Origin of the sequence: Sphingomonas psychrotolerans (assembly GCF_002796605.1) — a bacterium.
GTDB lineage: Bacteria > Pseudomonadota > Alphaproteobacteria > Sphingomonadales > Sphingomonadaceae > Sphingomonas > Sphingomonas psychrotolerans.
This window is the reverse complement of the sequence record NZ_CP024923.1, coordinates 2,283,302-2,330,000: the sequence shown is the minus strand read 5'-3', so window position 1 is coordinate 2,330,000 and position 46,699 is coordinate 2,283,302. Positions and strand designations below refer to the sequence as shown.

The window sequence follows — 46,699 nt, the reverse complement described above, 5'->3', positions numbered from 1 at the left end:
CAGGACATGCTCAGCGAAATTGAATTCTCCGTGAAGATGCGGAGTACCCGCGGTTAGACGGAAAGACCCCGTGCACCTTTACTGCAGCTTCAGAGTGGCATTAGGAAGAAACTGTGTAGAATAGGTGGGAGGCTTTGAAGCATGGGCGCCAGCCCGTGTGGAGCCACAATGTGAAATACCACCCTGTTTGTTTCTGATGTCTAACCACGCACCGTCATCCGGTGCTGGGACCCTCTGTGGCGGGTAGTTTGACTGGGGCGGTCGCCTCCTAAAGAGTAACGGAGGCGCGCGAAGGTTGGCTCAGGACGGTTGGAAACCGTCTGTTAGAGTGCAATGGCATAAGCCAGCCTGACTGCGAGACTGACAAGTCGAGCAGAGACGAAAGTCGGTCATAGTGATCCGGTGGTCCCTCGTGGAAGGGCCATCGCTCAACGGATAAAAGGTACGCCGGGGATAACAGGCTGATAACCCCCAAGAGCTCATATCGACGGGGTTGTTTGGCACCTCGATGTCGGCTCATCACATCCTGGGGCTGGAGCAGGTCCCAAGGGTTTGGCTGTTCGCCAATTAAAGTGGTACGTGAGCTGGGTTCAGAACGTCGCGAGACAGTTTGGTCCCTATCTGCCGTGGGCGTCGAAATTTGAGAGGAGTTGACCCTAGTACGAGAGGACCGGGTTGAACATACCTCTGGTGTACCAGTCGTTCTGCCAAGAGCGCAGCTGGGTAGCTATGTATGGACGGGATAACCGCTGAAAGCATCTAAGCGGGAAGCCTCCCTCGAGATAAGATTTCATAGGACGGTCGGAGACCACGACCTTGATAGACTGGATGTGGAAGTACGGTAACGTATGGAGCTAACCAGTACTAATTGTCCTGTTCGCGCTTGAGAGTTCCACCATCAATGACAATTCTGGGTACAAACCCGGCGTTGCATATGGTCGGATGATCATCGCAGCTTGTATTCAACCGTGTGCACGGTATCGATTTGAACCCATGATTTTCAGCGCGTCTGCACGGGCTCCATTGCCTGGTGGCTATGGCGTCTGTGAACCACCCGATCCCATCCCGAACTCGGCCGTGAAACCAGACAGCGCCGATGGTACTATCGCTCAAGCGATGGAAGAGTAGGTCGCCGCCAGGCATTGCAGCTCGTGCAAATGCGCTGAAGATCAAAGGTTCTGCAAAGAAAAACCCATTCACAACGTCAGAAACGCCATCGGGGCGAAGCCCCGCAAGGCCGAACGGCCGCCGGGTTCCGGACCATGTCCGGGACGCGAAAGTCGCCGGCGCTTGAGGCAACAATGTGCCGCGGGATGGAGCAGCCCGGTAGCTCGTCAGGCTCATAACCTGAAGGTCGCAGGTTCAAATCCTGCTCCCGCAACCACACCACAACCAGACCGTCTCGGGACACCCCGGGGCGGTTTTTTTGTGCCTGTTCTCCAGCCCACGCCGGGTCGCACGGATCCAGAACCTCTCGCCGGATGCCGCTGGATGACACTACGTCGATTGGCATTTGGGGGTATTTTCTGGGGTAATCCCCGCAGACGCCTGCGGAGTACCCAAATGGCTCTAAAGGAACTCGAAGCCCGCTACGCCACGAAGCGCACAAGGGACTACGAACTCGCCGACGGCGGCGGCTGCGCCGCGCCGAGGCAAAGGTCGCGCTAGCAAAGGGGATAGATCCTGGCGCGAAGGAGGAAGTGACCTTGGTGATGACCTTTGAGGAGGCTGCTCGTGCGTGGCAAGAACAGGCTCGAAACTCTCGAGGTCGGTCACGCCACCCGGTTGCTGACTGGGCTCGAGCGCGATGCCTTCCCCGCGCTCGGCGCGCGAGATGTGCGCTCCATGAGAACATCGAACATCGCGCAGATCGGTCGTTGGCTTGCGTCCCCGCTTCGGTGCCGGCGGCAGAAACGGCTGGATGAACAGCCCTCCTCGTCGGTCAGATCGGTCGGGTAACGTTTCGACCGCTTTTCAAATCCAGCCATTCGGCCACGGCTCGCTCGGTCCATATCATGAGCTTGAGTCACGCCGCCGCCAAGCGTTCAACACATTCTCAAACGGTCTCTCAGGTCTGCTCCAATTCCTTTCGGACATCCGGGGATTGTACCAAACTGGAGGCTGGCGGCGCTGAACACGTCAACGGCAATTCTTGCCGGCGCAAATAATATACCTGCGGGCACTGGCGTCACAACGTCGCGCTGTTCCGACGTATAAGGTCTTCAACGTTCTGGCGCTTACTCGGTGCCGTCATTGAAGATTTCCTCGATCGGCATTCCGAACAGGCGCGCAATGCGGAAGGCCAGCGGCAGCAAGGGGTCGTGCTTGCCCGTCTCGATCGCGTTAATCGCCTGGCGCGAGACGTCGAGCCGCACGGCCAGTTCGGCCTGGCTCCAGTTCCGCTCCGCACGCAGGATCTTGAGACGGTTGTTCACGACCCGGTGCCCCGAACACGCGTGTAGAAGTAGGCGAGCGACCAGGATGCGACGAGCACGCCAATCGTCGCGTACGACGACACGCCCCCCAGTCTAGCGGCGAACAGCATCTGCCAGAGTGCGAGGGCGAAGAGCAGGGTGAACATGGCGATGAACGCTGACTTGGTGAGCGTATGAAATACGAAATCGTCGGCATGCTTCTGGTCGAACCGCGTAGTGACGATGGCCACCAGTCCCGCCGCTACGATGGCCCCGACAAGCGCGGCGCCCTTGGTTAGCGGTTGGGCAGCGGGCGCAATCGCGGGGTAAGCTCGACTCACGTCGAGCACGACTCCGACCACACCGAGAGCCCCCGAAAGGGCGAAGAGGCAATCGAACAGCAACGGCGAGTAGAGTCTTTTCACGAAGCCAGCCATCGGGACCTCCACAATCTGTAAGGTAAACATTACTATCAATGATTGCAGGTAGTGTCAAGATAACCTGACAAATAGTCGTGATTGTTTGTCATCTAGTTCGGACCACCTGGCTTCCTCTTTCCCTCATAATGCGCCATCGGTACGCCCCGCAGCCGGAGATGAACGATTGGCCGGAGACTGGTGGGATGGCAAAGTGGGAGCGCACAGCTGTCGTCCGTTTCTAGGACTTAAACCCGGCAATCCCTACTTCCCTGGCGTGATGGAGGGCGCGATCGGGCGAGAGTCGCTGGTCAGCTCGATGCGATTGCCCGACGCTTTCCATCTTCCCTGCGCACGCTCGTCGAGCGGGCCCATTTAGAGAAAGGTCCCGTCCGAATTGAGGCGGATGCCGGCGACGAGCTGCCTCTGCGAATGGACATACTGGCCAGCGAGCGGGGAGGCGCAGTAGCCCCGGTGGTACCCGGCGTCTCCTGCGCCTGGCTATGCTGGGCACGCAGAGCAGGACAGCACCCGCCACTAAGCGCACGACCAAGCTTGGCACCCTTCATTCCGGCCTCCCTTGCGTTTTTAGTCGAGTAGCGGCCTTTGCCGTCCGGCCGTCAAAAGGCGGACTGGCTTCGCAGACCATGGGATGGAGATCTAGGGGCCTTGCAGCGTCGCTCTCTTCCCAGCGATAGAAGCGTGGCTCGTCTGCCACTCGGCGAGGGCGGATCCACGCCAGCGGACACAGCGCGTGCTGATCTTGACGTTGGACGGGAAGGTCCCGTCCTGCATCTTTCGATACAGGGTCGAGCGGCTTAAGCGCAGTGCGCCCGATGCGCGTGCCTCATCACCGAGGACATCCCTCTTGCCGCGGTGCGCGATTGGCTGCGCAAGCTCGGCATGGCGAACTGAGCGACCTCGTTAGATGTCGCGACCTGAAGATCGACGGGGAAGGGGAGGGCAGCTATGCGCCCCATAGTCGTCGTAGTGCGCAGCTCGACGAAGCCAGAGCGGTCAGTCGTTCAGGTGCTCGTTAAAGGGTTGCCACGTTTGAGCATGACGCGTGCTGGAATTTGTCAGTCGCCTATTGCTGCTGCCGGGGGAACGCCCGCGAGCGATTTCGACCTGTGGCCGTGGTCCCCGAAAGACCGTGGATACGAAAACCCTGGAAGTTGGACCATGCCGTCAAAAACGGTAGGACCGTGCGCTCGGCTGCGCTCCGTTTGGCGTCGCGGCCATAGAAACTGACGCGGTCGGGTCGGGTACTGGCTTGGCTGGTAAGCGAAAAGGTCGCGGTGCCGTCCGTCGCCTCGATCGGGGCCGCGTGCAGCGCGGCGCGGTCGCCGCCGACGATGAGTTCGCCGGCACGTGCACGTCGATAGGTTCGCTGGGCCTCGGTCGCGACTTCTCCGGCTTCCACGGCGATCTTAACCGGCACCCCCATTGCGAGCCAAGGCTCCGCCGCCTCGAGGATGAGTTGCGGCTCCGTCCGGTATGCCATCACGACGATCGTACCGATCGAGGCGCGGGCAGCTGTCAGTGCCGCGGTGCCTCCTGGCGCTCCAAGCATCCACCACGGTACGTCGACGTCCACAGGTCCGCCCCAGGTGCGGGCGATCGCCTCGACCGCCAAGGCCCAGCTCCGCCATGCCATAGCGGGGTCGCGCGCATAGTGTGGATGGCCATAAGGTTCGATGTCGAGCTCGAGGCTCACTGGCGGATGGGCCGGCAGGCCCCGCACGGCGCGGCGGAGACGGCACACGCGTTCGAGCGCGCGCGCCAGTCCGTCGGGCTCGATCATGTCGGGGTCACCCTCGACGAGGTGCGTTGCGATTCCGGACGCCAGGAGCGCGCGCGCGACGGGAAGGATGTCACCTGGCTCGGCGGGCGGCTGGATGGCGATATCGCCCAAGCCAAGCGCAGCGATGGCCCTCCCAAAGGCGGCGGGGTTGCGGATCGCCTCTGCCGCATCCCACACCCAACTGCCGTAGCGTGCCTTGCCGCCACCGGCAGGCTCGATCCGCGCTTCCTGAAGGAGGATTTCGCCCGCCGAGGAAGGACAGCCGACCACCAGCGCCGATGCATCTGGCCGAAGCGGAAGGGCCGCCCGACCGCCGCTGAAGCTGGTCTGTGGAGGGGCAGGGGCGTCGCTGCCAGGCGCAACCAGCGACAGGCCGACTGACGCGCTTGCTTCACCGCTCAGAACCAGACGGGCCGGCATGTTCCGGGGGAAGCGGTAGCCGATGGGTTCGAGAACGATGCCCGCAGGCTGCGATCCTGTGCGGCAGCGGATACGCAACCCGCCAGCTTCGGTGGTAGACGTGACGCGCTCCTCGACACCGAAAATGCGCGGACGCAGCAGGGGCAAGAGGTTGCTGGTAAGCCGCAGCAGTCGGGGGCCTGCGGGCGCGTCCGACTCCCGCTCCGGAAGGCTCAGGCTCTTCGGCACGAAGCTTCCGTCGCGCAATGTCCCTTGCAGCACCAGCGTCTCTGCGCGCACCCATTGCGGCTCGGCTGGCCCGCTCCAGACCAAAGTGGGCGTCTGGGCAACAGCGGCGGGCACGATCGCACCTGTCGATGCGAGCGCGGCGGCGCGTAACCAGCCTGAACTTCGACCCGCCACTCCGTCACTCCTTCGCGAAGCCCGCGCGGGTCGCCGAGGCCCAGCTATTGTCCTTTCGGAAATAGCGCCACATGCCGCGCAGCCGGAACACCAGATTGGCCTGGCGGTATCCGAAATTCTCGATGAGCGCGGCTATTGCGATGAGGAACAGATCGCGCGCGCGCGGCGTGTGCCGGAGTTGCAGTTCCTCCAGGGCGAGCGTGCCGAGGCTGATCGCGGTGCCGAACAGCACCGTCAGCGAGAAGAAGGCGATCACCACAGTGCCACTGGTCAGTCCCAGCAGATAGAGGAGCGGGACGAGGAGATAACCGAAGATTTCGCAGGGCGGGCCGAGCACATCCTCGATCACCAATAGCGGCATCCCGATCATCCCGACCCGCCCGTAGCGTGGATTGAAGATCATACGGCGATGCCGGACGAGCGTCTCCAGCGCGCCTTGCTGCCAGCGTGAACGCTGGTTGCGCAGGCCTTCCCAATCGTACGGCGCCTCGGTCCAGCAGATCACTTCGGGGACGAAGGCGACGCGATAGGGGCGGCGTTGCTCGCGCATGTAGCGGTGGATCCGGGTCACGATCTCAAGATCCTCGCCGACCGTGTCGTGCCGATAGCCGCCGATCTCGACCAGCACCGAGCGGCGGAAGATGCCGAATGCACCCGAGATCAGCAGAAGCGTACCGAGTTGTGCATTGGCGATCCGCGCGGTCAGGAAGGCCCGGAGATATTCGAGGACCTGGTAGCGCGGCAGCCAGCCGGCGGGCAGCCGCACCTGCCGCACATGCCCGCCCTGCACCGCGGATCCATTGGCGATGCGGATCGTGCCACCGATCGCGACGAGGCTGCCATCGTCGGTCATGAACGGTTCGGTGCCGCGCAGCAGGCCGTCAGGCTCGATGATCGAATCGGCGTCGATTACGCACACCAGAGGCGCGGTGGCGAAGCCGATACCGGCGTTCACCGCATCCGCCTTGCGGCCGTTCTCCTTGTCGATCAGCAGCAGGTTCGGGTGTTTGGCGGAAGCGTAGACGCCGAGGATCCGGGTCTTCTGAAGCACGGCTAGTTGTTCGCGTTCGATCGGATGCATGTCGAACTCGCCGATCAGCCGCGCCAGCGTGGCGTCGCGTGAGCCGTCATTGACCACAACGACTTCGTGATCGGGATATTCAAGCGCGAGCAGCGCCCGCACGCTGTCAGCGATCGAGAGCTCCTCGTTATAGCAGGGTGCGATCACCGAGACCGGCGGCGCGAGATCGGCATAACGCGCCCAGAGCTCATAGGATCGCGCGGCGGGGCGAATGCGGACGTAGAATACGCGCGCGGCGAGAACGAGCTGGATGATAGACACGAGGTTGCGGATGCTCACCACGAGGAAGCAGAGTAAGCTCATGCTGATCAGCAGCCCGGTGCCGACACGTCCGGCCCATTCGGCGATGAGGGGCCAGCTCATGCTCCCCCGCCCAGCGTCGCCACCGCCTCCCCCGCGCGCAACCTGACCCAGCGCGAAGGATCTTGCCGCATCCGATCTAGCAATGGCAGCGCCGTGCGAAGCCCCATCGACGCGCAGGCGCGGGCTGCTTGTGCCCGAACGTCCTGGTCGGGGTCCTCGAGCAGCGGGAGTACCCATTTGCCCGCTGCGGGATGGTTGAGACGGACCGCCGCCGCGAGCGCCGCCAAACGAACCTCTGCGTCGGCGGCGCGGGCTGCCTCGCCGAGCATTTCGAGCGTGGAATAGTCCTCGGTCCAACCGAGCGCGTCGACGACGAGCGCGTGTAGCCCGGGAGGAAAGTTTCGCAATGACAGTGCCAACAATTCATCCGCCCGATGCGGAGCGAGCGCGCGGAACAGGGCATGATGGAGTGGCGTCACCGGAACCTCCTCGAGCGCCAGTGCCGTGATCAGGACGTTCGCGGAAGGCAGTGCCTCGAGCCGGGCCAGCATCGCCGCGGCCTCAAGTCGCACGGGCAAGGCCTTGTCATCCCGCAGCATCGCGTCGAGCGCCGCGACTGCCTGGCTTCCGCCCACGCCGCCCAGCGTGCGGACCGCATCGACCCGGCGGGAAGTGCGGCGGTGCCGCGCCTTGGCGAGCACGCGGTCGACGAGATGATGGCGCTCCACAAACGCAGTGAGCCGCAGCCGATCCTCGCCCCGCACCAGCCGGCTGAGATGCGACACTGCCGCGAGCCGCTGCTCGGGCGAGGCCTGCCGATAGGCCTCGCCGGGGCGCCCCGCGGCGGGCAGCGCCGCGAGTATCTCGCGGGTCAGCGAGCGATTGTTGGTTTCGGTCGCTGCGCGGCTACGCTCCTTGCGGTCACGCCGCATCACCAGCACGAGAAGCAGCGCCGCCATCGCCAATGTTCCCCAGAGCGAGGCCAGGATCGCCAGCCGGGCGATGTGGTCGGCGATCCCGGGGAGCGTCACGATCAGAGGCGGAGCTGCAGCCCGAGGGACAGCCCCTTGCGGGTATAGCTGTCGACGCGCCTTTCATATTCGCCGGTCACGCGGACCGTTACATCTGCGCTCACCGGAATCGCCGCGCCAACAAAAGCGGAGCGTGCGCGCCGGGTGATGCCCACTTCGGTATCCGGATAGCTTGCAACGCCGGCGAACAATCCCGCGCCACTCCTGGTCTCGGTATCGAGGCGTGCGGACCAGCCGCTGCGATGCTCTCCCTGCTCGTCCCACAGGTTGATCATCCGCAGCGTCGCACTGCTCCGCAATGCGGGCATGCCGAAGCGTATCCCGGGCTCGATCGCAGTGACCTGCGTCTGCCCATAAACGGCGTGCCGCACATCGGCGAGCAGCGACACGCGCCGACCCAAATCGGCCTCGATTCCACCGCGAATGCTCCATTGCTCGCGGAAATTGGCCTCTGGTGTAGCCGCTGCGGCGAGATAGCCGCGCCAGCCCGGCGAGAATTGATGGTCGACGCGCGCGAGCAAATGGGTGTCCACTGCGAGACGGCGATCTTCGCGCTCGGCTTCGACGGAGAATGCTGTGCCGCGGGCGATCGGCGCGAAGGCGCCGAGCGTCGTCGTCGACCACGTCCGGTGGGGACCATTGTCCAGTGAAACATCGGCGACACTCTGGCCGGCGAAGATTCCGCGCCGCGTTGTCACGCGCTCTCCTTTTGGCAGCGCGAGCTGGTTGCGGATGGCCGCGAGTTCGGCATTGCCGGGGTCACGCGTCTCCATTGCTGCGAGTTCGCGCCGCGCTGCATCGCGATCGCCCGACCAGAGATAGGCCCGGGCAAGCGCGGCGCCGATGTCCATATCCTCGGGCGCCATCGCCTGCGCCGCGCGCAACGTGGCGATCGCTTCGCGGTGTCGCTGCGCATAGGCATAAGCGCTGCCGAGCAGCCGCAGGATCTCCGGATCGTTCGGCCAAGCGATGCTCGCTGCTTCGAGCCGTGCGATTGCCGCGGCGTTGTCGCCGCGCGCCACGGCCGCGCGTGCCTCGGTGATCGTCGTGCCGCGATCTCCGGTACCGGCTTGCGCGAACGCGACAATCGGGGTGCCCAGCAGCGCGAGGAGGGCGGCTGCCTCAGCCGTCCGTCGCAGCACGCGCGCTCTCGGTCTTCAGGATGGCGTTGACCCGCGCGACAAGCTCATCGGGAATAAACGGCTTGGTGAGATAGTCGCGGGCGCCTGCGGAAAGTGCGTCGAGCACGTCGTCCTGCCCTTTGCGGGCAGTCAGCATCACTACGGGCAGGCGAGATTTCTGCTGAACCAGCGCGCGCAACACTTCGGGACCCGAGAGGACTGGCATCATCGTGTCGAGCACCATCAGGTCGTACCCGCCCGATAGCGCCGCATCGAGCGCGGAGCGGCCGTCGCCGATGATCGTGACCCGGTGTCCCGCGCCCTCAAGCTTGAAGCGAAGCAACTCGCCCAGAAGATCGTCGTCGTCCGCGACCAGAATATGCGCCACGCGATACGCCACCTTACGCTACAAACGTCCAATAATGAGACGTTTGTGCCGCGATGCCAAGGCAGAAGCTCCCGGTAAAGAGACTTGACGCGTGATTTATGACGAGCCGAGCGCGCGCGGGAACCGCTTGACGGGAGTATACCGGGAGAGGTGCACCAGCATGCTGGCCCCGTTGGCCCGCTTTATCCGTATTGCGCCTGAAAGCTGATGGGGTGGACGCCCCCCGACGGCACCGATGTGCCAAAGTGGAGGTGTTGAAACACCACTGAGTGAGGCGTCCGCGTCGGAGGTTACCATAATCGGTCTGGATATCGCCAAGAGTGTTTTCCACGCGCATGACGCCGACGGCCGCGATGTGACGGTTTTCAGCCGCAGGTTGACGCGTGGCAAGCTGCTCGAATTCTTCGCAGGACAGCGGCGTTGCGCGGTGGCGCTGGAGGCATGTGGCGGCGCGCATCACCGGGCACGCGGGCTGGACAAGGGGTCACCATGTGCGGCTGATCCCGTCAAGCCGTTCGTGAAGCGGCACAAGAACGATGCGATCGATGCGGAGGGGATCTGCGCAGCGCAGCGTCCCGACATGCGCTTTGTGCGGTAAAGAGCGAAGAGCAGCAGGCCGCTGGGCTGGTGTTCCCCACGCGCGACCTGGTGGTGCGCCAGCGGACCCAGCTCATCAACGCGATCCGGGGTCACCTGACGGAATATGGCTGGGTGGCACCGCGCGGCACGGCGCACATGACCCTGCCCGCCGATATGCTCGACGACGAGGAGATCGCGTCGACCTTGCCTGCGGCGGCGCTGCCGCTGTTCAGGCTCATGGTCGACCTGCTGGCTGAGCTCGACAAGCGCATTGCGACGCTCGATCGCGAGATCGCACGCCGTGCAAAGGAGGACGAGGCGGCGCGGCGGCTGATGACCATCCCCGGCATTGGCCCGATTGCCGCCACGGCAATGCTCGCGCGCAAACCTCGCATGCAGAGGCGTCGGGGACGTAGGCGGATCGAAGGAGGGTATGGCACAACAGTCGGCGAGACGGGGCCGGAAGAACCAGTGACTGGCAGAGCGCCATCCAGGCGCGCAAAGCTGATATGGATCCGGTCTGCGAACTCCCATACGGGCCCGCAGCTATGGCGCTGCTCATCGAGGCCGGAACAGATGACAGCAACCGACTACGGGCCAACGTGCCCCGATTTACCGCTTGCATCCGAAGGGGCGTTCACAGAGGTCAGGCAGCAATCGGTCGGAAGCGGCTGATCCGTTTTCGGCACAAGCTGCCCGACGGGAACGCGCGATTGTTGCCCTAGGGTGATGAATACCCAGTCGGTCGGGCTGCAGTCAGGCCGGCAGGCCGAACTGCTGGCGCAAGGCTTTGTCGAACATCCTGGCGGGCATAAGTCGACGTAACAGGCGGACCTGACCCGCCACTTTTCCGACGGGGTAGCGCAGCCGCTGACGCGGGGCCGTGGCAGCCAGAAGCGCCGCATCCGCCACGTTTTCGGGCATAACGGCCGTCAGCAACGCCTTTTTGTAAAAGCCATGCACCCAGGCGCGCGCTGCATCATACTCCACCATCCTGGTGTCGGGCTCCAACGCGCTCTGGTCGAAATTGCCTTTCACGGTGCCGGGCTCAATCAGCGAGACGCGGACGTTGAAGGCGCGGACTTCGTGATCGAGCGATTCGGAATAGCCTTCGAGGGCGAACTTGCTCGCGGCATAATGTGCCGAGTACGGGGCCGGCACGAAACCAACTGCGCTGCTCAGGTTGATGATGCGCCCTTCTCCACGCGCGCGCATCGACGGCAACACCGCGTTGATCATCCGGATGACACCGAACAGATTGACGTCGAACAGGCGTTGAACCTGCGCGGCCGAGGACTCCTCGGCGCCCCCGAACAGGCCCAGGCCGGCATTGTTGACGAGAACGTCGATACGCCCGGTGCGAGCCAGTACCTCCGAAACGAGGGAAGCCACAGAGGCTTCCTTCGTCACGTCACACGCCAGTATCGAAACCCCGCTCGGGTTGTCGCCGCTCGGGTTCCGGCTGGTGCCGAAGACGGTGAAGCCGGCCCGCGCCAAGGCCTCGGCACTTGCCCGACCGATGCCGGAAGAGGCGCCGGTCACGAGAGCGGTTTTTGTGGAGTTCGAGGACATTGCTATCTCCCAGGCGCCGGAGCTTCGATCAGCGCGTACGTTACGTCGGAAAGGCGGTACGGTACCGGTCTGCGGACTGAGACGCAGCGAACCCGGGCAACATCGCTTGCCGCGCGGTGTTGAACGCTTCCCACAGGCTGCCGTCCTGCAACGGCGGAATCGTCACGGTCTCGCGCCGGTCGAACCCGACGAGCGCCGCGTCGACCAGGTCTCCGACTTCCATCACGGCCGGCAGCGCCCCTTCGTTCAACCCGGCCCGCGACCAGATCTCGGTGCGCGTGGCGGAGGGGAGCACGGCTTGCACATAGACGCCTTTGGCACCCAGCTCGCCTGCCAAGCTTTGAGACAGGAACAGCACGAATGCCTTCGTCGCGCCATAGACCGCCATCGCAAACTCCGGTGCCAGCCCCACGACCGAGCTGACGTTCACGATCGCGCCTTCGCCCGCTGCCACGAAACGCGGTGCGACGGCGCTGGTCAGGCGCAGCAACGAGGTGGTGTTGAGCGCCACCAACTGCGCCACCGCATCGGTCGATTGCGTCTCGAAAGGCCCGCTGATCGCCGCGCCGGCATTGTTGACGAGCGTGCCGATCGTCGCGTCGTCACGCAGCCGGACTTCAACGGTCAGAAGGTCCTCGGGCCGGGTCAGGTCCGCGGCGATGATGTCGATCGAAGCGCCGGTTTCCTGACGCAGCGAGCTGGCGAGTGCCTCCATGCGTTGACGGTCGCGCGCGACCAGCACCAGGTTGTGGCCGCGACGCGCGAACCGGTCGGCATAAGTAGCGCCGATTCCGGTCGATGCGCCGGTGATGAGGACGGTATTCTTGGTCACTTCATGTTACTCCTGAGACTGGGACGCGGTGCTGCTCGCGCCACTGCGTCAGCGCGTGAGGATGACCTTGCCCTTCGCGCGGCCGGTCCCGAGATACTCCATCGCCTCGTCGAGCGCGTCGAAGGCAAAGGTGCGGTCGACAACCGGACGGATCGTGCCGGCATCAACCAGCGCGGCGATCTTCGCGAGCTGATCGCCAGAGGCGTGCATGAACAGGAACGAGTAGTCGACCTGTCGACGCGCTGCTTTGCGACGGATGCCGGAGCTCAACATCCGCATCAGCTGTTGCAGAACCCAGTTCATCCCCTGTTCGCGCGCGAAGGCGGGATCGGGCGGCCCGGAGATCGAGATTAGCTTGCCGCCGGGTTTCAGCACCTGCAACGAGCGTTGCAGCGTGTCCCCTTCGAGGCTGTTGATCGCGACATCATAGTCGGACAGCAGTGCCGCAAAATCCTGAGTCTTGTAGTCGATGACGACATCGGCGCCCAATGCGCGTACCAGATCGGCATTCCCCGCGCTGGTCGTGGTCGCGACTGTCGCGCCAAGATGTTTGGCGAGCTGGATCGCGATGGTGCCGACGCCGCCCGAGCCGGCATGGATCAGCACTTTCTGCCCCGGCTTGACCTGCGCACGATCGACCAGCATCTGCCACGCGGTGAGCGCGACCAGCGGCAGCGACGCCGCCTCTGCCATCGACAGGGTGGTCGGCTTTAGCGCAAGGTCCGCCTCTGCCACCGTGATCCGCTCGGCGAATGCGCCGATCCGCAAGTCGCGCGGACGTGCATAGACTTCGTCGCCGCTCTTGAAGCGGGTTACGCCCGCGCCGACGCCGACAACTACGCCAGCCAGATCGTGACCCAGCAAGAAGGGCGGCCGGTAGGGCAAGATCGGCTTGAACGCGCCGTCGCGGATCTTGAGGTCGAGGACGTTGAGCGCGGCGGCATGGATCTCCACCAGCACCTCGCCGGGGCCGGCGAACGGATCGGGCCAGTCGCCCGCTCGCAATGCCTGTCCTTTGCCATATCGATCGAGAATATAGGCTTTCATCGTTGAATCTCCGCGCCTGGGCGTCATCAGCCAGCCACTGCCGGAGCAGTCGCCACGGGATAATCGGTATAGCCCTTTGCCCCGCCGCCGTAGAGCGTCGACGGATCGACCTCGGCCAGCGGCACGCCGCGCTTCATCCGTTCGACCAGATCCGGGTTGGCGATGAAGGGCCGTCCGAACGCGACAAGATTGGCCCTGCCTTCAGCGATCGCCGCGATGGCACGTTCACGGTCATAGCCCTGGTTCGCGATGTAGCTGCCCGAAAAGCGCCGGCGCAGCCCCACATAATCGAACGGCGCAACCTGGGTCGGCACTTCGAATACATGGATATAGGCGATTTTCAGCGTGTCGAGCTGGTCGACGAGATAGTCGAACTGGGCCTGCGGATCGCTGGTGGCGATGTCATTGGCCATCGAGATCGGCGACAGGCGAATACCGGTGCGGGCTGCACCCACCTGCGCCGCCACCACCGCAGTCACTTCCACAACCAGGCGCGCGCGGTTCTCGATCGAGCCGCCATAGGCGTCGGTGCGGGTGTTGGCGCCATCCTTGGCGAACTGATCGAGCAGATAGCCGTTGCCCGCGTGCACCTCGACACCGTCAAAGCCGGCGGCGATCGCATTGGCGGCGGCCTGGCGGTACTCCTCGACGATGCCGGGGATTTCGTCCAGCTCCAGGGCGCGGGGGGGCGAGACGGGCGCGAAGCCGTTGTTGACGAAGGTCTGCGCATTTGGCTGAATCGCAGAGGGTGCCACCGGGGCCGCGCCGCCTTCCTGGAGGTCGACATGGCTGACGCGGCCGACATGCCACAGCTGCGCGATCATCCGTCCGCCCTTGGCATGGACGGCGTCGGTCACCTTGCGCCACCCGTCGATCTGTTCGGGCGTGTAGATCCCTGGCGTGTCCTGATAGCCTTGGCCCTGCCGCGAGATCTGCGTCGCTTCGGAAATGATCACGCCCGCATCGGCGCGCTGCGCATAATATTCCGCCATCATTTCGGTCGGGACGAGCCCGGCACCGGCGCGATTGCGGGTAAGCGGCGACATCACCACTCGGTTGGCGAGCTGCAGGTCGCCAAGGCTATAAGGCTGGAACAAGTTGTAATCGGTCATTGTGAGACTCGCATCAGATCGAAGGGGGAGCGTCGCGGGCGCTTTCACGCGCGATCGAGGAACTCGATGGCGTGGGCCAGGAAGCGCTCGGGATATTGGAAGTGCGCGCCATGGCCCGCGTCGGGGTACAGGATCAGTTGCGCATTCGGGATCGCCTGCGCCATCGCGTAGGAATTGATCGTCGGGATCATCACATCGTCATTGCCGTTCAGGATGAACGTCGGCTGCTTGATCGCCTTTAGATGCGCGAACGGCGCCACGGTATCGAGCGGGGAGAGCCAAGCGACATTGGACTCAATCTGCGCCTGCATCGCCTCGGGCGAACTCGGGGCATCCTGGTCTGCCCGCTGGTGTCGACGGGCCCAGAACGCACGGCCAGCCTCGATCGCCGCCTGGGAACGGCCGAAGAACAGGTACAGGAAGTTCTCGACCGTCGGCACCGCCTGAGTCGCATGCTGCAGCACGCCGGGATCGGAACTAATGGTGCCGCCACGCGGCCCGGTGCCGAGCAGCATCAGCTTGCGGACGAGATCGGGGTGACGCAGCGTCAGGTCCTGCGCCTGCATCCCGCCGAGCGAAAAGCCGACCACATCGACCGTCGCCAGGCCCAGCGCGCGCAGAAAGGCGGCGGCATCGTCGGCCATGTCCTCGATCCGGTTGCGCGGGTTGCCGGTCGACGAGGCGACGCCCCGGCCATTGTACAGGATCACTTCGCGGCCGGCAGCGAGGCCATCAGTCATTGCCGGATCCCAATTGTCCATGCCGCCGCGGAAATGCTGGAGGAAGAACAAGGGCGGCTGCCCGCTCGCGACATTGCCCCAGCGGCGATAGGCGAAGCGATCGCCATCAAGCTCGACGAAGCGGGTGGGTGCAGTCAGGTGCGTGTCGGTCATGGTGGCGACTCCGAAGGGAAAGGGCACGTTCAGCGCAGGAAATCGAGCGCGGCGGGAACGAAGGCTTTGTGATGCTGGAAGATGCCGCCGTGTCCGGCATCGTCGTAGATGACGAGCCTGGCGCCGGGGATACGGCGGGCCAGGTCGCGCGAATTCTCGGTCGGCACCATAAGATCGTCGTCGCCATTTGCGACGAACGTCGGATGCGTGATGACGGACAGGTCTTGCGGTGCTTGCCGCGCCCAGCGCTTGATCGCGGTCAACTGGCGGCCGAACGAGGGGAGTGCGAGGGGCTTGTCGCGATCGGCCTTGCGCTCCTTGAGCCGGGCGATGAAGTCGCGCGCGGCGCGGCGACCGTTGGGGGTGCGCGTGAAAAACAGATAGACCTTGGGGTCCTGGAGGGTCAGCGCGCCCTTCAGCATCGCGCGCAGCGTGATGCCCGTAACCTTGTCCATCCCCACACCGCCCGCAGGGCCGGTGCCGGTCAGGATCATCCGGCGGACCAGCGCCGGCGCGTCCAGTGCCACCTGCTGGGCGACGAAGCCGCCGAGCGAGAAGCCGAACAGGTCAACCTGCGGGAGGCCAAGGGCGTGGATGAAGGCGACCACGTCGCGCGCCATTGCGGCCACATCCCGCGAAGTCGACCCGCCGGATGCACCAATCCCGCGATTGTCGAACGCAACGACGCGATGATGCTGCGCCAACCCGTCGACAATGCGCGGATCGAAATTGTCCAGCGTGGCGCCCAGATGGTTGAGGAGGAGGATCGGAATACCAGTGCGGGGCCCCATGTCGCGATACGCGAACGACGTACCGTCCACTGTGATGGTGCGGTTGGGCGTGACGCTGAACGATTCGGCGGCCATGTGCTTTCCTCTTGTTCGCAACGGCTCGCACCCGGTGGGGCCTCTTGCGTTCGGTGTCGCATAGCTATACTTCAATAACTGAAGTGACAAGGGTCAAGCATGGTTAAGGTCAAATCTTTTTCTGGAATGCGCTGCTCGATGGCCGGCGCGCTGGAGGTGATCGGGGACCGCTGGGCGTTGTTGCTGATCCGCGATCTGTCATTCGGGATGGGCCGCTATGACGAGCTGCGCGCCAGCACGAACATCCCGCCAGCCACGCTCGCGGCGCGGTTGAAGCATCTCGTCGAGACAGGGATCGTCGAACGCACCCGCTATCAGGAACGGCCCCCGCGCGACGAATATCGGCTGACCGACAAGGGGCGCGACCTGTGGAAGGTTACCCTGTCGCTACGCGAATGGGGCGACCGATGGGATGCGAGCGGTTTTGGCGTACCGATGGAAACGGTGGACCTTAAAACCGGGCATTCGCTGCACCTCGCGCTTGTGGACGACGAAACCGGCGAGGTGGTGCCATTCGAGCGGGCGACACTACGCCCAGGGCCCGGTGCCGACGATACTGTACGGCGCCTGCTCGGATCGGGATAGGCCACGCTCCATCCGATCAGGTCGTCGGCAGCTACCGCCGCTATCGACGCATCCATTTGACCCACTCGCGATCGAAGCGTTCGTGATAGCTGGTGGGCAGCGTTTCGGCCGTTTCTACCCCTAGATTGCCGGACGGCACGGCTAGCAAACGCCAGCTGAAGGGGGGCGTTCGGCGGGCGTGGAACCTACGTCAGAAATCTGCGATCGGGTCGGGAGTGGACATAGCGATCGTGCGGGTTCAGGCGGCGCGCAACCAATGCTCCGCCTTGTCTAGAGCAGCAGGATCGTCGACGTCGATCCAGTCGAGGTCGCTGCAGTCGATGGTGAGCGCCGCGCCGTGCTCCGCCAGCACCCGCATGCCTTCGGTGAGCGAGGGCGATTCGAGGCTGCTCAGCGCGGCGAACAGGCCGGGGCCGATCGCGAAGACGCCGGTGTCGAAGCAGTCATAGCCCTCGAGATGCTTGCCGATCGCGACGATGGCTTCGCCTTCGGTGCGCACGCAAGTGACGTCGTCGAGGTCGACGAGGTCGCTGGTGATGCGACGGTCGATCGCGAGGCGCGCGCCGCAGCCCGCGCCGGACTGAGCGACGCGCGCATAGAGCGCGGGATCGACAAGATGGTCGCACATCGCCAGCACGGCTTCCTCGCCTGCCAAAGCGTGTTCGGCCGCGAGCACCGAGACGCCGTTGGGCTGGCGATAGTCGGCGGTGCGAACCGTCTCGACGGCGACCGGCCAGCGGCCCGCGGCAAGATGCGCCTCGATCCGCTCTGCCTCGTAGCCGAGCACCACCACCACCCGCGCCAGCCCCGCTGCGGCGAAACCGGTGATCGCATGATCGATCAGCGCGCGCCCGCCGACATGGCACAGCGGCTTGGACGCCGCCGCGGAACGAAGGCGGCTGCCTTCGCCCGCGGCGAGCAGGACGGCGGTGGTGATCACCGGATCAGGCGGCGGCGATGAAGGACTCGACCGCGGTCTGTGCGAGGTCGTCGGTCATCTGGGTGCGCGGATGCTTGCAGAAATAGGCCGAGGCGGCGTCGATCGGGCCGCCGAGGCCGCGATCCTTGGCGAGCTTGGCGCAGCGGATCATGTCGATCGCGACGCCGGCGCTGTTGGGCGAATCCTCGACCGAAAGGCGCAGCTCGAGGTTCATCGGCACGTTGCCGAACATCGAGCCTTCCATGCGCAGGAAGCAGACCTTGTTGTCGTTCTGCCACGGCACGTAATCCGACGGGCCGATATGGACGTTCTCGTCCTCGAGACGTTCGGCCGCGACCGACTGGACCGCCTCGGTCTTCGAGATTTTCTTCGAGGCGAGGCGGCGGTGGTTCGACATGTTGAGGAAGTCGGTGTTGCCGCCGGTGTTGAGCTGGTAGGTCCGCTCGAGCTTGACGCCGCGCTTGGCGAACAGGTCGGTCAGCACGCGGTGGACGATCGTCGCGCCGAGCTGCGCCTTGATGTCGTCGCCGATGATCGGCACGCCGGCGGCAGTGAAGCGATCGGCCCATTCGGGGTTGCTGGCGATGAACACGGGAATGTTGTTGACGAAGGCGACGCCGGCTTCGAGCGCGCACTCGGCGTAAAATTCGCTGGCTTCCTGCGACCCGACGGGGAGGTAGTTCATCAGCACGTCGGTCTTGGTGGCGCGGAGCACCGCGATGACTTCTTCCTTGGTGGCCTCGCGATCCTTGGCGACGATGAAGGTACGATCGTCGTTATAGTCGGCCATGTGCTCGGCGACGCCGTCGAGGATGCGGCCCATCTGGACCGTGGCGCCGGTGGATTCGATGCTCTCGCAGAACACCGCGGTACAATTGGGCTTGGCGAAGATCGCCTCGGCCACGTCCTTGCCGACCTTGCGCGCGTCGACGTCCCAGGCAGCGACGACATGGATGTCGCTGGGGCGGTAGCCGCCGAGGTCCCAATGCATCAGGCCGACCGTGTCGTTGGCGCCGTCGCGATAATGCGAAAGACCCTGGACGAGGGAACTGGCGCAGTTGCCGACGCCTACGATCGCGATGTTGATGCTCTTCATTGGAATTCACGTCCTCTGGATGGGTGATTGCGACGATGGTTGGGATGCCGCTCCTGCGCTGCGCAGGAGACGGATTTCGATGGTGCGGTGCCACGCCAGGCCGGCGATGAGCACTGCGGTGAGCGGGACGATCTCGAACCACCAGAACAGCCGCGGATCGGCGGCGAGGCAGGCGAGGAAGATCGCGACGACCCGGGCATTGGCAGTGAGCAGCCGCATCAGCCCCAGCGGCGCGGCGGCGCGCGCGCCATAGGACTGGCCGAACGTCGCGGGATCGGGGGTGCGACGCAGCATTTCGTCGAAGCGGAAGGCGATGCGATCGACGCTGCCGGCGACGGAATCGTAAAGTTGGACCAGCGGATTGCGGTTCGGCGCCGGCGGCGCCGCGGCGATCCCCCTGCAGCGGCGATGGAAGCGGGCGCGCTCGCCTTCGTAGAGGCTGGACTGGATGGCGTGGAGCACGCCGGCGGCAATGGCGAGGATCCAGCCCTCGCGCGTGCCGACCGAGAAAGCGAGGACCAGATAGAGAAGGGCAAACACACCGTGATCGCAGATGCCGTCGAGCGTACGGCCGAGCGCGCTGGCGGTGCCGGTCGCGCGCGCGATCATCCCGTCGAGTCCGTCGGCGACCAGCCAGCCGATCGAGAACAGCAAGCCGAGAAAGGCGAAGGGCCAGGACGACCAATTGGAGTAAGCGGCGGCGGCGAGCGCGCCGAGAATCAGGCCGAGCACCGAGACCGCATTGGCCGAGATGCCACGCGCTATGAACCAGGGAAGCAGGCGCCGGCCTGCCGGGTGAATGATCCAGAGGTTGGTCGGATCCTCGATCCGGCGATCCCGCGACCCGTCCGGCGGAGGAATTGTCATCGGCTGGTCACATACAGCGCGGGCCGTGCTATCATCAAGTCATTTGCGATAATTTCGCGTGGGTTGCGGAACGCAGCGCGCTAATCGACGTTTTTGCGGCCCCGGCGCGATTGTCACAATGACTGTCACAATTCGCCGATATCCTCGTGGACCATGTCGATCTCGCGCACGCCGCGGTTGCGGCGGGCGGCGTCGACCAGTTCGCGCAGCTTCTCGCGGCGGGCACGGGCGTGATCGACATCGCGAATCACCAGCGGCGCCTCACGCGTGGTCTCGTCGGACGAGGTGATGCTGATCGTGCCGAGATCGGCCATCTGGTTGATGATGGTGAAATCGATCCGGACGTCCTTGATCCGGTAGAGCTCGATCTCGTCGATCGATTTGCGCACGATGCCGTTGTGCAGGATCAGCCGGTCGTCGGTGACTTCATAGATGGTGGCGAGATTGGCGAACCATTTGGCGAGCAGCAGCCCCAGCCCCGCGACCAACGCGACCGGGAACAGCCATGCCCAGCCCTCGACCGGCCGCTGCGCGAGCGCCCAGATTGAGCCGATCAGCCCGGCGAGCAGCAGCAGGATCGTCCCCCAGCCGGCGAGCGTGCCGCGCAGCCACCCCAGAGTCGACGAACGAAAACGGTCTACGGCTTGCGGCATGATGGCCCTCCCTTGGCGGAGAGGATAGCCATCTCGTCATCCCGGCGAAAGCCGGGATCGCAGGCCGCGCGCGAATGGCCTGTGGCACGAGATCCCGGCTTTCGCCGGGATGACGCCTAGTTCTTCGGCGGCGGATCGCCGGCGCCGACCACCCGCGCCTGCACTTCCAGCTTCTTGCCGCTGGCGAAGGCGAGCGCGAGGGGCAGGCGGGTACCGGGTTTCACGTTCGGGCCGAGATCGAACAGCATGACGTGGCGGCCGCCGGGGGCGAATTCGATTTTGCCCTTGGCGGGAACCGGGACGTCGCGGGTGGGCTGCATCGATTTGACGCCGGCGTGATCCATCGTCTCGTGGAGTTCGGAGCGCAGGGCCGCGGGCGTGGAGACCGCAAGCAGCGTGTCCGCCTGCGCGCCGCCGCGGACCGTGAAATAGGCCGCGCCGGGGCGCCCGGCCACCGCCGGGAGCCGCACCCAGGCCTGGCTCGCGCCCAGCTCGGCGGGCTGGCCGCAGCCTGTCAGCAGCAGCGCCGCCGCGACCATCCCCGGAAATCCACGCATCGACCCGTCTCCCAATTCGGGAAGGTTCCTAGAATTCCGTGCTTCTTGCGGCAAGCGGAAGCGCACCTATATCGCTCTCGCAACTGCTTCTCCGGCGTCGCCAGATTGGGGCGCGGGGCGGGCAAGTTTTTGACTTTGAACAACGAACATCTGGGGGCCACGAGGGACCATGGCTAAAGTTATCGGGATCGATCTGGGCACGACCAACAGCTGCGTTGCCGTGATGGAAGGCGGCAAGCCCAAGGTCATCGAGAATGCGGAGGGCGCACGCACGACGCCTTCGATCGTCGCCTTCGCCAAGGATGGCGAGCGGCTGGTCGGCCAGCCGGCCAAGCGCCAGGCCGTCACCAACGGCGACAACACCATCTTCGCAGTCAAGCGCCTCATCGGCCGCCGCTTCGACGATCCGGTGACCAAGAAGGACACCGAGCTGGTGCCGTATTCGATCGTGCGCGGGCCGAACGGCGACGCGTGGGTCAAGGCGGGCGGCGAGGATTATTCGCCGTCGCAGATCTCGGCGTTCACGCTGCAGAAGATGAAGGAAACCGCCGAATCGTATCTCGGCGAGACCGTCACCCAGGCAGTGATCACGGTTCCGGCATATTTCAACGACGCCCAGCGCCAGGCGACCAAGGACGCCGGCAAGATCGCCGGCCTCGAAGTGCTGCGCATCATCAACGAGCCGACCGCGGCGGCGCTGGCTTACGGCCTCGAGAAGAACGACGGCAAGACGATCGCGGTCTATGACCTTGGCGGCGGCACGTTCGACATCTCGGTGCTCGAGATCGGCGACGGCGTGTTCGAAGTGAAGGCGACCAACGGCGACACCTTCCTTGGCGGCGAGGACTTCGATTCGAAGATCGTCCAGTTCCTCGCGGACGAGTTCCGCAAGGCCGAGGGCATCGACCTCACCAAGGACAAGTTGGCGCTGCAGCGGCTCAAGGAAGCCGCCGAGAAGGCCAAGATCGAGCTTTCCTCCGCGCAGACCACCGAAGTCAATCTGCCCTTCATCACTGCCGACGCCAACGGGCCGAAGCATCTGGTCAAGGCGATCAGCCGCTCGGATCTCGAGCGTCTGGTCGACGAACTGATCCAGCGCACGCTCGAGCCGTGCCGGAAAGCGCTTGCAGATGCCGGGCTCAAGGCCAGCCAGATCGACGAAGTCGTGATGGTCGGCGGCATGACTCGCATGCCCAAGGTGCGCGACATCGTGAAGCAGTTCTTCGGCAAGGAGCCGCATACCGGCGTGAACCCCGACGAAGTCGTGGCGATCGGCGCGGCGATCCAGGCCGGCGTGCTGCAGGGCGACGTCAAGGACGTGCTTCTGCTCGACGTGACTCCGCTCAGCCTCGGCATCGAGACTCTGGGTGGCGTGTTCACCCGGATGATCGACCGCAACACGACGATCCCGACCAAGAAGAGCCAGGTCTACTCCACTGCCGATGACAATCAGCAGGCAGTGACGATCCGCGTCTTCCAGGGCGAGCGCGAAATGGCGGCGGACAACAAGATGCTGGGCCAGTTCGACCTGATCGGCATTCCGCCGGCGCCGCGCGGCGTGCCGCAGATCGAAGTCACCTTCGACATCGACGCCAACGGCCTCGTCAACGTGTCGGCCAAGGACAAGGGCACCGGCAAGGAGCAGCAGATCCGCATCCAGGCCTCGGGGGGCTTGAGCGACGCCGACATCGACCAGATGGTCCGCGACGCCGAGCAGTTCGCCGAAGAGGACAAGAAGCGGCGTGCGGGCGCCGAGGCCAAGAACAACGCCGAGAGCCTGATCCACACTACCGAGCGTCAACTCGTGGAGAATGGCGACAAGATCGACGAGAGCCTCAAGGCCGAGATCCAGGCGGCGGTCGACGCGGCCAAGGCGGCGGTGGAGAGCAACGATGCCGACGCGATGCAGGCGAAGAGCCAGGAACTCGCGCAGGTCGCGATGAAGCTGGGCCAGGCGATCTACGAGAAGCAGTCGGCCGAGAATGCGTCGCCGAATGCGGACGGAGCAGCTGCGGCGGGCGAGGCAGGCGGCGAGGAAGTCGTCGATGCCGAGTTCTCCGAGGTGGACGACAACAAGGCGTAATACAATGAGCCCACTCCGTCATGCCGGCGCAGGCCGGCATCTCAGGCTGCAGCACATGCGGCCCGAGGCCCCGGCCTTCGCCGGGGTGACGGGAGAGGGGCGGGGGCCTGAGTAGATGACCACCGAAGTCGATTATTACGAATTGCTCGAATGCGAGCGCACCGCGGACGAGGCCACGCTGAAATCGGCGTATCGCAAGCTCGCGATGAAATATCACCCCGACAAGAATGGCGGGTGCAAAGATCACGAGGCCAGGTTCAAGGCGGTCAGTGAAGCCTATGAGTGCCTGAAGGATCCGCAGAAGCGCGCGGCTTATGATCGCTTCGGCCACGCCGCGTTCAAGAACGGCATGGGCGGCGGCGGTGCCGGCCACGGCGCACAGGATTTCGGCGCGTTCAGCGACATCTTCGAAAGCGTGTTCGGCGAGTTCATGGGCGGGCGCGGCGGCGGCCGGCCGAACCTGCGCGGCGCCGATCTGCGCTACGACATGGAAATCAGCCTCGAGGACGCCTGGCACGGCAAGGCGAGCGAGATCACCGTCGACGTCTCGGGGATCTGCGACAGCTGCTCGGGGACTGGCGCCAAGCCGGGCACCCAGGCGCATCAGTGCAAGCAGTGCAACGGCCACGGCAAGGTGCGCGCGCAGCAGGGCTTCTTCATGGTCGAGCGGACGTGTCCCGTCTGCCACGGCGCGGGACAGGTGATCGCCGATCCCTGCCGCGACTGCCGCGGCGAGGGCCGCACCGACAAGACCAAGACGCTCAAGATCAACGTGCCGCCGGGCGTCGACGAAGGCACGCGGATCCGGCTGAGCGGCGAAGGCGAGGCGGGTGCGCGCGGTGCGCCTTCGGGCGACCTCTACATCTTCCTCCATGTCGCCAAGCATTCGCTCTTCGAGCGGCAAGGCACGACCTTGTTCGCCAATGCGCCGATCAGCTTTACCACGGCGGCGCTGGGCGGCGAGATCGAATTACCGGGCCTCGACGGCGAGATGATCAACGTCAAGATTGCGCCGGGCACCCAGCCGGGCCGCGAAGTGCGGCACCGCGGCGCGGGCATGCCGGTGCTTCAGGGGCGCGGGCGCGGCGATCTGGTCATCCGGCTCGACGTCGAGATGCCGAGCAAGCTGACCGCGAAGCAGCGCGAATTGCTCGAGGCATTCCGCGCGACCGAAACCGGCGACGAATGCCCGCAATCGAGCGGGTTCTTCGCCAAGATCAAATCGGCTTTGGGGTAAGCCTTTAGGTCATCACCCCGGTCTTGGGCCGGGGTGACGACCGTTCCCGGGTTCACACGTTGACGCGTGCTTCACCGCCGAGCGCATGGAACTGAAGCGCGGCAATTGCGCCCACGGCCAACGCCTGCCCGGCGACGAATGCGATGCCGAGCGCATTGGGCTGCACCAGCGCAATCGCGCCGAAGCTGGCCGCGACCCATGCCACATTGAGGCCTGCGACGAGCGCCACCGGCCAGCCACCGCCCTGTCGCGCGGCCCAGAGCACGAACAATGCGAACGGGAACAGGACGATACCGGCTTCGCGCAGCAGCGGTACGGGCAAATCGGTGAGTCCGGCGATCGGGCCCGCGGCGGCCACGAGCAATGCGCCCATGGCGAGGCAGGTGGCGGCGTCGAACAGCATCACCGGACGGAGGAGTTTGTCGGTCATCATCGGGTCTCCCTTGCTTGAGTGCCCCAAGCATGGCGATGGCGCGCCGCAGGTCGATTACCCGACAGGTAATGGAATGCGCGTCGCCGCGGCGGTAACGAGAGTGAAAGGGAGAGCGCAATGGGCACGCAGCAGATTCGGCCGCTCGGCGAGCAGATCAGGCATTGGCGCCAGCGGCGCCGGCTGAGCCAGATGGATCTCGCGCTCGATGCGGAAATCTCGACCCGGCATCTGAGCTTCATCGAAACCGGGCGGGCGCAGCCGAGCCGCGAGATGGTGCTGCTGCTCGCCGAGCAGCTCGAAGTGCCCTTGCGCGAGCGCAATGCAATGCTGCTCGGGGCGGGCTATGCGCCGGTCTTCTCGGAGCGGCCGCTCGACGACCCGCAACTCGCGCCGGCGCGGCGCGCAGTCGAACTGGTGCTCAAGGGGCACGAGCCCTTTCCGGCGCTGGCGATCGACCGGCACTGGCACATGATCGCCGCCAACGCCGCGGTGGCGCCGCTGCTGGACGGCGTGGCGGACTTCCTGCTCGAAGGACCGATCAACGTGCTGCGGCTGAGCCTGCATCCCGAAGGGTTGGCGCCGCGCATCCTCAATCTGGGCGAGTGGCGCGCGCACTTGCTCGAGCGGCTGCGGCGGCAGGCATGGCTGACCAGCGACCCCGCACTGGCAGCGCTGCTCGACGAGCTTTGCGGCTATCCCTCGTCCGAGGGGAGCGGCGATATCGACGGGTTCGGGGATGTGGCGGTGCCGCTCAGGCTGGAATCGCCGCGGGGCGAATTGCGCTTCTTCAGCACGACGACGGTATTCGGTACGCCGCGCGACGTGACGCTCGACGAACTGGCGATCGAGGCATTCTTCCCTGCCGACGCGGAGACGCTGGCGCGGCTTTCTGCGGGATAGTCGCTATGTTTCGCAGGTTGAAGCCCGCGATCAACGCCCGTCGTCGCTCCAATGCGGCGGATCGGAGACGAGCTTGCGCACGCCATAGGTCGCGCCGATCGCGTGGAGGTCCTTGTTGGTGTCGCCCGATCGCGGTGCGCCCAGCGCGCGCAGTTTGCCCGCCTTGTCGCGGAGCTGGATCGTCCCCGCCCAGCCGATCGTCATGTCGATCGCGCGGCCCTCGATGTGGCGCGAAGTGAGCGACGGCTGGAAGGCGATGCCGAACAGGTCAACCATCTCCTGTGCACCCTGCTTCGAGCGCGCGAGGTCCTTATGGTCCCATTTGATCGCGCAGCCGGGGATGGCGGGCACGTCCTTCGGCACGATCGAACCGTGCGCGATGCGCCAGCTATAGTGCATCAGCTGCGCGCGGGTGCGGTTGCGGCGGGTGGCGGAGACCTTCACGGTCGCGCCGGCCTCCCGCAGCGCTTCGATGAAATCAGTGACGGCGTCGCGGAAGGCCGGGACGAGATCGCCGATCGCCGCGCTGTTGGGAAATCTGGCCTGATTGGCGTGCCACCATGCCGCGCCGCTGAGCACCGCTGTGGGTGTGGGTGTGGGTGTGGGTGCTGGAGCGGGGGCGTTTGCCGTGCGGGTCGACAGCGCACTCCACGTCCTGCCGCCAGGATCGATGCGGCCGTCTGGCTTGGTCGCGCCGAGCACGCGGGTCTGGAATGCCTCGATCGCGGCGATGGTAAGCGGGCCGCAATTGCCGGTGGTCGGCAGCAGCTTCTGGCCGGTGTCGCCGAGCCAGTCGTTGAGCAGATGCTGAACGACGAGGACGTCGGCGATCTCGTTGCTCGCGCCTTTGCCCACCGATGCACCGATCGCCACTGCCATTCCCCTCTTTGCCCGGGAGCAAGATAGGGTCGAATACCCGCTGGCGAAAGCTCAGCGCGGGCGCAATGCCTGGCCGAGCGCGTAAGCGAGGCTGGCGAGCGTGTACGGCTTCTGGATCACCTGGACGCCCTCGTGCTCGGGGGGCAGGCGGAGCTGTTCGCCATAGCCGGTGGCGAAGACATAGGGCACGGCCTTCGCACGCAGCGCATCGGCGATCGACAGGCTGGTCTCGTTGCCGAGATTGACGTCGAGAACCGCGATCTCGAATGCGTCGCGGTCGATTTCCTGCTGCGCCTGGCGGATGCTCGCCGCGGTGACCACACGCGCGGCGCCAAGCCGTACGAGGATGTCCTCGGCGTCCATTGCGATGATCAGGCTGTCTTCGACGAGCAAGGCCGCGCCGGTAAGCACGTCGCGGGGGACCTCGCTGTCGCTGGTGATGCCGACCGCAGCGGCGGGCGTGCGCGCGGGATCGTCGGCGACGACATGACGGGCAGGAATGCAGAAATCGGCCTCGAGCCCGGTAAGGGCGTAACGCACTTCGGCCTTGCCGCCGAGATCATAGGGAATCGAGCGCTGGATGATCGTAGTGCCGAAGCCCTGCCGCTTGGGAGGCTGGACCGCGGGCCCGCCGCGCTCGCGCCATTCGATCTGTAAATCGCCTTCGTCGTCGAGCTGCCATTCGACCAGCACGCTGCCGCTGTCCGACAGCGCACCATATTTGGCGGAGTTGGTCATCAGCTCGTGGAAGACCAGAGCGAGCGTCGAGAACGCATGGGGGAGGAGCAGGACGCCGGGGCCGGCGCAGACGAGGCGCTGGCTCTTGCCCGCGAGATAGGCTGCGGCCTCGGTTTCGATGAGGCGGCGGAGCGGCGCGGCGCTCCAATTGTCTTGGGTGATCTGGTCGTGCGCGCGTGCGAGGCTTTCGATCCGGCCCTCGAGCAGCGAAATGGTGCTGCGCGTGTCGGCCTGCGGGTCGAGCGACTGGCGGACCAGCCCGCGGATCAGGCTGAGGATGTTGCGGACGCGGTGGTTGAGCTCGGCGATGAGCAGCTCCTGCCGCTCCGAGAAGCGGCGGCGCTCCTCCTGCGCATCGTCCGAGAGACGCAGCACGACTTCGATCATCGAGACGCGCAGCATCTCGGCGATGCGGATTTCCGAGGCCGAAAAGGGCGTGGCGCGGCCGCGCACTTCCTGGCTCCATAGTTCGAAGCTCTTGCGCGGAGTGAGGCGCGGTCCGTTGGGGCCAAGCTGGGCGGGCTTGTGCGGATCGCCGGCCCATTTGACCGTGCGCACCATTTCCTGCCGGAATAGCAATACGTAATCGCGGGGGGACCGCGAGATCGGAATGGCGAGCATGCCGGCGGCCACGTCGCCATATGCCTCGGCGGAGGCCAAGGTCTCGGCGAGGCGGTCGGTTGCGAAGATGCGGCCTGCGGCCATGGCGTTGAGCCGGCGGACGAGCGCGGGAAAGGCATCGGGCGGCGGCGTCAGGCCGCTATGCGAACATTTGCCGTCGACCCAGATCGCAATCCCGTCGCACGGCACGGTCTCGCGCAGCATCGCGGCGAGCCAGTCGGGATTGTCGAGCAGGGTCGCGTCGCCGGCCACCGCGGCGAGTAGCCGGTCGCTGCTCGCGCGGGCGCGCGTCTCATAGGCCTGAAGCTCGCGGCGCTCGCGGCTCTCGAGCTTTAGCGCGAACATCTGGCCGAACAATTCGGCGATCGAGCGCCGCTCGAAGCTCGGGCGACGGGCGCTGTAATGGTGGCAGGCGAACAGCCCCCAGAGCTGTCCCCCGGCGATGATCGAGATCGACAGGGACGCGCCGACCCCCATGTTTCTGAGATATTCGATGTGAATCGGCGAGACCGAGCGCAGCACCGACAGCGACAGATCGATCGCCGCCCCCCTCTCGTCGAGCCGCGGCAGGATCGGCACCGGATCGGCTTCGACATCGGCGATGATGCGGAACGGCGTGCGGACATAGAGTTTGCGCGCCTGTTGCGGAATGTCCGAAGCCGGATAGCGCAGATCGAGGAAGCTGCCGATGCCGGCGCGGGCGGCCTCGGCGACGACTTCGCCCGAACCGTCGCGATCGAAGCGATAGACCATCACCCGATCGAAGCCGGTCAGCGCGCGGACCTGTCGGGCGCCTTCGCGGTAAAAGGCGGCGCCGTCGTCGGTCGCGTCGAGCCGCGCCATCATCGCGCGGATCGCCGAGCCTGCATCGGTGGCGACTTCGTCGCTGCTGTCCTCACCCTCGACGATGATCAGGTCGCCGATCATGTGGAGTGCGAAATCCATGCGGCGGCCATTGGGAAGCGTAAGACCGAACATCCGCTCGACCGAGTCAGGCCCGCGTAGCATCGCGAGCCGGTTGCGCAGCGTGTGTACGGCGCGCTCGCCGAACAGGGGGATCGCCGAGCCGCCGAGCAGCTCGTCCGCCTCGACGCCGAAGAACTGGTCGATGTTGGCCGAGGCGCGGCGGATCAGCCAGTCGGTCGACAAAGCGAGCAGGAACCCGAAGGGCTGGATCGCCCCGAGTTCGTGGATCGGCTCGCGATCGCAATTGGTGAGGTCGACGACCTGATCGCTATCCGCCAAGTTCAGCCTTTCGCCCAGCGGTTCGCCGACTGCTCAAAGGCCGAGAACACATTGCGCGCGGCGACCAGGGCGGACTGGAGTTGGGCGGGCTGATAGAGGATCGTGCCGAGCCGGGCCAGCAAATTGCGCCAGTTCTCAGGCGGTTGATCTGCATCAAGATAGGCGCGGGGGAAGCCGGGCGGCAGCTGACGGGCGAGGAAGCGTCCGCCGAGCCGGGAGCCTTCGAGGACGTAGAGCGTGCCGGCGATGGCGGCTTCATCCCATTCGTCATCCCGGCGGAGGCCGGGATCTCGGGCAACGGGCTGCGTCGATTGCGGCAGGAGGTCCCGGCTTTCGCCGGGATGACGGAGGAACGCCAAATCCTCGCGCAGCAGCGCGCCGCGCTTGCGCCCTTCCCAATCTGGCACGATCCGCTCGCCGGGGAGGGCTTCCTCCAGCGGCAGCAGCACTTCGGCATGCGCGCGCAGGAACGCCGCATAGCTGTCGCGATCGGTCAGGTCGAACGCCGCGAAGGCGGCGTCGACCCGTTCATGTGCCTCGGCTGTGCCGGCGCGGAGTGTCTTGTGGACTGGGTTCAAGCGAAGACGCGGTCGAAGATCGTATCGACTTGCTGGAAGTGATAGCCGAGGTCGAATTTGTCCTCGAGTTCCTCGACCGACAGCGCCGCGGTGACTTCCGGATCGGCCTTGAGCAATTCGAGCAGCGAAAGCGCACCGTCGCTCTCCCAGACCTTCATCGCGTTGCGCTGGACGAGGCGGTAGCTGTCCTCGCGGCTGACTCCCGCCTGAGTGAGCGCGAGCAGGACGCGCTGCGAGTGGACGAGTCCGCCCATCCGATCGAGATTCTTCTGCATCCGTGCCGGGTAAACGAGCAATTTGTCCATCACCCCCGAGAGCCGGGCGAGAGCGAAATCGAGCGTGATCGTCGCGTCGGGGCCGATATAGCGCTCGACCGAGGAGTGGCTGATGTCGCGTTCGTGCCACAAAGCGACATTCTCCATCGCGGGGATGGTGGCGCTGCGGACCATGCGGGCGAGGCCGGTGAGATTCTCGGTGAGCACCGGGTTGCGCTTGTGCGGCATCGCCGACGAGCCCTTCTGGCCGGGCGAGAAATATTCCTCGGCCTCGAGCACCTCGGTGCGCTGCAAATGGCGGATTTCGGTGGCGAGGCGCTCGATCGACGAGGCGATCACGCCCAACGTGGCGAAGAACATCGCGTGGCGATCGCGCGGGATCACCTGCGTCGAGACAGGCTCGATCGCGAGACCCAGCTTCTCCGCGACATGCGCTTCGACGCGCGGATCGATATTGGCGAACGTGCCGACCGCGCCCGAGATCGCGCAGGTGGCGATGTCGGCGCGGGCGGCGACGAGGCGGGCGCGGTTGCGCTTGAACTCGGCATAGGCCTCGGCGAGCTTGAGCCCGAACGTGACCGGTTCGGCATGGATTCCGTGGCTGCGGCCGATCGTCGGGGTGAGCTTGTGCTCAAAAGCGCGGCGCTTGAGGATTTCGAGCAATTGATCGAGATCGGCGATCAGGATATCCGCGGCGCGGGCGAGCTGAACCGCGAGGCAGGTGTCGAGCACGTCCGAGCTGGTCATGCCCTGGTGCATGAAGCGCGCTTCGTCGCCGACCTGCTCGGCGACCCAGGTGAGGAAGGCGATGACGTCGTGCCTGGTGACGGCTTCGATCGCGTCGATCGCGGCGACATCGATCACCGGCTTGGTCGCCCACCAGTCCCACAAGGCCTTGGCTGCCGATTTGGGCACCACGCCGAGTTCGGCGAGCGCCTCGGTCGCGTGCGCCTCGATCTCGAACCAGATACGGAAACGGGCCTCGGGGGACCAGATCGCAGTCATTTCGGGCCGCGAGTAACGGGGAACCATTGGATGCCTTTCGCCGGGGGTTGGCGCGCCGATAGCAAGCGGGCTCTAGACTTTCCAGCGGAAGCGGCCGGTGATCGGCCAGGCGAGCAGCGCATCCTCCTCGCGCGCGCCGCGGCCGACGTTGTGGAGGATCATCGGGCCGCGGGCGCCGGGCCGGTCGGAGACCAGTCCGATATGGGTGGCGGTACCGCCGATGATCGACGTGAAGATATCGCCCGGCTGCCAACCCCTGCCGTCAGCCGGGATGGGCAATTCGGCGCCCATCCGGGCGAGGAAGCGCGCGAGATTGGGCACGCGGCGGTGATCGATGTTGCGATCGGGGCGCCGCAGGCCCCATTTCTTCGGATAAGCGGCGAAGGCCTTGCGCATATCGGCGTTGACCAGCGCTTGCAGATCGATCCCGAAGGCGTCGCGATAGGCGCGGATCACCACGTCGGTGCACACGCCCTTCTCGCGCGGGACGTCGCCGTTGGGGAAGGGAAGGACCGTGTAGGCCGGGTCATAATGCAGCGTGACGCCGACCTGACTGCGCGCGGCGGCGAGGAGCTTGCCGGCGGGATCGCTGGACGAGAGGCGCGGATCGGCAATGGCGGCGGGCGCCCGCGCGGCGCCGCAGCCGGCGAGTCCGGCTGCCATGCCGAGGAGCAGGGTTCTACGGTCGATCATGGCCTTGTTCTGCATCAGCCGTGGCAAGGACGCCACAGGGCAACTGAAATGCGATGAGATGGCCCACCGCAGGGATGAGCTGCGCTGCCTGAGGAACTAGCTTTCGAGTTCATCTGTTCATGTTTGTGAATAGCGACAGTTTCTCTGCTCCGCCAGCGTAGATCGGCTGGAGCAAACAACAGGAGTCCGATCGATGCTGAAGACAGTTTTTCTTGCCACGTCTATGCTTGTTGCTGCGCCAGCCTTTGCGCAGGACAAGCCTGCAGCCGAATCTAGTCAGACACAGCCACAGACCGCGCCCTCGACTCAGTCGAAGCCGGAAACTCCGGCGACGACCGACGATGCCGCGCCGGGCACGCAGGGCTCGGGCACGGTGGAGCAGGCCCCCGCCGCGGCGCCCCCCCGGCTACCGAGGCTGCACAGCCCACGCCGACCCATCCGGGGACTCCGGCGCAACCCGCGACGCCGGCCCAGCCGGGCACGGCGCCGGCCAAGCCTGCGACGCCCGCCCAGCCGGGTGCCACGCCGTCAAACACCGGAACCACGGGTGCCGGCACCGCAGCGACGCAGCCGGCGACCACGCCGGAACAGGTCGGCCAGGCCGTGGGTCGCGATTTCGGCACCTATGACAAGGACGCCAATGGCAGCCTGAGCCAGGCCGAGTTCGGCGTCTGGGTGAGCGGCCTGCGCAAGGCTTCGGAGCCTGCTTTCGCGCCGGGTTCTGCAGACGCCAATGTCTGGGTCGGGCAGGCCTTCGCACAAGCCGATGCCGACAAGAACAAGTCGGTTAGTCAGGCTGAGGTTACGAACTTCCTGACGCCCAAGAAATAAGCCCCCGCGCCGCACGCATGGCGCACCTCCCGGGCGGCCGTCGGATTTGTCTCCGGCGGCCGTTTTGGCGTCTGCCCCTTCCGGCTGGCGCGAGAGTCAGCGCTCGACGAGGCGTCGCGCGGTGGGCCTGACCGTGGCGCAGGCGGGAGTGCCGTCTCCGGCGGTGCCGAGGATCGTCATTTCGATGACGCCGCCGGTTCGGGCTGCGCGATCCAGCAGGTCGCCGTCAATGTCGTGGATGTCGATCTTCATCCGCCGAGACCAGGGCGAGAAAGCGTCGCCAGCCATCTTGCCGATTCGGACATAGACAAAGCGCCGCACCGGCCCCTCGCGCCGCACCTGATCGCCGAAGAATTTGGGGCCGGGACCCACGCGGATCGGGAAGTCGAACCGAAGCGTCTCACCCTCGCGCGAACATTTCGGATCGAGCGGCTGGTCATCCTTGGCCTGCAGGCTGTGGAACACGCCGATGACGGGGTGCTCGACCATGATTCGCAAAGCGATCTCGATCTGATCTGCCCGTGCCATGCGGATTGATAGCCCGACGCGGCGATAGGGGAAAGCGGGCGCCTGCCACTGCTCGCCGGACGCACGCTAGATCAGTCCCTGCGCGCGCAGGCTGGTATGGCCTTCGGCGCCCAATATGATGTGATCGTGCACGGCGATGCCGAGGCGCTTGCCCGCTTCGGCGACCTGGCGGGTGATCTCGATGTCGGCGCGGCTGGGGGAGGGATCGCCCGACGGGTGGTTGTGGACGAGGATGATCGCGGCCGAGCCGAGATCGATCGCGCGGCGGATCACCTCGCGGACATAGACGGGGGCTTCGTCGAGCGAGCCTTCGTTCATCAGCTCGTCGCGGATCAGCATGTTGCGCCCATTGAGATGGAGCACGCGGACGCGCTCGATCGCGTGATGCGCCATCTCGGCGCGGAGATAATCGAGCAAAGCCTGCCAATTGGCGAGGACCGGGCGCGCGGCGACCTGATCGCGCAGCAGGCGTAATGCGGCGGCGTGGGCCGCCTTGAGTGCGGCGACACTGGTCTCGCCCATTCCGGGAACGCGGGCGAGTGCCTCGGCATCCGCGGTGAGCAGCCCGGCGATCCCGCCGAACTCGGTGAGCAGTGCCTTGGCGAGCGGCTTGGTGTCGCGGCGCGGGATGGCCAGCGCGAGGAGATATTCGATCAGTTCGTGATCGAGCAGCGCATCCGGCCCGCCCTCGAACAGGCGCTGGCGCAGGCGGGCGCGGTGTCCTGTGTTGTCGGGCTCGGTCGCCATGCCGCCTGTATAAATCAGCGCGCCGGCAAGTCGAACGGCAAGTCGATCCGCCAGAAGCGCGTCGCCACACCCTCGGTGCCGAAGTCATTGTCGTTGACCAGCAGCAACTGGCGGGGCGAGAGCATGACCATGCCCTCGAGGTCGGCATCGATCTCGGGAAAATCGTCGGTCGAGAGGATCAGTGTCTTGGCGAGCACGGGGAGGTCGAGATCGCCGGTGCCGCTCAATTCCTCGATCGTGGGGCGGGTGTCGGGATCGAGGTGCCGCGGATCGAGCGCGGCGCCGGAGTCGAGGTCGACGGCGTAGAGCTTGGTGGTCAGCGATCCGCGCTCGAGCACGAGCAGCAAGTTCCGACCCAGCACGGTGAGTTCGCTGACCTTGATGTCGGCGCGGTCGAGATCGCCCGCGGCCTGATCGCGCGCGAAGCTGCGCGGCGGATCGAGAGGATAGAGATATTGCGCGGTCACGCGTTCGGTGGCGGTGTCGAGCGCCCAGAGGCGGACGTGACGTGCGCGGCGGTGCGCGGCGACATCGGGATGGGCGAGCGGGCTCTGGAAGGCGAGATAGAGCGCGGCGCCGTCGTCGGAGAGCGCCAGCGCCTCGAAACCGCGGTTGAGGCGGCGGCGGGCGGCGAGCGCGGGCAGGCTGTCGCGGATCGGATAGGCGGCCTCGGCGAACCAGTCGGCGCAGCCTTCGGGCACCAGCCGTGCGCCGACGGTGCCGTCGGGCGCGACGCGGAGCAGCGAGGGGCCATATTCCTCGCCGATCCAGAAGCTGCCGTCGCGCGCAACGGCGACGCCTTCGGTGTCGGCGCCGGACGGATCGGGGGCGAGCAGCGTGCCGTCGAGCGCGACCGCGGGCTCGCGCTCGGTAAGGCCCCAGGGCGGCGGCAGGCCCGAGAGGGGATCGCCGGCCGGCGTGCGCAGGGGCAGGGTGCGCAGGATCGTCACACGGTCACCCTCGATCGCGAGCTCGGACAGCGCCGGCCCGATGGCGAGGCTTGGCATCACCTTGGCGCCATCGGCCTCGCCATGCGCGGCAAGGTGGTCGAGCCCGTAGCGGCGGACGGCGAGCTTCACCTTGAGATTGGGGCCGCGGTCGCCGATCGCCCAGATGCTGCCGTCGTCGCCGCGCGCGAGGCCGGAGCCGAGGCCGCGGACGATCTGGAGCGCGCCGCCGGGCAAAGCGAGCGTCTCCAGGATTTCGTCCGTAAAAGCGAGCGGCGTGGCAGTCGGGCGGGTCATCCCGAAAACCTGCCCGCCGCCGCGATTGGAGGCAAGCGCTCCGGCGTCAGGAATGCGCAGTCATGAATGCCAGCACGCGTTCCGCCTGGTCTGCCGGGAGCCCATCGAGCGCCTGGGTGAGGATCACTCCGGTCCGGCACTGATCGGTCTCGCTCAGCGCGCGGGCTCCCGACCCGTCGAGGAAGGCGGCAAGCTGGCGATCGCTCAGGCCCGCGCGCTTCATCTGCGCGACCAGGGCTTCGCTGTCGGCGCGGGAGAGCGTGTCGATCTCGCGCTTCGCGGGCGTTTTCTGGCCGGCTGCGATCGCGCGGAACTGGGCGGCGCCGATATCGGCGAGCAGCTTCTGGACCTTGGGGGAAGGGGTGGTGCCGGGCTTGATCGTGGCGAAGGTATATTGCGCGCAGAGCGTCGGCGATTCCGCCGCAAGTCCGTTGATCAGCGCCGCCTGGCTCTTGCGAAAGGCCTGAAGTTCGGCGGAGGGCGCCAGCGCCAGTTCGCGGATATGCGCCTTGCGGAACACCGCCATCCGGTTGAAGCCGAGCATATTGAGCGAGGCAGGGGTGGCGCCTGCGCGATGTTGCGCGACCATCTCGGCCTTCAATGCGGCATAGTCGGTCGGGAAATACTGGCGAAAGGCCTGGAACATCGTTCCCATGGCCGGATCGTTCTGCACCGCGGTTTCGAACTCGGCTTCGAGTTTCCCCGGGCGGTTCTCAAACGCCTGGAATGCCATTTTGCCGAGGAAAAGCCCGACAACGACCCCGACAAGGCCGATGAGAATCTTGGCTATCGGTCGATTTCGAACTGCGGCCATATTACACCCCTTTGCATCGACGAGAATTTCCATCGCCGTTCCCGGCGGGGCGCCCCTAGCGCGGAAGGTGCATCGCTGTGAAGCCGGGACGGCACATCTGCGCTTTGGGTGGGATCCCGCAGCGTTCGGGCGCCAGTGTTGACTCGGGCCCGAGCCCTTCCTAAAGCGCCCCTGCCTTGGCGGGCTCGCCGTCGGCACATGCGCTTGGACCGCCGGTAACGGCATGAAGGGAGAGGCGAAATGGTCGAGAACGAGCCCGGACTGGACCCCTTGACCGAGGATGCCCGCCTGAACTCGCTCGACGAGCGATTGCGGCGAGCAAAGACGGAAGAGGCGATCAGAACCGGCGCCGTGGATACCAAAGGCGATGCCAGTTATCGCCTCGGGAACCGCGTGCTGGCCGAACTGATTGGCAGCATGGTTGGAGGAGCAGTGATCGGCGCTACGCTCGATTGGCTGCTGGGAACCTCCCCGTGGCTCCTGCTCGTGCTCCTGTTCCTCGGAATCGGCAGCGCGTTCAGGAACATCATCAGGATTTCGAACCAGCGCTCGAAGTGACTCTTCGGGCGCTTTGGCTAATGAAACGGATCAACGCGCGTGGCGGCTGAATCAGGCAAGATCGACCCGATGCACCAGTTCGAGGTGCAGACGATCTGGGACGGCTTCAATGTAGCCGGGCACCAGATCGCCTTCACGAACTCGGCACTGTGGATGTGCATCGCGGCCTTCGTCCTCTGGGCATTCATGCTCGGGGGCATGAAGCGCGCCGTGGTGCCCGGCCGCTGGCAGATGCTGGTCGAGAACTTCACCGGCTTCATCGATTCGATGCTGGCGCAGAATATCGGCAAGGAGGGGCGCACCTACCTCCCTTACGTGTTCTCGCTGTTCATGTTCATCCTGTTCGCCAATGTGCTCGGGCTGTTGCCGCTGGGCCTGGTGGGCATCCACCCATTCACTTTCACCAGCCACTTCACCGTCACCGGCGTGCTGGCGATCATGAGCTTCTCGATCGTGCTGATCGTCGGCTTCTGGAAGCATGGGTTCAAGTTCTTCTCGCTGTTCGTGCCGCACGGCACGCCCTTGTGGCTGATCTGGCTGATCCCCGCGATCGAGTTCGTCAGCTTCATGGTGCGGCCGTTCTCGCTGGGCCTGCGACTGTTCGTCGCGATGATCGCCGGGCACATCCTGTTGAAGGTGCTCGCGGGCTTCGTGATCAACGCCGGCAATGCCGGGCTGATCCCCGGCCTCGGCGTCGGCATCCCCAGCTTCGCGCTGATGGTCGGCATCTCGGCGCTTGAGATCCTCGTCGCCGGCATCCAGGCCTATGTCTTTGCGCTGCTCACGTCGCTGTACATCAACGACGCCGAGCATCTGCACTGAGTTTTTCGTAACGTTATCAACTGAATATACGCAGGAGTTTTAGAAATGGACGCAGAAGCAGCAAAGCTCATCGGTGCGGGTCTCGCGGCGATCGGCGCCGGCATGGCCGCCATCGGTGTGGGCAACGTGTTCGGCAGCTTCCTCGAAGGCGCGCTGCGCAATCCGGGCGCGGCCGACGGCCAGCAGGGCCGTCTGTTCATCGGCTTCGCGGCCGCCGAGCTTCTCGGTCTGCTTGCGTTCGTCGTCGCGATGATCCTGATCTTCGTCGCCTAACATCTCCGGTACGGGCCGGGGCAAGTCCCCGGCCCGCTGGATAGGATAGCAATGCCTCAGATCTCCCAACTCGCCGAAACCTTCGCGTCGCAGCTATTCTGGCTGCTCGTGACGTTCGGCTTCGTCTTCTTCGTCGTGGGCAAGGTGATGCTGCCCAAGGTGCTGTCGACGGTCGATGCGCGCGACCAATCGGTCGCCGGCGACCTCGCCGCTGCCGAGGCGGCGCGTGTCGCTGCCGATCAGGCCGAAGAGAATTGGCGGATCGAGGAAAACGCCGCACGCGAAGGCGCGCAGAAGCGCATCGCCGAGGCGCGGGCGCAGGGCACTGCCGCGGCGGAGAAGCGGCTCGCCGCGGCGCATGCCGAGACCGATGCCCGCATCGCGGCAGCCGAGGCGCAGATCGCCGAGGCGACGACTGCGGCGAGTGCCGAGATCGAGGCAGTGGCGGTCGAAGCCGCGCGCGACATCGTCGCACGCTTCTCGGGCGCCAAGGTAACGGCCGTCGAGGCCAAGAAGGCAGTGAAGGCGGCGCTCAATGGCTGAGGCAGCACATCCGGCGGTGTCGGACACCGTCTCCGAGAACCTGACCGAAGCGAAGCATGGCGAAGGCATGCCGGTGCGCGACACCGGTACGCATGCACTCACCGCCGCCGAAGGCGGCGTCGGCCCGACCGGCACGCATCATCCCGATCCGTCGCTATTCGGGGTGCTCGACGCCACCGTCTGGGTGTCGATCGCGATGGCGGTGTTCCTCCTGATCCTGATCTGGAAGAAGGTGCCGGGTCTGATCACCCGCGGGCTCGACAATCAGATCGCGGCGATCCGCAACCGGCTCGACGAGGCGAAGCAACTTCGCGCCGAGGCCGAGGCGCTGCGCGACGAATATGCGCGGAAGATCGCAGGTGCCGAGGCGCAGGCGCAGGCCATGCTCGCGCATGCCGAGGAAGAGGCCGGGGCCGTGCTCGCCAAGGCCGAGGCCGATGCCACCGAGCTGACAGCGCGCCGCGCGCGGATGGCCGAGGACAAGATCGCCGCCGCCGAGCGCGCCGCGATCCAGGCGGTGCGCGCCAAGGCCGCCGAAGCCGCGACCCGCGCTGCCGCGGCGATCATCGCCGACAAGCACGGTGCCGAGGCCGACAAGGCACTGGTCGACAAGACCATCGCGGGACTCGGCCGACTCAACTGAGCCGCGGGCGCCAAGGGGCGCCCGTCAAGGTCTGGCAGTGCGCCGCTGGCATGCTAAAGCTGCGCCATGGCTTCCAAACGACATGACAAGAAGGCGGTCCCGGACGATCCGGGGCCGGGTGCCACGCGCTGGCTGGGGATCGGCGGCTTTGCCGCGCTCCTGCTGGCGGCGCTTGCGACCTTGCTCGCCTTGCAGCGTGCAAATGATGATCGACGTGCGTCGGAAGACGTCAAAGCCCGTGTCGCTGCCGAGATGAACCGGATCGAGGCCGAAGCCCGGCGGATCGAGCGCGAAGCCTCGAAATGAGCGCAGTCGTACTGGTTGCCGGCGTCACCATGTTCATGACTTGACGTTTACGTAACTTGCTAATGTTTATCATTAGTTGGCGTTAACGCACCGACTAGTCTGGTTCGGCGGCGAATTCGTTTGCTCTTCTTTTTTCGTTGGGCAAAGCAAGCGTCATGGTCAGCAAACGCCCGGATATAGGTCGCGTCGCCATTCTATCCGGGCTGGCGTTGATCTGCGCAGCCATGGTCGGGACCTTCTTCCTGTTTCGCGCCGAGCAGCGCGCCGATATGGTCATGGTGCAGACCCTGCAGGTCCAGGAGCGGCTCAACAGCCTCGTCACGCGCGCGCAGGAAGCATTGCTGGGCGAGAGCGGCTATCTGCTCGCGGGAGACGAGCGCTTCGTCGCGCGCTATACGCAGGCACGCGAGAAGCTGCACCTCGAACTCGCGGCACTGATCCGCCAAATGGCAGCCGATCCCGCACAAGTGATGGCTGCCCGGCAACTCGATCATTGCTGGCGCACCAGGCTATCCTACACCGACGTGCGGTTTGCGTGGGCACGGTCGGGACGCGTGGAGGATGCCAGGCGCTCGCTCCGCGCCGTGCTCGATCGACCGGTCACCGATCGGTGCCGCGCGATCGTCATCGGGATGAAGGCCGAGGGGGCGCGGCAATTCGAACAGCAGCGCGCCGCGGCGGACCGGCAGGCGACTCTGTTCTCGATCTGGCTGCTGCTATGCGCCGCCGCGGTGATTGCGTTTGCGCTGCGGTCCACGCTGCGGGCGCTGTCCACCGCCCACAAGACTTCGGTTGCGCGGGACCAGCTGCTCAATGCCAATGCGCGGTTGCACGAGGAGGCCGCCAGCCGGGAGGCGGCGGAGACCCAGCTGCGCCAGCTACAGAAGATGGAGTCGATCGGTCAGCTGACCGGCGGCATCGCGCATGACTTCAACAACATGCTGGCGATCGTGATCGGGTCGCTCGATCTGGCCCGCCGCCGGGTCGAGCACGACGTCAAGCGTGCGCAGGAGCATATCGATACAGCGATGTCGGGCGCGCAGCGCGCCGCCCAGCTCACCTCACAGCTGCTTGCCTTCGGGCGCCGCCAGCCGCTCGCGCCCTCCGCCTTCGATGCGAGCCAGCTGATCCGCCGGCTGTCGGAGCTGTTGCGGCGGACGATCGGCGGCAAGGTCGATTTCCAGATCGATCCGGCGAGCGGGCTGTGGCCGGTCCGCGCCGATGTCGGCCAGCTCGAGAGTGCGTTGGTCAATCTGTCGCTCAATGCGCGCGACGCGATGATCGATGGCGGCAAGCTCGTGGTCAGCACGGCGAACGTGAAACTCGATCCCGCTTATGCTGCGATGCATCCCGGCGTGGCGCCCGGAGACTATGTCCGTATCACCGTGCGTGACAGCGGGACGGGAATGCTCCCCGAAGTGCGGGATCGCGCCTTCGAGCCCTTCTTCACTACCAAGCCGATGGGCAAAGGCACGGGGCTGGGGCTGAGCCAGGTCTATGGCTTCGTCAAGCAATCGGGCGGGCATGCCGTGATCGAATCCGAGTCGGGAAGCGGCACCGCGGTGAATCTCTATCTGCCGCGACACAAGGGCAAGGTGGCTGAGGTCGAAAGCTGGCAGGCGGGACCGGAGACGCGCCTGCCCGGCGCGCGCGGGAGCCAGATCGTTCTCGTCGTCGACGACGAGGACAAAGTGCGCCAACTCGCCGTCGATGCGCTTCGCGAGCTCGGCTATATCGTGCTGTCGGCATCCGGCGGGGAGTCGGCGCTGATCTTGCTCGAAACCCAGCCGCGCGTAGATCTATTGCTCACCGACGTGCTGATGCCCGGAATGCACGGCACCAAGCTGGCTGCGCAGGTCGAGACGCTCCGGCCCGAGATCAAGCTGCTCTACATGAGCGGCTATCCGAGCGACGGGATTGTCAGCGACGGCATGCTGGCCGACGGCGTTGCTCTGCTCCCCAAGCCCTTCACCGTCGCGCAGCTCGCCGCGAAGGTGCGGCAAGTGCTCGACGGTGAGAGGATGCCGGCTTAGCGCGGCTTGCGGAAGCGGTAGATGAACTGGTCGGTCTTGCCGCGGATCGACGGGTCGAACACGATCGCCGTGTGCGGATCGGCCGGGTTGGCGAGCAGCGGCAAACTGCCGTCGAATTTGAACCCCGCGCTTTCGATTTCCGTGCGGGCAGCGGCAGGGTCGATGCGGTGGAGCTTGTCTGGCGCCGCGAATCCCGGATCGGCGGCGGCGACATGGTCGACCACCAGCAGCACGCCGCCCGGCTTGAGATTGTCATAGAGCCGTTTCGCCATCGACGCGGCGAAGCCCGGCGGGGACATTTTGAGGTGGAGATCGTGCCAGTTCTGCACCGTGATGATCGCGTCGAGCGGCTCGGCGAACTTCACCGCGGCGAGCGAATCGCTGAGCGGGGTGACATTGGCGTACCCAGCGACGGCGGTCTTCTGCTCGTCGGCATAGGCGGCGCGATACTGGATGAACTCGGCAGGCTGATAGGCATAGACGCGGCCCTTGGCGCCGACGGTCCTGGCGAGGATGCGCGTGAAATAGCCGCCGCCCATGATGAAGTCTGCCACCTTGTCGCCCGGCTTGATGCCGGCGAAGGCGAGCAACTCGCCGGGGTGGCGGGCGGCGTCGCGTTCCTTGTCGGCGGCCGGGCGTCCGGAATCGGCGAGCGCGGCGGTGATCGGGGCGGGGACGGTCTGGCCGTGGGCGGCAAGCGGTGCGGCCAGCGCGAGCAGGGCGACGGAAAGATTGAGCTTCATGGTGACTCTCCTGCGGTGTCTTGCAGAGTTATGGTACCGATCTCTACTTTCGTCACCACTGGTCCTGCGAAAGCAGGAGCCCAGAGTCGCTAGGAACGCGGCTTGTAGTCCTCGCTCCTGCTTTCGCACTTGTAGTCCTCGCTCCTGCTTTCGCAGGAGCCCGGATGAGGCTGCGTACCGAGGGTGGCATGACGGCTAGCTAGCCGCGCGCGGAATCCCTAAGTCGGTCGCGCATGTCCGACCCCAATTCCCCCAACCGATTCAATGAGGAAAATGCTACCTACGCCGTGCGCGGCGAGGGCGTGCCCGATCTCGACGCCGGCGTGGCGGCGATACGCAATGTCTTGAAGACTCTGCCGGTGCGTCCCGGCGTGTATCGGATGCAGGATGCGCGCGGCGACGTGCTGTACGTGGGCAAGGCGCGCGCGCTCAAGAACCGGGTGAATAATTACACCCAGGTCACGCGCCTCTCGAAACGGCTCCAGCGGATGGTCGCGCAGACGCGGTCGATGACGATCGTCACCACCAACAACGAGGCCGAGGCGCTGCTGCTCGAGGCGCAGCTGATCAAGCGCTATCGCCCGCCGTACAACGTGTTGCTGCGCGACGATAAGAGCTTCCCGTTCATTCTGCTGCGGCAGGATCATGCCTTTGGGCGGGTCCAGCTCCATCGCGGCGCGCGGCGCTACAAGGGCGATTATTTCGGGCCGTTCGCCGGGGCGGGGCAGGTGCGCAAGACGCTCAACGCGTTGCAGAAGCTGTTCCTGCTGCGGAGTTGTACCGACGGCTTTTTCGCGACGCGCGACCGGCCGTGCCTGCTCTACCAGATCCGCCGCTGCTCGGCGCCGTGCGTCGGGCGGATCGACGAAGCGGGCTATGCCGAGCTGGTAAGCGACGCGCGCGACTTCCTGCAGGGCAAATCGACCAAGGTGCAGGCCAAGCTCGCCGAGCAGATGCAGGCCGCCGCCGAAAATCTGGATTTCGAGCTGGCCGTGATCCTGCGCGATCGGCTGAAGGCGCTCACCTTCATCCAGGGGAGCCAGGCGATCAATGCCGAGGGGGTGGGCGACGCCGACATCTTCGCGCTTGCCTGCAAATCCGGCGTGATGGGGATCCAGGCCTTCTTCATCCGCGGCGGGCAGAATTGGGGGCATCGCAGCTTCTTCCCCGCGCACACCAACGAAGTGCCCGAGGACGAAGTGCTCAGCCAGTTCCTGATGCAATTCTACGAGGAAGTGCCGCCGCCCAAGACGATCTTCGTCGACCGCAATCTGGAGGAGGCAAAATTGATCGCCGAGGCGCTGGCCGAACGCGCGGGGCACCGGGTCGCGCTGGGCGTGCCGCAGCGCGGGCCGCGTCGACGGCTGCTCGAACAGGCGCAGCGCAACGCCGTCGAGGCGCTCGACCGGCGGATGGCCGAAAGCACGACGCAGGCGAAGCTGCTCGCCGAGGTCGCCGATCTATTCGAGCTGCCCGAGCCGCCCGAGCGGATCGAGATCTACGACAACAGCCACATCCAGGGCACCAATGCGCTCGGCGCGATGGTCGTCGCCGGACCCGAGGGGTTCCAGAAGAATCAGTACCGGAAATTCAACATCAAGCGGCCCGAAACGATCGCGGGCGACGATTTCGGCATGATGCGCGAGGTGTTCGGCCGCCGCTTCGCGCGCGCGCAGGACGAGGATCCCGATCGCCAGGGCGGCACCTGGCCCGATCTGGTGCTGATCGACGGCGGGCGCGGGCAGCTCAACGCCGTGAAGGGCGTACTCGAGGATCTCGGCATCGAGGATGTGTGCCTCGTCGGGGTGGCCAAGGGGCCGCATCATGGCCGCGACGGACGCGAGGTGTTCCATCTGATGGACGGGCGCGAACTGACCTTGCCGGTCAATTCGCCGGTGCTGTTCTTTCTCCAGCGGCTGCGCGACGAAGTGCACCGCTTCGCGATCGGCGCGCACCGCGACAAGCGCAGCAAGGCGATTGGCGCCAGCCCGCTCGACGAGGTGCCGGGCATCGGCCCCGCGCGCAAGAAGGCGCTGCTGATGCATTTCGGCACGGCGCGGGCAGTGCGCGGCGCGAGCCTCGAGGATTTGCAGAAGGCGCCCGGCGTCTCCGCGGCGGTGGCACAGCAGGTGCACGACTATTTCCACACGCGATGACGCGCCCGGCCTGCATCGAAGCTGCACCGGAAGCGCACGCGAACGCCTCTTGAGTGCGCCGCGGAAAAGGCGCTAGCGTCGAGGCACTTGGACGGGGGTATTAGATGTTTGGGCGGATGACGGTTGCGGCGGTGCTGGTGTGCGCCGCGACGGTGGCACATGCGGGAGACAAGCCACTCTATCAACCCGTGCCGGCGTGGGTGAAGCCCGCGCCGCCGATCGATGCCTCGAAGCTCGGCGATTCGGACCCGATCCTGCTGGTGATGGACCAGCAGCAGCGCTTCGAGGACGGTCAGGTCTGGATCTACGCCGACATGGCGATGCGGATCGCTTCGCCGCAGGTGCTGACCCAGGCGGGAACGGTGCCGCTCCCGTGGAATCCGGGCAAGGGCGATCTGGTGGTCCACCGCATCGAGATCCTTCGCGGCGCCGAGCGGATCGACGCGCTGGCCGGCGGCAAGCGCGTCACGGTCCTGCAGCGCGAGCAGCAGCTCGAGCGGGCGACGCTGAACGGCATGCTCACCGCGACTCTCCCCGTGGAAGGACTGCGCGTTGGCGACGTGCTGCGCGTCAGCTTCTCGGTGACGCAGAAGGATGCGGCGCTGCACGGCCATGTCCAGTCGGTGGCGCCGTTGCTGTCGGCGCCGATGCGGCTCCATTTCGGCCGGGTGCGATTGCTCTGGCCCAAGGCGATGGACCTGCGCTGGCGCGCCTATAGCAAGCTGCCCGATCTGAAGCCGGTGACGACGCCGGACGGCTATAACGAGCTGCTGATCGACCTGCCGATCGCCAAGCCGGCGGATCTGCCGGGCGATGCGCCGCTGCGTTTCCGGCCGCTGCCGCTGCTCGATGCGACCGACTATGCCGATTGGGCGGACCTCTCGCGCGACATGGCGCCGCTCTATCGCACTGAGGGAGCGATAGAGCCCGACGGGCCGATCGCCGCCGAAGTCGCGCGGATCGCCGCGGCCACTGCCGATCCGCGCCAGCGCGCGGCGATGGCGCTGGAAACGGTGCAGGACAAGGTCCGCTATCTGTTCAAGGGCATGGACAATGGCGATTACGTGCCCCAGTCGCCGGCCCAGACCTGGTCGGCGCGCTACGGCGATTGCAAGGCCAAGACGTTGTTGCTGCTCGCGATGCTCCGCGCGCTCGGCGTCGAAGCCGAGGCGGTGGTGGTGAACACCGAACTGGGCGATCTGATCCCGCAGCGTTTGCCGATGCCCGGCGCTTTCAACCATGTGCTGGTGCGCGCTACGATCGCCGGCGAATCCTTGTGGCTCGACGGCACCGGCGGCGGCTCGCGGCGCGAGGATCTCGGCGATGTCCCACCGTTCCGCCATGCGCTGCCGTTGCGCGAGGCGGGTAGCGGGCTGATCGAGATGCCGATGCGGCCGAACGCGCGGCCGATCACCGATGCCGAAGTCGAGCTGGACGGCCGCGCGGGCGTTCTCTTCCCGATGCCCTACACCGTGCGGGTTGCCGTGCGGGGCGCGCAGGCGGAGGTGCTGCGCGTGGTCGCCGCGCAGGCCGGCAAGGACGAACTCGATCAGGGAATCGACGCCATCGTTGGCAGCTTCCTGAACGAGCCCGAGACCGTGGAGCGCAGTTTCAAATATGACGAGGCCAGCGCCACCGCAGTGGTGACGGCGGCGGGCATCACCTATCCCGACTGGTCGAAGGAAAATGGCCGCTACCGGCTGGCGCTGGACAGTGCCGTCTCGAGCATCGGCTTCTCGCCCGATCGCGCACGGCCGGCATGGCGCGAGATCCCGGTGAGCAGCGGCGGCTATGCCGACACGCGCGTGCGCACCCGGATCCGCCTGCCCGGCGACGGCGTCGGCTTCGACACCGAAGGCGACCGGACGCTGCCGGCAACCTTGGCCGGCGTGGCGCTCCAGCGGAGCGTGACGCTGAAGGACGGCTGGCTGACGCTCGACGACCGCTCGGTCACCGGCATCGCCGAAGTGCTGCCGGCGGACATCCCGGCGACGCGGGCGCAAGTGGCGCAGGCCAGGGGACGGCTGCTCAAGGCGATCGCGCCGAAGGAGACGCCGCCGCTGTTCCTGCAAGTGGAGGTGGCGCGGCGCAGCAAGGCGCTCGATCCGATCCTTGCGGTCTACGCCAGACAGATCGCCCAGCACCCGGACAAAGCGGAGAGCTTCGGCGATCGCGCGTGGTTCCTCGACCGCATCTATGATCGCAAGGGCGCGATTGCGGATCTGACCAAAGCGATCGCGCTCGAACCGACGGTCGAACGCTATTTGTGGCGCTCGCGGCTCTATTCGGCCCTGAAGGACGACGCCCACGCGATGACCGACGCGCGTGCGGCGCTCGAGATCGATCCGGGTTCCGCGTCGGCGGTCGGGCGGGTGGCGGCGCTGCTCGCCGAACAGGGCAAGCGCGACGAGGCGCTGGCGATGCTCGCCGAGCGGGCCGATCAGGGCGGCGACGAGAAGAACAACTATGTGAGCAGCCAGGCGACTCTGCTCAGCGACGGCGGGCGCGTCGACGAAGGCCTTGCGTTGCTCGACACGATGATCGCGGCGTCGCCGGGCAAGGCCGATCTGCTCAATTCGCGTTGCTGGCTGAAGGCCACGGGCAATGTTGCGCTCGATACCGCGCTGAAGGATTGTTCCAAGGCGATCGAGCTGGCCGAGAGCCCCGCCTCGATCCTCGACAGCCGCGGTCTGGTCTATTTCCGGCTCGGGCGGATGGGCGATGCGCTGGCCGATTTCGACGCGGCGCTGGAGCAGGTGCCCGACATGGCTGCCAGTCTCTATATGCGCGGC

The 46,699-nt window shown here is 65.8% G+C and carries 46 protein-coding genes, 1 tRNA gene and 2 rRNA genes (2 of these 49 cut by a window edge); 19 read left to right on the top strand and 30 right to left on the bottom strand.

Going from position 1 to position 46,699, the window contains the following annotated elements:
* From CVN68_RS10610 to CVN68_RS10600, 3 genes are all read left to right on the top strand, one after another.
* Nucleotides 1–888 (top strand): 23S ribosomal RNA (locus CVN68_RS10610) (it extends 1,907 nt beyond the left edge of the window).
* Between the two features lie 138 nt (nt 889–1,026).
* Nucleotides 1,027–1,141 (top strand): 5S ribosomal RNA (rrf, locus tag CVN68_RS10605).
* A 166-nt stretch (nt 1,142–1,307) separates the two neighbouring features.
* A tRNA-Met gene (locus CVN68_RS10600) sits at nt 1,308–1,384 on the top strand.
* A gap of 853 nt (nt 1,385–2,237) precedes the next feature.
* Here the strand turns inward: CVN68_RS10600 and CVN68_RS10595 are convergent.
* The 8 genes from CVN68_RS10595 to CVN68_RS10560 all read right to left on the bottom strand — a co-directional run bounded on the left by CVN68_RS10595 (nt 2,238) and on the right by CVN68_RS10560 (nt 9,380).
* A complete protein-coding gene (locus tag CVN68_RS10595; RefSeq protein ID WP_100282182.1) occupies nt 2,238–2,435 on the bottom strand; it encodes a helix-turn-helix transcriptional regulator in 198 nt (65 codons plus the stop codon).
* Nucleotides 2,432–2,851, bottom strand: a complete 420-nt coding sequence (locus CVN68_RS10590; RefSeq protein ID WP_158298829.1) for a hypothetical protein — start codon at nt 2,849–2,851, stop codon at nt 2,432–2,434. Before CVN68_RS10590 ends, CVN68_RS10595 begins: the two co-directional genes overlap by 4 nt.
* A 639-nt stretch (nt 2,852–3,490) precedes the next feature.
* Entirely contained in the window at nt 3,491–3,625 is a 135-nt protein-coding gene (locus CVN68_RS23665; RefSeq protein WP_199560263.1) for a helix-turn-helix transcriptional regulator, read from the bottom strand.
* Nucleotides 3,626–3,917: 292 nt separating this feature from the next.
* Nucleotides 3,918–5,366, bottom strand: a complete 1,449-nt coding sequence (locus tag CVN68_RS10580; RefSeq protein WP_233503676.1) for a hypothetical protein — start codon at nt 5,364–5,366, stop codon at nt 3,918–3,920.
* Between the two features lie 94 nt (nt 5,367–5,460).
* Complete coding sequence (locus CVN68_RS10575; protein WP_100282178.1) at nt 5,461–6,900, bottom strand: glycosyltransferase; 1,440 nt, start codon at nt 6,898–6,900, stop codon at nt 5,461–5,463.
* Nucleotides 6,897–7,871 carry a HEAT repeat domain-containing protein gene (locus CVN68_RS10570; RefSeq protein WP_100282177.1) on the bottom strand — a complete coding sequence of 325 codons (975 nt, stop codon included), beginning with the start codon at nt 7,869–7,871 and terminating at the stop codon, nt 6,897–6,899. Before CVN68_RS10570 ends, CVN68_RS10575 begins: the two co-directional genes overlap by 4 nt.
* 2 nt (nt 7,872–7,873) lie before the next feature.
* Complete coding sequence (locus CVN68_RS10565) at nt 7,874–9,013, bottom strand: YaiO family outer membrane beta-barrel protein (RefSeq protein WP_100282176.1); 1,140 nt, start codon at nt 9,011–9,013, stop codon at nt 7,874–7,876.
* Nucleotides 8,994–9,380 carry a response regulator transcription factor gene (locus CVN68_RS10560; protein WP_100284340.1) on the bottom strand — a complete coding sequence of 129 codons (387 nt, stop codon included), beginning with the start codon at nt 9,378–9,380 and terminating at the stop codon, nt 8,994–8,996. The genes CVN68_RS10565 and CVN68_RS10560 overlap by 20 nt, the downstream gene beginning before the upstream one ends.
* 355 nt (nt 9,381–9,735) lie before the next feature.
* Between CVN68_RS10560 and CVN68_RS23660 the strand changes: the two genes are divergently transcribed.
* On the top strand, nt 9,736–9,978 hold the full coding sequence (locus CVN68_RS23660) for a transposase (RefSeq protein WP_199560262.1): 243 nt from the start codon (nt 9,736–9,738) through the stop codon (nt 9,976–9,978).
* Between the two features lie 29 nt (nt 9,979–10,007).
* Nucleotides 10,008–10,634: a transposase gene (locus CVN68_RS23655; RefSeq protein WP_199560261.1), complete on the top strand. Its 627-nt coding sequence runs from the start codon at nt 10,008–10,010 to the stop codon at nt 10,632–10,634.
* Between the two features lie 81 nt (nt 10,635–10,715).
* Here CVN68_RS23655 and CVN68_RS10550 read toward each other — a convergent pair whose 3' ends face one another.
* Genes CVN68_RS10550 through CVN68_RS10525 form a run of 6 tightly spaced genes read right to left on the bottom strand, consistent with a single transcriptional unit; the run spans nt 10,716 to nt 16,281 of the window.
* A complete protein-coding gene (locus CVN68_RS10550; RefSeq protein ID WP_100282175.1) occupies nt 10,716–11,531 on the bottom strand; it encodes an oxidoreductase in 816 nt (271 codons plus the stop codon).
* 40 nt (nt 11,532–11,571) lie between these two features.
* Entirely contained in the window at nt 11,572–12,363 is a 792-nt protein-coding gene (locus CVN68_RS10545) for an SDR family NAD(P)-dependent oxidoreductase (protein ID WP_100282174.1), read from the bottom strand.
* Nucleotides 12,364–12,411: 48 nt separating this feature from the next.
* Nucleotides 12,412–13,410, bottom strand: a complete 999-nt coding sequence (locus CVN68_RS10540) for an NADP-dependent oxidoreductase (protein ID WP_100282173.1) — start codon at nt 13,408–13,410, stop codon at nt 12,412–12,414.
* Between the two features lie 26 nt (nt 13,411–13,436).
* The gene (locus CVN68_RS10535; RefSeq protein WP_100282172.1) at nt 13,437–14,522 is read right to left on the bottom strand and encodes an alkene reductase; all 1,086 of its coding nucleotides are present in this window, start codon (nt 14,520–14,522) and stop codon (nt 13,437–13,439) included.
* A gap of 44 nt (nt 14,523–14,566) precedes the next feature.
* Complete coding sequence (locus tag CVN68_RS10530) at nt 14,567–15,415, bottom strand: alpha/beta fold hydrolase (RefSeq protein WP_100284339.1); 849 nt, start codon at nt 15,413–15,415, stop codon at nt 14,567–14,569.
* Nucleotides 15,416–15,444: 29 nt separating this feature from the next.
* Nucleotides 15,445–16,281: an alpha/beta fold hydrolase gene (locus CVN68_RS10525; RefSeq protein WP_100282171.1), complete on the bottom strand. Its 837-nt coding sequence runs from the start codon at nt 16,279–16,281 to the stop codon at nt 15,445–15,447.
* A 138-nt stretch (nt 16,282–16,419) separates the two neighbouring features.
* On the opposite strand from CVN68_RS10525, the gene CVN68_RS10520 reads away from it, so the two are divergent.
* Nucleotides 16,420–16,866, top strand: a complete 447-nt coding sequence (locus CVN68_RS10520; protein WP_199560260.1) for a winged helix-turn-helix transcriptional regulator — start codon at nt 16,420–16,422, stop codon at nt 16,864–16,866.
* 238 nt (nt 16,867–17,104) lie between these two features.
* Here the strand turns inward: CVN68_RS10520 and CVN68_RS10515 are convergent, their stop codons facing one another.
* The 5 genes from CVN68_RS10515 to CVN68_RS10495 form a co-directional block, all read right to left on the bottom strand.
* Nucleotides 17,105–17,806, bottom strand: coding sequence for a phosphocholine cytidylyltransferase family protein (locus CVN68_RS10515; protein ID WP_100282169.1), 702 nt, complete (start codon nt 17,804–17,806; stop codon nt 17,105–17,107).
* 4 nt (nt 17,807–17,810) lie between these two features.
* Entirely contained in the window at nt 17,811–18,902 is a 1,092-nt protein-coding gene (locus tag CVN68_RS10510; protein ID WP_100282168.1) for an inositol-3-phosphate synthase, read from the bottom strand.
* Between the two features lie 6 nt (nt 18,903–18,908).
* Nucleotides 18,909–19,769, bottom strand: coding sequence for a CDP-alcohol phosphatidyltransferase family protein (locus tag CVN68_RS10505; protein WP_100282167.1), 861 nt, complete (start codon nt 19,767–19,769; stop codon nt 18,909–18,911).
* A 125-nt stretch (nt 19,770–19,894) separates the two neighbouring features.
* A complete protein-coding gene (locus CVN68_RS10500) occupies nt 19,895–20,422 on the bottom strand; it encodes a PH domain-containing protein (RefSeq protein ID WP_100282166.1) in 528 nt (175 codons plus the stop codon).
* 116 nt (nt 20,423–20,538) lie between these two features.
* Complete coding sequence (locus CVN68_RS10495; RefSeq protein ID WP_100282165.1) at nt 20,539–20,979, bottom strand: copper chaperone PCu(A)C; 441 nt, start codon at nt 20,977–20,979, stop codon at nt 20,539–20,541.
* Between the two features lie 169 nt (nt 20,980–21,148).
* Between CVN68_RS10495 and dnaK the strand changes: the two genes are divergently transcribed.
* Nucleotides 21,149–23,062: a molecular chaperone DnaK gene (gene dnaK / locus CVN68_RS10490; RefSeq protein ID WP_100282164.1), complete on the top strand. Its 1,914-nt coding sequence runs from the start codon at nt 21,149–21,151 to the stop codon at nt 23,060–23,062.
* A gap of 115 nt (nt 23,063–23,177) precedes the next feature.
* Nucleotides 23,178–24,299, top strand: coding sequence for a molecular chaperone DnaJ (gene dnaJ / locus CVN68_RS10485; RefSeq protein ID WP_100282163.1), 1,122 nt, complete (start codon nt 23,178–23,180; stop codon nt 24,297–24,299).
* 52 nt (nt 24,300–24,351) lie between these two features.
* On the opposite strand, the gene CVN68_RS10480 is transcribed toward dnaJ, so the two are convergent.
* Nucleotides 24,352–24,729 (bottom strand): hypothetical protein, encoded by a 378-nt coding sequence (locus CVN68_RS10480; RefSeq protein ID WP_199560259.1) that lies wholly within the window; start codon nt 24,727–24,729, stop codon nt 24,352–24,354.
* A gap of 120 nt (nt 24,730–24,849) precedes the next feature.
* Between CVN68_RS10480 and CVN68_RS10475 the strand changes: the two genes are divergently transcribed.
* Nucleotides 24,850–25,632, top strand: coding sequence for a helix-turn-helix domain-containing protein (locus CVN68_RS10475; RefSeq protein WP_100282161.1), 783 nt, complete (start codon nt 24,850–24,852; stop codon nt 25,630–25,632).
* A gap of 30 nt (nt 25,633–25,662) precedes the next feature.
* Here the strand turns inward: CVN68_RS10475 and CVN68_RS10470 are convergent, their stop codons facing one another.
* Genes CVN68_RS10470 through CVN68_RS10450 form a run of 5 tightly spaced genes read right to left on the bottom strand, consistent with a single transcriptional unit; the run spans nt 25,663 to nt 31,681 of the window.
* Nucleotides 25,663–26,505, bottom strand: coding sequence for a peptidoglycan-binding domain-containing protein (locus tag CVN68_RS10470; protein WP_199560258.1), 843 nt, complete (start codon nt 26,503–26,505; stop codon nt 25,663–25,665).
* A 57-nt stretch (nt 26,506–26,562) separates the two neighbouring features.
* Nucleotides 26,563–29,121 carry an HWE histidine kinase domain-containing protein gene (locus CVN68_RS10465; protein ID WP_407695549.1) on the bottom strand — a complete coding sequence of 853 codons (2,559 nt, stop codon included), beginning with the start codon at nt 29,119–29,121 and terminating at the stop codon, nt 26,563–26,565.
* Nucleotides 29,118–29,693 carry a biliverdin-producing heme oxygenase gene (locus CVN68_RS10460; protein WP_100282159.1) on the bottom strand — a complete coding sequence of 192 codons (576 nt, stop codon included), beginning with the start codon at nt 29,691–29,693 and terminating at the stop codon, nt 29,118–29,120. Before CVN68_RS10460 ends, CVN68_RS10465 begins: the two co-directional genes overlap by 4 nt.
* Entirely contained in the window at nt 29,690–31,000 is a 1,311-nt protein-coding gene (gene purB, locus CVN68_RS10455; RefSeq protein ID WP_100282158.1) for an adenylosuccinate lyase, read from the bottom strand. Before purB ends, CVN68_RS10460 begins: the two co-directional genes overlap by 4 nt.
* A gap of 45 nt (nt 31,001–31,045) precedes the next feature.
* Nucleotides 31,046–31,681, bottom strand: coding sequence for a DUF1287 domain-containing protein (locus tag CVN68_RS10450; RefSeq protein WP_100282157.1), 636 nt, complete (start codon nt 31,679–31,681; stop codon nt 31,046–31,048).
* A gap of 588 nt (nt 31,682–32,269) precedes the next feature.
* Between CVN68_RS10450 and CVN68_RS10440 the strand changes: the two genes are divergently transcribed.
* Nucleotides 32,270–32,497 carry an EF-hand domain-containing protein gene (locus CVN68_RS10440; RefSeq protein ID WP_100282155.1) on the top strand — a complete coding sequence of 76 codons (228 nt, stop codon included), beginning with the start codon at nt 32,270–32,272 and terminating at the stop codon, nt 32,495–32,497.
* A 96-nt stretch (nt 32,498–32,593) separates the two neighbouring features.
* Here the strand turns inward: CVN68_RS10440 and CVN68_RS10435 are convergent, their stop codons facing one another.
* From CVN68_RS10435 to CVN68_RS10420, 4 genes are all read right to left on the bottom strand, one after another.
* Nucleotides 32,594–33,025, bottom strand: a complete 432-nt coding sequence (locus CVN68_RS10435) for a DUF5990 family protein (protein WP_100282154.1) — start codon at nt 33,023–33,025, stop codon at nt 32,594–32,596.
* Nucleotides 33,026–33,091: 66 nt separating this feature from the next.
* The gene (gene radC / locus CVN68_RS10430; protein WP_100282153.1) at nt 33,092–33,772 is read right to left on the bottom strand and encodes a RadC family protein; all 681 of its coding nucleotides are present in this window, start codon (nt 33,770–33,772) and stop codon (nt 33,092–33,094) included.
* A 14-nt stretch (nt 33,773–33,786) separates the two neighbouring features.
* A complete protein-coding gene (locus CVN68_RS10425) occupies nt 33,787–35,016 on the bottom strand; it encodes an esterase-like activity of phytase family protein (RefSeq protein ID WP_100282152.1) in 1,230 nt (409 codons plus the stop codon).
* Between the two features lie 46 nt (nt 35,017–35,062).
* The gene (locus CVN68_RS10420) at nt 35,063–35,749 is read right to left on the bottom strand and encodes a hypothetical protein (protein WP_158298828.1); all 687 of its coding nucleotides are present in this window, start codon (nt 35,747–35,749) and stop codon (nt 35,063–35,065) included.
* A 321-nt stretch (nt 35,750–36,070) separates the two neighbouring features.
* Here CVN68_RS10420 and CVN68_RS10415 point away from each other — a divergent pair, with 321 nt between their 5' ends.
* The 7 genes from CVN68_RS10415 (at nt 36,071) to CVN68_RS10385 (ending at nt 41,008) form a co-directional block, all read left to right on the top strand.
* On the top strand, nt 36,071–36,388 hold the full coding sequence (locus CVN68_RS10415; protein WP_100282150.1) for an AtpZ/AtpI family protein: 318 nt from the start codon (nt 36,071–36,073) through the stop codon (nt 36,386–36,388).
* A 39-nt stretch (nt 36,389–36,427) separates the two neighbouring features.
* Entirely contained in the window at nt 36,428–37,210 is a 783-nt protein-coding gene (locus CVN68_RS10410) for a F0F1 ATP synthase subunit A (protein WP_199560257.1), read from the top strand.
* Nucleotides 37,211–37,255: 45 nt separating this feature from the next.
* A complete protein-coding gene (locus tag CVN68_RS10405; RefSeq protein WP_044330387.1) occupies nt 37,256–37,483 on the top strand; it encodes a F0F1 ATP synthase subunit C in 228 nt (75 codons plus the stop codon).
* A 51-nt stretch (nt 37,484–37,534) separates the two neighbouring features.
* Entirely contained in the window at nt 37,535–38,026 is a 492-nt protein-coding gene (locus tag CVN68_RS10400) for a F0F1 ATP synthase subunit B family protein (RefSeq protein WP_100282149.1), read from the top strand.
* Entirely contained in the window at nt 38,019–38,669 is a 651-nt protein-coding gene (locus CVN68_RS10395) for a F0F1 ATP synthase subunit B family protein (RefSeq protein WP_100282148.1), read from the top strand. Before CVN68_RS10400 ends, CVN68_RS10395 begins: the two co-directional genes overlap by 8 nt.
* Before the next feature lie 66 nt (nt 38,670–38,735).
* A complete protein-coding gene (locus CVN68_RS10390; protein ID WP_100282147.1) occupies nt 38,736–38,975 on the top strand; it encodes a hypothetical protein in 240 nt (79 codons plus the stop codon).
* Nucleotides 38,976–39,130: 155 nt separating this feature from the next.
* A complete protein-coding gene (locus CVN68_RS10385) occupies nt 39,131–41,008 on the top strand; it encodes a response regulator (protein ID WP_100282146.1) in 1,878 nt (625 codons plus the stop codon).
* Here CVN68_RS10385 and CVN68_RS10380 read toward each other — a convergent pair.
* Nucleotides 41,005–41,751: a class I SAM-dependent methyltransferase gene (locus CVN68_RS10380; RefSeq protein ID WP_100282145.1), complete on the bottom strand. Its 747-nt coding sequence runs from the start codon at nt 41,749–41,751 to the stop codon at nt 41,005–41,007. The two genes, CVN68_RS10385 and CVN68_RS10380, sit on opposite strands and share 4 nt — an antisense overlap.
* A gap of 233 nt (nt 41,752–41,984) precedes the next feature.
* Between CVN68_RS10380 and uvrC the strand changes: the two genes are divergently transcribed.
* Together uvrC and CVN68_RS10370 are read left to right on the top strand one after the other, a co-directional pair.
* Complete coding sequence (gene uvrC / locus CVN68_RS10375; protein WP_100282144.1) at nt 41,985–43,907, top strand: excinuclease ABC subunit UvrC; 1,923 nt, start codon at nt 41,985–41,987, stop codon at nt 43,905–43,907.
* 116 nt (nt 43,908–44,023) lie between these two features.
* Nucleotides 44,024–46,699: the 5' portion of a DUF3857 domain-containing protein gene (locus CVN68_RS10370; RefSeq protein WP_233503675.1), read on the top strand. 111 nt of this gene lie beyond the right edge of the window; the window shows 2,676 of its 2,787 coding nt (coding positions 1–2,676); the start codon lies at nt 44,024–44,026; its stop codon lies beyond the right edge, outside the window.

Excerpts from the sequence above, each read along its gene's own strand:
- CVN68_RS10590 (WP_158298829.1), bottom strand. The coding sequence starts at position 2,851 with ATGGCTGGCTTCGTGAAAAGACTCTACTCGCCGTTGCTGTTCGATTGC.
- CVN68_RS23665 (WP_199560263.1), bottom strand. The coding sequence starts at position 3,625 with ATGCAGGACGGGACCTTCCCGTCCAACGTCAAGATCAGCACGCGCTGT.
- CVN68_RS10575 (WP_100282178.1), bottom strand. The coding sequence starts at position 6,900 with ATGAGCTGGCCCCTCATCGCCGAATGGGCCGGACGTGTCGGCACCGGG.
- CVN68_RS10550 (WP_100282175.1), bottom strand. The coding sequence starts at position 11,531 with ATGTCCTCGAACTCCACAAAAACCGCTCTCGTGACCGGCGCCTCTTCC.
- CVN68_RS10540 (WP_100282173.1), bottom strand. The coding sequence starts at position 13,410 with ATGAAAGCCTATATTCTCGATCGATATGGCAAAGGACAGGCATTGCGA.
- CVN68_RS10535 (WP_100282172.1), bottom strand. The coding sequence starts at position 14,522 with ATGACCGATTACAACTTGTTCCAGCCTTATAGCCTTGGCGACCTGCAG.
- CVN68_RS10530 (WP_100284339.1), bottom strand. The coding sequence starts at position 15,415 with ATGACCGACACGCACCTGACTGCACCCACCCGCTTCGTCGAGCTTGAT.
- CVN68_RS10525 (WP_100282171.1), bottom strand. The coding sequence starts at position 16,281 with ATGGCCGCCGAATCGTTCAGCGTCACGCCCAACCGCACCATCACAGTG.
- CVN68_RS10520 (WP_199560260.1), top strand. The coding sequence starts at position 16,420 with ATGGCCGGCGCGCTGGAGGTGATCGGGGACCGCTGGGCGTTGTTGCTG.
- CVN68_RS10510 (WP_100282168.1), bottom strand. The coding sequence starts at position 18,902 with ATGAAGAGCATCAACATCGCGATCGTAGGCGTCGGCAACTGCGCCAGT.
- CVN68_RS10505 (WP_100282167.1), bottom strand. The coding sequence starts at position 19,769 with ATGACAATTCCTCCGCCGGACGGGTCGCGGGATCGCCGGATCGAGGAT.
- CVN68_RS10500 (WP_100282166.1), bottom strand. The coding sequence starts at position 20,422 with ATGCCGCAAGCCGTAGACCGTTTTCGTTCGTCGACTCTGGGGTGGCTG.
- CVN68_RS10495 (WP_100282165.1), bottom strand. The coding sequence starts at position 20,979 with ATGCGTGGATTTCCGGGGATGGTCGCGGCGGCGCTGCTGCTGACAGGC.
- dnaK (WP_100282164.1), top strand. The coding sequence starts at position 21,149 with ATGGCTAAAGTTATCGGGATCGATCTGGGCACGACCAACAGCTGCGTT.
- dnaJ (WP_100282163.1), top strand. The coding sequence starts at position 23,178 with ATGACCACCGAAGTCGATTATTACGAATTGCTCGAATGCGAGCGCACC.
- CVN68_RS10480 (WP_199560259.1), bottom strand. The coding sequence starts at position 24,729 with ATGACCGACAAACTCCTCCGTCCGGTGATGCTGTTCGACGCCGCCACC.
- CVN68_RS10475 (WP_100282161.1), top strand. The coding sequence starts at position 24,850 with ATGGGCACGCAGCAGATTCGGCCGCTCGGCGAGCAGATCAGGCATTGG.
- purB (WP_100282158.1), bottom strand. The coding sequence starts at position 31,000 with ATGGTTCCCCGTTACTCGCGGCCCGAAATGACTGCGATCTGGTCCCCC.
- CVN68_RS10450 (WP_100282157.1), bottom strand. The coding sequence starts at position 31,681 with ATGCAGAACAAGGCCATGATCGACCGTAGAACCCTGCTCCTCGGCATG.
- CVN68_RS10435 (WP_100282154.1), bottom strand. The coding sequence starts at position 33,025 with ATGGCACGGGCAGATCAGATCGAGATCGCTTTGCGAATCATGGTCGAG.
- radC (WP_100282153.1), bottom strand. The coding sequence starts at position 33,772 with ATGGCGACCGAGCCCGACAACACAGGACACCGCGCCCGCCTGCGCCAG.
- CVN68_RS10425 (WP_100282152.1), bottom strand. The coding sequence starts at position 35,016 with ATGACCCGCCCGACTGCCACGCCGCTCGCTTTTACGGACGAAATCCTG.
- CVN68_RS10420 (WP_158298828.1), bottom strand. The coding sequence starts at position 35,749 with ATGGCATTCCAGGCGTTTGAGAACCGCCCGGGGAAACTCGAAGCCGAG.
- CVN68_RS10415 (WP_100282150.1), top strand. The coding sequence starts at position 36,071 with ATGGTCGAGAACGAGCCCGGACTGGACCCCTTGACCGAGGATGCCCGC.
- CVN68_RS10405 (WP_044330387.1), top strand. The coding sequence starts at position 37,256 with ATGGACGCAGAAGCAGCAAAGCTCATCGGTGCGGGTCTCGCGGCGATC.
- CVN68_RS10400 (WP_100282149.1), top strand. The coding sequence starts at position 37,535 with ATGCCTCAGATCTCCCAACTCGCCGAAACCTTCGCGTCGCAGCTATTC.
- CVN68_RS10395 (WP_100282148.1), top strand. The coding sequence starts at position 38,019 with ATGGCTGAGGCAGCACATCCGGCGGTGTCGGACACCGTCTCCGAGAAC.
- CVN68_RS10390 (WP_100282147.1), top strand. The coding sequence starts at position 38,736 with ATGGCTTCCAAACGACATGACAAGAAGGCGGTCCCGGACGATCCGGGG.
- CVN68_RS10385 (WP_100282146.1), top strand. The coding sequence starts at position 39,131 with ATGGTCAGCAAACGCCCGGATATAGGTCGCGTCGCCATTCTATCCGGG.
- CVN68_RS10380 (WP_100282145.1), bottom strand. The coding sequence starts at position 41,751 with ATGAAGCTCAATCTTTCCGTCGCCCTGCTCGCGCTGGCCGCACCGCTT.
- uvrC (WP_100282144.1), top strand. The coding sequence starts at position 41,985 with ATGTCCGACCCCAATTCCCCCAACCGATTCAATGAGGAAAATGCTACC.